We start from the raw sequence: 57,671 nt of genomic DNA, 5'->3' as shown, positions 1-57,671 counted from the left end.
AGCGAACGCCGCCCGAGGCGTCCCCGCGCCCCGGGTGAGCAGGGCGGCACGGGTGCGTCTGGGCCTCGCCCCGGGCCAAGGGCTTGTCGGGCACACGATCGTCGCCTTCCTGCTGGAGACGGTGTCCGTGACCCTGTACATGATTGCCGTACTCCGGCTGGGCGGGCAGTAGGCGGCCGGGGCAGGAACCTGAGGCGCCTCAGGCCAGGGCGTGGGCGATCTCCGCCATGAGGGGCTCGCGCAGCTCCGGTGCGTCGACCCGCTCCAGCCGCACATCGGTGCAGCCGACCCAGGACGCCGCCTCCACGAGGGCCCCGGCCATCGGGGCCACCGATTTCGCGCCGTCCAGCGACACCTGGCGCGCCACCAGGGTGGTTCCCTCCCTGGCCGGATCGACCCGGCCCCGCAGCCTGCCGCCCGCCAGCAGGGGCATGGCGAAGTAGCCGTGGATCCGCTTGGGCCGGGGCACGTAGGCCTCCAGGCGGTGGGTGAAGCCGAAGATCCGCTCCGTGCGCGCCCGTTCCCAGATCAGTGAGTCGAAGGGGGACAGCAGCGTCGTGCGGTGACGTCCGCGCGGCTCCGAGGCCAGTGCCTCGGGGTCCGCCCACGCCTGCTTCGCCCAGCCCCGCACCGTCACCGGAACGAGCCCCGAGTCCGCGACGACGGCGTCGAACTGCTCGCCCTTGAGCCGGTGGTAGTCGGCGATGTCCGCCCGGGTGCCGACACCCAGCGACCTCCCCGCCAGGGCCACCAGCCGGCGCAGGCACTCCGCGTCGTCCAGGTCGTCGTGGAGCAGGGTGTCCGGGATCGCGCGCTCGGCCAGGTCGTAGACCCGCTTCCAGCCGCGCCGCTCGGTGCACACCACCTCGCCGTACATCAGGGCCCGCTCCACGGCGACCTTGGAGGCGGACCAGTCCCACCACTCGCCGCCGTTCTTCGCGCCGCCGAGCTCCGTCGCCGTCAGGGGGCCCTCGGCGCGCAGCTGGGCGATCACCGTCCCGTACGCACCGTCGGGCAGGTCGTGGTGCCAGTGCGGCCGGGCGCGGTAGGCGCGGCGCCGGAAGGCGAAGTGCGGCCACTCCTCGACGGGCAGGATGCAGGCGGCGTGCGACCAGTACTCGAAGGAGCGGCCCCCCGACCAGTAGGCCTCGTCGACCGTGCGGCGGCCGAGCGCGCCGAGACGCGCGTACGGGACGAGCTCGTGGGACCTGGCCAGGACGGAGATGGTGTCGAGCTGGACCGCGCCGAGACCGCGCAGCACCCCGTGGACCCCGCCCCTGCGGTCCGGGGCGCCCAGGAAGCCCTGGGCGCGCAGGGCGATCCGGCGTGCCTGGTCGGCGGAGAGTTCCAGAACGGGCGGCGGCGCAGACGTCATGCGTCGAACCCTAGAGGGCGCCTCTGACATCGGGGGCCGGCCGATGGGGGTGGGTGCCGGGCAGGCCCAGATCGGCGGGGAGCAGCGCGCCGGTCCAGGTGTCACGCCGTATGCCCTTGTTGAACAGCGCCGACCGCTGGTCACCCTCCATGCGGAAGCCGGCACGCAGGGCGACCGACCGCGACGGTTCGTTGCCGATCTCCGCACGCCACTCCAGCCGGTCCGCGCCGAGGGCGGTGAAGGCCCAGCGGGCGGCCGCGAGCACCGCCTCGGTCGTGAAACCGGTGCCGCGGTGCTCCTTCGCCGTCCAGAAGCCCACCTCGTAGGTGCCGGGGAGGCCGCACCGGTTGATGCCCAGCGCACCGACGAGCGGTCCGCCGTCCCGCAGCAGCACCGCGAAGTTGTACGCCGTGTCGTCCTGCCAGCCCGAGGGTGAGAGCTTCCGGGTGAAGAGCTCCGCGTCGGCACGGGTGTACGGGGACGGGACAATTGTCCAGCGCTGGATCTCCGGATCCTGGCAGGCGGTGTACGCCGCGTCCGCGTCCTCGGGCGCGAAGGGCCGCATGAGCAGGCGTTCAGTGGTGAGGGCGGTGGGTTCCATGCAGGAATTCTGGTGATGCGGAGCGCGGGATGCGAGCACTTTTCGGTGCTTCCCGGCACCTTCCGTCCCTTCCGTCCGTTGTCCTGGAAGGGTGCGGCGGGGAGAACGCGGCAGCAGCCCTCCCGGCGTGGCGGGGTCCTCGCTTACGATGGCCGTTGCGGTGGGGCCCACCTGCCGTGCCCGCGCCAGAGTCCATCACACGACCCAGTGCCAGGCCCGACCGGCAAGGAGACCAGCCTCAGTGTCCGTCTTCAACAAGCTCATGCGTGCAGGCGAAGGCAAGATCCTGCGCAAACTGCACCGCATCGCGGACCAGGTCAGCTCCATCGAAGAGGACTTCGTCAACCTCTCCGACGCCGAGCTGCGGGCGCTCACCGACGAGTACAAGGAACGGTACGCGGACGGCGAGAGCCTGGACGACCTGCTTCCCGAAGCATTCGCGACCGTCCGTGAGGCCGCGAAGCGCGTCCTCGGACAGCGCCACTACGACGTCCAGATGATGGGCGGTGCCGCCCTGCACCTCGGCTTCGTCGCCGAGATGAAGACCGGTGAGGGCAAGACCCTCGTCGGCACCCTGCCCGCGTATCTCAACGCGCTCTCCGGCAAGGGCGTGCACCTGATCACGGTCAACGACTACCTGGCCGAGCGCGACTCCGAGATGATGGGCCGGGTGCACAAGTTCCTCGGCCTCGAGGTCGGCTGCATCATCGCCAACATGACCCCGGCCCAGCGCCGTGAGCAGTACGCCTGCGACATCACGTACGGCACGAACAACGAGTTCGGTTTCGACTACCTCCGCGACAACATGGCGTGGTCCCAGGACGAGCTCGTCCAGCGCGGCCACAACTTCGCGATCGTCGACGAGGTCGACTCGATTCTCGTCGACGAGGCCCGTACCCCGCTGATCATCTCCGGTCCGGCGGACCAGGCCACCAAGTGGTACGGCGACTTCGCCAAGCTGGTCACGCGTCTCACCAGGGGTGAGGCGGGCAACCCGCTGAAGGGCATCGAGGAGACCGGCGACTACGAGGTCGACGAGAAGAAGCGGACCGTGGCCATCCACGAGCCCGGTGTCGCCAAGGTCGAGGACTGGCTCGGGATCGACAACCTCTACGAGTCGGTGAACACCCCGCTCGTCGGTTACCTCAACAACGCGATCAAGGCCAAGGAACTCTTCAAGAAGGACAAGGACTACGTCGTCATCGACGGCGAAGTCATGATCGTCGACGAGCACACCGGCCGTATCCTCGCCGGCCGCCGCTACAACGAGGGCATGCACCAGGCCATCGAGGCGAAGGAAGGGGTGGACATCAAGGACGAGAACCAGACGCTCGCCACGATCACCCTGCAGAACTTCTTCCGCCTGTACGGCAAGCTCTCCGGCATGACCGGTACGGCGATGACCGAGGCCGCCGAGTTCCACCAGATCTACAAGCTCGGCGTGGTGCCGATCCCGACGAACCGGCCGATGGTCCGCGCCGACCAGTCGGACCTGATCTACCGCACCGAGGTCGCGAAGTTCGCCGCGGTCGTCGACGACATCGCCGAGAAGCACGAGAAGGGGCAGCCGATCCTGGTCGGCACGACCTCCGTCGAGAAGTCCGAGTACCTCTCGCAGCAGCTCTCCAAGCGCGGTGTCCAGCACGAGGTCCTCAACGCCAAGCAGCACGACCGTGAGGCGACGATCGTCGCCCAGGCGGGCCGCAAGGGCGCCGTCACGGTCGCCACGAACATGGCCGGCCGAGGCACCGACATCAAGCTCGGCGGAAACCCGGACGACCTCGCCGAGGCGGAGCTGCGCCAGCGCGGCCTCGACCCGGTGGAGCACGTCGAGGAGTGGGCTGCGGCCCTGCCCGCCGCGCTGGAGAAGGCCGAGCAGGCCGTCAAGGCGGAGTTCGAAGAGGTCAAGGATCTCGGCGGGCTGTACGTCCTGGGTACCGAGCGTCACGAGTCGCGCCGTATCGACAACCAGCTGCGTGGCCGTTCCGGCCGTCAGGGTGACCCGGGCGAGTCCCGGTTCTACCTCTCGCTGGGCGACGACCTGATGCGCCTGTTCAAGGCGCAGATGGTCGAGCGCGTGATGTCGATGGCGAACGTCCCCGACGACGTGCCGATCGAGAACAAGATGGTGACCCGGGCGATCGCCTCCGCGCAGTCGCAGGTGGAGCAGCAGAACTTCGAGACGCGTAAGAACGTCCTGAAGTACGACGAGGTGCTCAACCGGCAGCGCGAGGTCATCTACGGTGAGCGTCGCCGCGTCCTGGAGGGCGAGGACCTGCAGGACCAGATCCGCCACTTCATGGACGACACGATCGACGACTACATCCGTCAGGAGACCGCGGAGGGCTTCGCCGAGGAGTGGGACCTCGACCGGCTGTGGGGCGCTTTCAAGCAGCTCTACCCGGTGAAGGTCACGGTCGAGGAGCTCGAGGAGGCCGCGGGCGACCTGGCCGGTGTGACCGCGGACTTCATCGCCGAATCGGTCAAGGACGACATCCACGAGCAGTACGCGGAGCGCGAGAAGACCCTCGGCTCGGACATCATGCGTGAGCTGGAGCGCCGCGTGGTGCTGTCCGTCCTGGACCGCAAGTGGCGTGAGCACCTCTACGAGATGGACTACCTCCAGGAGGGCATCGGCCTGCGGGCCATGGCCCAGAAGGACCCGCTGGTCGAGTACCAGCGCGAGGGCTTCGACATGTTCAACGCCATGATGGAGGGCATCAAGGAGGAGTCCGTCGGCTACCTGTTCAACCTGGAGGTCCAGGTCGAGCAGCAGGTCGAGGAGGTCCCGGTGCAGGAGGGCGCGGAGCGCACCTCGCTCGAGAAGCAGGACGCGCCGGTGGCCGCCGGGGCAGGTCGCCCCGAGATCCGGGCCAAGGGCCTGGACGCGCCGCAGCGTCCGGACCGGCTGCACTTCTCCGCTCCCACGGTGGACGGAGAGGGCGGCGTCGTCGAGGGAGACTTCTCCAACGGTGACGGTGCGCGGTCCGAGGGCGACGGGACGACGCGTGCGGAGCGCCGCAAGGCGCAGAAGAGCACGGGTGGCCGCCGCCGCAAGAAGTAGCGCGCGGCACACCTGGACGAACGGCCTGGCCCGGACACCCCCTCGGTGTCCGGGCCAGGCCGTTTGCCGGGCTTCTCAGGGCTCGGGGCGGGGTGGCTGCTCCCACGTGCGCAGAGAGACGTCGGCGGGCCGCTGGAGCCGTTGTGTGCGGCCCTGGCGGGGTGTGTCCCTGACCGCTCCCGCTCGTTCCGGCAGGGAGTCCCGGCAGGGAGCCCGGCGGGAGAGCCCCTGCGCAGGCCCGGCGGGAGCCGCGGAGAGGGTGGCGGAAGAGTGCCGGGCGCCCGCTATCTGACGGCGGGGAGGCGTTCGCCGCCCAGGTCGATCGCCGCGCAGCGCCAGCGGAGGTCGGGCCCCTGCTCCAGGCGGAACGCCATGGCGCGGACGTGTTCGCCCGTGGCGATGCTGGCGAAGGCCTCGACCACGCCGGTGGCCGGCTGGCTGCCGTGGCAGGCGCGCACGACCGGCCGCCTGCACCCCGCACCGAGAGGGGCGTCAGGGGCGAGTTCGGCGAGCTGGTCGTAGGCCTCGCCGATCGTGTGGCCGAGCATCCAGTGCACCGGGCGCTGCCCGCTGAGCACCGCGAGCAGGCGTTCGGCGAACCACTGGTGCGGGCGCAGCGGCCTCCGGGGCCGTTGCGGCGGTACGGTGCCCGGCCTGCTGCGGTCGCGTCGTCCGGCCGGCCTCGTCCTGTCCGTGCTCATGCTGGTAGCCCCCGTGGCTGCTGTCCGGAGCCCGGTGAGTACCGGGCGGTAACTTCTGCTGGGGATCTTCTACGGGGCCGGTCCTCGGCCCCGCAAGCGGCGAGGGGGCCCGACCGGGTGCCGGGCGAGATCACCTATCCGGGTGGCAGGCCCCGCGCCGCAAGGGAGGAGCGGGGGTGACGGTCGTCGCGCGGTGGACAGCAGGGGGTGGATCGGCAACCCCGAAGGGGGACGTCGCACGTATCCTGAGGGCGTCATCGACTACGAAAGCGGTCAGCCATGCGTGTGTACGTCCCCCTGACCCTCTCCGGTCTTGCCGCGGTGCACGCGGCGGGCGAGGTCGGACCGGGGCCGCTGACCGCCTACGCCGTGACGCCCGCTCTGCGCGAGTGGTACGTCTCCGACGACATCGAGGAGCTGGAGTACGCGGCGCTGAACCGGGCCGCCGCCGCCTCGCTGCGGTTGATCGCGGGCAAGCCGGACGAGGTCCGGCGCCGGGCCGTCGTCGCCCTCGACGTGCCGGACGGAGCGGTTGTCGCCGATCCGGACCACATCCTGGACGCGTCGTCCATCGGCGAGGTGCGGATCGCGGACGCGGTGGCGCTGTCGAAGGCCGCCGCCGTGCACGTGGACGCCGATGACGCGGAGAAGGACGTCGCCGCGGCCGCCGCGGCGCTGGGAGCCGCGGACACCGGTGACGACGACGCCCGGTTCACCGTGGACGGCGCGGAGGACCACGAGCTCCTGTGGTTCGGGATCCAGGAGATCCCCGGCCTGATCAGCTGAGTGCCGTGCCCGGGTGAGTGTCGTACCGGGCGGGTATTTTTCTCTCCATGGCGACATCGGGGAAGCACCGCACACATCTGGTCTGGGACTGGAACGGCACACTGCTCGACGACATCACCGCGGTGCTCGGCGCGACGAACGCCGCCTTCGCGGAGGTCGACCTGGCACCGCTCACGCTGGAGCAGTACCGCGAGACGTACTGCGTGCCGATACCCAAGTTCTACGAGCGGCTCATGGGCAGGCTGCCCACCTCTGCCGAGTGGGAGCGGATGGACGGCCTCTTCCACCGCCACTACACCGAGCAGCGGGTGGCCTGCGGCCTGACCGAGGGTGCCGAGGAGCTGCTGGCCCGGTGGAGCGTCGGCGGCCGCAGCCAGTCGCTGCTGAGCATGTACGGCCACGAGTACCTGGTCCCGGTGGTGCGTGGGTACGGCATCGAGCGCCATTTCGTCCGGGTCGACGGCCGTACCGGCCCCTCGGGCGGCAGCAAGGCACAGCACATGGCGCGCCACTTCGAGGTGCTCGGCGGCATCGCTCCCGAATCCGCGGTGGTCATCGGTGACGCGGTGGACGACGCCGTGGCGGCGGCCCACGTGGGTGCGCGCGCGGTGCTCTACACCGGCGGTTCGCACAGCCGCAGCAGTCTGGAAGCGGCGGGTGTGCCCGTGGTCGACACCCTGGCCGAAGCCGTCGCGCTGGCCGAGCTGATGGCTGACTGACCCTCGGACGGGGAGTGCAGCCGCACGGCGGACCGAGCGCGGGCCGGGCGCCGGACCGAGCGTCTGCCCGGGTGTGTCTCCTTACGTGCGGGAACGATCCGGTGCGATGTCCAGAGTGTCAAAGTTCGGGGCCTTCTTTTGTACATATGCGGCTCATGACGGTTGTGGGTGCAAGGGGGATAGCCTGGTGCGGTGATCAGCGCGATACGCCTCGGGGGCAGCGAAGCCCCCGGCCTGCGCCCGGAGTGCCACAGCACCCGGGCGATGCGTGATCTCCGCGTCCCGGGCCGTCTGCCGAAAATGGCCGATACGGTCCCGGACATCTCCCCAGGCGGCATAGCGTCGACCCAGACCGGAATCCCCGCGTCGTGGCGGTACGCCGACTTTTACACCTACGTCACGCAACGGCGCGCGACAGGAGCCAGAGGACATGCAGACCAAGCTGGACGAAGCCAAGGCCGAGCTGCTCGCACGGGCGGCCCGGGTAGCTGACAACAGTCCGGGCGGTGGTGTCGGTGGCCCGGGTGGCGGCCTCCGGGTCCGCCTTGCCGAAGGCACCGGAGCAGAGGACGGCACCGAGGACGGCCGGGACGACCGGCCGGGCCGGGACGTACTGCTCGCCTATCTCCAGCGCTACTACCTGCACACCGCTCCGGAGGACGTGAAGGACCGCGACCCGGTCGACGTCTTCGGTGCGGCTTCCTCCCACTACCGGCTGGCCGAGAACCGCCCGCAGGGCACCGCGAACGTCCGGGTGCACACCCCGACCGTCGAGGAGAACGGCTGGACGAGCAGCCACTCCGTCGTCGAGGTCGTCACCGACGACATGCCCTTCCTGGTCGACTCGGTCACCAACGAGCTGTCCCGGCAGGGCCGCGGCATCCACCTCGTGATCCACCCGCAGGTCGTCGTCCGCCGTGACGTCGCCGGCAAGCTGATCGAGGTGTTCGGCGAGGACCCGGCCAGGGGCAACGGCGCGAAGCGGGGCGAGGGCCGCAAGGAGGCCCGGGCCGAGCTGCCGCACGACGCGCTCGTCGAGTCGTGGATCCACGTCGAGATCGACCGGGAGACGGACCGCGCGGACCTGAAGCAGATCACCGCCGACCTGCTCCGCGTCCTGTCCGACGTACGGGAGACCGTCGAGGACTGGGACAAGATGCACGACGCCGCCCTGCGGATCGCCGACGACCTCGGGGCGGAGCCGCTGGACGAGCTGGGCGAGGAGGAGGTCGAGGAGGCCCGCGAGCTGCTGCGCTGGCTCGCCGCCGACCACTTCACCTTCCTCGGGTACCGGGAGTACGAGCTCCGCGACTCCGACGCGCTGACGGCCGTCCCCGGCACCGGTCTCGGCATCCTGCGCTCCGACCCGAAGCACAGCGAGGACGAGGCGCACCCGGTGAGCCCGTCCTTCGACCGGCTGCCCGCCGACGCCCGGGCCAAGGCGCGTGAGCACCGGCTGCTCGTCCTGACGAAGGCGAACAGCAGGGCGACGGTGCACCGCCCCAGCTACCTCGACTACGTCGGGGTGAAGAAGTTCGACGCCGAGGGCAACGTCGTCGGTGAGCGCCGCTTCCTCGGCCTGTTCTCCTCCGCCGCGTACACCGAGTCCGTGCGCCGGGTTCCGGTCGTGCGCCGCAAGGTCGCCGAGGTGCTGGAGGGCGCGGGCTTCACGCCCAACAGCCACGACGGCCGGGACCTGCTCCAGATCCTGGAGACGTACCCGCGCGACGAGCTCTTCCAGACGCCCGTCGACCAGCTGCGCTCAATCGTCACCTCCGTGCTGTACCTCCAGGAGCGCCGCCGGCTGCGGCTCTACCTGCGCCAGGACGAGTACGGGCGCTACTACTCCGCCCTCGTCTACCTGCCGCGCGACCGCTACACCACCGGGGTGAGGCTCCGCCTGATCGACATCCTCAAGGAGGAGCTGGGCGGCACCAGCGTCGACTTCACGGCCTGGAACACCGAATCGATCCTCTCCCGGCTGCACTTCGTCGTCCGGGTCCCGCCGGGCACCGAGCTCCCGCACCTCACCGACGCCGACGCGGACCGGATCGAGGCGCGCCTCGTCGAGGCCGCCCGCTCCTGGGCCGACGGCTTCCAGGAGGCGCTGAACGCCGAGTGCGGTGAGGAGCGCGCCGCCGAGCTGCTGCGCCGTTACGGACAGTCCTTCCCCGAGGGCTACAAGGCCGACCACTCGCCGCGTGCCGCCGTGGCCGACCTGGTCCACCTCGAGGCGCTGAAGAGCGAGCACAAGGACTTCGCGCTCAGCCTGTACGAGCCGGTCGGCGCCGCTCCCGACGAGCGACGCTTCAAGATCTACCGGACCGGGGAGCAGGTCTCGCTCTCCGCGGTCCTCCCCGCTCTCCAGCGGCTCGGCGTCGAGGTCGTCGACGAACGTCCGTACGAGCTGCGGTGCGCCGACCGCACGCACGCCTGGATCTACGACTTCGGGCTGCGCCTGCCGAAGAAGGCCTCGGGCAACGGCGACCACCTCGCCGACGACGCCCGGGACCGCTTCCAGGAGGCGTTCGCCGCCATCTGGACAGGCGAGGCGGAGAACGACGGGTTCAACAACCTGGTCCTGGGCGCCGGACTCGACTGGCGTCAGGCCATGGTGCTGCGCGCCTACGCGAAGTACCTGCGCCAGGCGGGTTCGACCTTCAGCCAGGACTACATGGAGGACACCCTCCGCAACAACGTCCACACCACCCGCCTCCTGGTCTCCCTGTTCGAGGCCCGGATGTCCCCGACCCGCCAGAAGGCCGGGACGGAGCTGACGGACGGGCTGCTGGAGGAGCTGGACGGAGCCCTCGACCAGGTCGCCTCGCTGGACGAGGACCGCATCCTGCGGTCCTTCCTCACGGTCATCAAGGCCACGCTGCGGACCAACTACTTCCAGCTGGCCGACGACCACGAGCCGCACAACTACGTCTCGATGAAGTTCGATCCGCAGGCCATCCCGGACCTGCCGGCACCCCGCCCGGCGTACGAGATCTGGGTCTACTCGCCGCGCGTCGAGGGTGTCCACCTGCGCTTCGGCAAGGTCGCCCGCGGCGGGCTGCGCTGGTCGGACCGCCGGGAGGACTTCCGTACGGAGATCCTCGGCCTGGTCAAGGCGCAGATGGTCAAGAACACCGTGATCGTGCCCGTGGGCGCGAAGGGCGGGTTCGTGGCCAAGCAGCTGCCGGACCCGGCCGTGGACCGTGACGCCTGGCTCGCCGAGGGCATCGCCTGCTACAAGATCTTCATCTCGGCCCTGCTCGACATCACCGACAACATGGTGACGGGCGAGGTCGTGCACCCCTCGGAGGTCGTGCGCCACGACGAGGACGACACCTATCTCGTCGTCGCCGCCGACAAGGGGACCGCGAGCTTCTCCGACATCGCCAACGACGTCGCCGTCGCGTACGGCTTCTGGCTCGGCGACGCCTTCGCCTCCGGAGGCTCGGCCGGTTACGACCACAAGGGCATGGGCATCACCGCCCGCGGTGCCTGGGAGTCCGTGAAGCGGCACTTTCGCGAGCTGGGCCACGACACCCAGACCGAGGACTTCACCGTCGTCGGCGTCGGCGACATGTCCGGTGACGTCTTCGGCAACGGGATGCTGCTCTCCGAGCACATCCGGCTGGTCGCGGCCTTCGACCACCGGCACATCTTCATCGACCCGAACCCGGACGCCGCCACCTCGTACGCCGAGCGGCGCCGGCTCTTCGACCTGCCGCGCAGCTCCTGGGCGGACTACGACAAGGACCTGCTGTCCCCCGGCGGTGGCATCCACCCGCGTTCCGCCAAGTCGATCCCGGTCAACGCGCACATCCGCGCCGCGCTCGGCATCGAGTCCAAGGTCACCAAGATGACGCCCGCCGAGCTGATGCAGAACATCCTCAAGGCCTCGGTCGACCTGGTGTGGAACGGCGGCATCGGTACGTACATCAAGTCGACGGCCGAATCGAACGCCGACGTGGGTGACAAGGCCAACGACTCGATCCGGGTCGACGGGGCGGATCTTCGGGCCCGTGTCGTCGGTGAGGGCGGCAACCTCGGGGCCACCCAGCTCGGCCGGATCGAGTTCGCCCGGGCCGGCGGCCGGATCAACACCGACGCGATCGACAACAGCGCCGGTGTGGACACCTCCGACCACGAGGTGAACATCAAGATCCTGCTCAACGGCCTCGTCCGCGACGGCGACATGACCGTGAAGCAGCGCAACAAGGTGCTCGCCGAGATGACCGACGAGGTCGGACAGCTCGTGCTCCGCAACAACTACGCGCAGAACGTCGCGCTCTCCAACGCCTGTGCCCAGGCCCCGTCGCTCCTCCACGCCCACCAGCGCTTCATGCGCAGGCTCGGCCGCGAGGGGCACCTGGACCGGGCGCTGGAGTTCCTGCCGAACGACCGTCAGATCCGCGAACTGCTGAACCACGGCAAGGGTCTCAGCCAGCCGGAGCTGGCCGTGCTGCTCGCCTACACCAAGATCACGGCGGCCGACGAGCTGATCTCCACCAGCCTGCCGGACGACGCCCATCTGCAGGGGCTGGTGCACGCCTACTTCCCGAAGCAGCTGAGCGAGAAGTTCCCCGAGGCGGTCGACGCGCACGCGCTGCGCCGCGAGATCATCACGACGGTGCTCGTCAACGACACGGTGAACACCGGCGGCTCGACGTTCCTGCACCGGCTGCGGGAGGAGACCGGGGCGTCGCTCGAGGAGATCGTGCGGGCCCAGTTCGCCGCCCGTGAGATCTTCGGCCTCTCCGCCGTGTGGGACGCCGTGGAGGCGCTCGACAACACGGTGGCCGCCGACGTGCAGACCCGGATCCGGCTGCACTCGCGGCGGCTGGTCGAGCGCGGATCGCGCTGGCTCCTCGGCAACCGGCCCCAGCCGGTGGAGATCGCGGAGACCATCGGCTTCTTCCGCGAGGGCGTCGAACGCGTCTGGAACGAGCTGCCCAAGCTGCTCAGGGGCGCGGACATCGATTGGTACCGGTCGATCCTCGACGAGCTCACCTCGGTGGGGGTCCCCGAGGAGCTGGCGGTGCGGGTGGCCGGTTTCTCCTCCGCCTTCCCGGCGCTGGACATCGTGGCGATCGCGGACCGTACGGACAAGGACCCGCTGGCCGTCGCCGAGGTGTACTACGACCTCGCCGACCGGCTGGGGATCACGCAGCTGATGGACCGGATCATCGAGCTGCCGCGGGCCGACCGCTGGCAGTCCATGGCCCGCGCCTCCATCCGCGAGGACCTCTACGCCGCGCATGCCGCGCTCACCTCGGACGTACTGGCCGCCGGCAACGGCACGTCGTCGCCGGAGCAGCGGTTCACGGCCTGGGAGGAGAAGAACGCCGCGATCCTGGCGCGTTCACGGGCCACCCTGGAGGAGATCCGGGGTTCGGAGTCCTTCGACCTGGCGAACCTGTCGGTGGCGATGAGGACGATGCGGACCCTGCTGCGTACGCACGCCTGACCCGGAGCGGCCGTCCGGGCCGCTGACGAAGCCGTCCGCCGGACGGGCCCCTGCGGCCCGTCCGGCGGACGGCTTCACGCCGTCACTTCTTGGATTTCCTCGGCTTCGCCGGTCCGGTGAACTCCTCGTACGCGGCCACGACCTCCTTGGCCGGGCCGTCCATCCGCAGGGTGCCCGCCTCGAGCCAGATCGCCCGGTCGCAGGTGTCGGTGATCGACCGGTTGCTGTGGCTGACGAGGAACACCGTGCCGGCCTCCTCGCGGAGCTCCATGATCCGGTCCTTGCTGCGCCGCTGGAACTTCGCGTCGCCGGTGGACAGTGCCTCGTCGATCAGCAGCACGTCATGGCTCTTGGCGGCCGCGATGGAGAAGCGCAGCCTCGCCCCCATGCCCGAGGAGTAGGTCCGCATGGGCAGGGTGATGAAGTCGCCCTTCTCGTTGATCCCGGAGAAGTCGACGATGTCCTGGTAGCGCTCGCGGATCTGCTGTCGGGTCATGCCCATGGCCAGACCGCCGAGCACGACGTTGCGTTCCCCGGTCAGGTCGCTCATCAGGGCGGCGTTCACACCGAGCAGGGAGGGCTGACCCTGGGTGTGGACCCTGCCCTGCGACGGGGGAAGCAGTCCGGCGATCGCCTTGAGGAGCGTCGACTTGCCGGATCCGTTGGAGCCGATCAGGCCGATGGCCTCGCCCTTGTACGCGGCGAAGCTCACGCCCTTCACCGCGTGCACCTGGCGGGCACCCCGGGGCTGCCGACGCGACACGATCCGGTTGAGGGCGGACGTCGCGCTGCCCTTCCCGGTGCGGGCGCCGTTGACCGTGTAGGTGATGTGGACGTCGTCGACGACGACGGTGGGCACTCGGGTGTCGAGGGTGTCAGCCACGTCCGTACCTCTCCTCGGCCTTCCAGAAGTAGACGAAGCCGCCGATGCCGCAGACCAGGGCCCAGCCCGTCGCGACGGCCCACACGTGCGGGGGCAGCTGCGCGCCGGTGAAGCTGTCGATCAGGGCGTAGCGCATCAGATCGATGTAGACGGCCGCCGGGTTGCACTCCAGGGCGAGGAGCGCGAGCCGCGGTACCCGGTCGGCGGTGAGCAGGGTGTCGAGGCTCCACATGACGCCCGACGCGTACATCCAGGTGCGCAGGAGGAAGGGCGTCAGCTGGGCGATGTCGGGGGTCCTGGCCGCCAGCCGGGCCATGACCATCGAGATGCCGGTGTTGAACAGGGCCTGCAGGGCGAGCGCGGGGATCGCCAGCAGCCACGACGGCCGCGGGTACTGGCCGAACGCCAGCAGGATCAGGAACAGCGCGCCCAGGGAGAACAGCAGTTGCTGGAGCTGCTGGATGGCCAGGGCGATGGGCAGGGACGCCCGGGGGAAGTGGAGGGCCCGGACGAGTCCGGTGTTGCCGCTGATGGCCCGGGTGCCGGCCGTGATCGAACTGGCGGTGAAGGTCCAGATGAAGACCCCGGTGACCAGGAAGGGCACGTAGTCGGGGACTCCGTGCTTGGTGTTCATCAGGACGCCGAAGATGAAGTAGTAGACCGTCGCGTTGAGCAGCGGGGTCATGATCTGCCAGATCTGGCCGAGCTTCGCCTGGCTGTACTGGGCGGTCAGCTTGGCCGTGGCGAAGGCGGTGATGAAGTGCCTGCGCCCCCAGAGCTGCCGGACGTACTCGCCGAGCTTCGGCCGGGCCCCGCTGACGGTCAGACCGTGCCGGGCGGCGAGCGCGGCCAGCTCACCGGCCGCGTACACGGGGAGGTGGGTGGGGGGTGCGGTGTCCACCGGGGCCGGCGGGGCTGCTGTCTGGCTCACCACGGTCGCTTTCGACGAGGGGCGGGGGGGGGAACACGACGAAGGGTTCTTTCGATGGGACGGCACCGTATCGTCGCAACGCTGACAGTAGGACGTTTGTACGTCGCAACGCAACCGTTTCGTCGTTACGGACTATCATTCGGGCCATGACCACCGAACGGCGAACCGGGCGCCGCGCCCCGGCAGGTGCCGCGGTGCTGCGGGAGGACGTGACCGACGCGATCCGCGGCGCCGTCTTCGAGGAGCTGGCCGCCGTGGGATTCGCGCGGATGTCGATCGAGGGCATCGCCCGGCGCGCGGGGGTGGGCAAGACCGCCGTCTACCGCCGCTGGAAGTCCAAGCTGCACCTCGTCCTGGACCTGGTCGCGGCCGTGGCCGCGCAGGGCATGCCGGCGCCCGCGACCGGTTCGCTCCACGGAGACGTGCGCGCCGTACTGGAACTCGCCGCGTACGCCCTGCGCCACCCGGTGGCCTCGCAGGTGATCCCGGACCTGCTGGTCGAGGCGGCCCGCAACCCGGAGATCTCCGACGCCATCAAGGCCGCTCTGCTCGACCCGCAGAAGGGGGTGGCCGCCGTGGTCGTACGGGCGGCGGTGGGGCGCGGAGAGCTGCCCGAGGGCAGTGATCCCGACCGGGCGCTGGACCTCATCGTGGGACCTCTCTACTGGCGCCTCGTCGTGGTGCGCGGCGATCTGCCCAAGGGGTACCTGGACGACCTCGCGGACTCGGCGGTACGAGCCCTCAAGGGCTGACGCGGAGCGGGGAGGTGCGGTCCCCGCCGAGCAGCCGGTCCACGACGCGCCGGGCGGCCCCGCCGTCGGCCGGGCCGCAGTGATCCTGCCGGAAGCTCTCGTACGCGTCGGCGTGGAGATCCGCCGACGCCGGTGTGGCCCGCAGGGCCTGGGCCACCTCCTGGGTGGTGACGAGCAGCGGGCCGGGGGCCCGCGTCTCGAAGTCCAGGCAGAAGCCGCGCACGGTGTCCCTGTAGTGCTCCAGGTCGTAGGTGTGGAAGAGCATCGGGCGGCCGGTGTGCGCGAAGCCGAACACCAGGCCCGAGTAGTCGGTGACCAGCACGTCCGCGATCAGCAGGAGCTCGGTGGTGTCAGGGTGCGCGGACACGTCACGCAGGGCCGGATCCGCCGGCACGCTGCCCGTCACACGCGGGTGCCGGCGGACCAGCACGGTGGTGCGGCCGTCCAGCGACCGTGCCAGCGCGGAGAGGTCGAGCGCCGGGTCCCAGCGGTACAGCGGGGATGAACCGCCGGACGGGGGGTGCGCGAGGTGGTCGCGGTACGTCGGCGCGTACAGCACCACGCGATGGCCGTCCGGGATGCCCAGCGTCCGGCGCACCCGCTCGGCCGCCTTGTCCCGGCCCGGTGAGCAGAGCAGGTCGTCGGCCGGGGATCCCGCCTCCAGCACCTCTCCGCCGTAGGCCAGGGCGCGGCGGAGATGGGGGGTGGCGAAGGCGCTGGGGGAGACCAGGACCGACCACTGGGCGGAGCGGCGCGCGAGCGTGGCGAGGTACTGGTGGTCGGCGTACAGGGTGCCGGTGAGGTCCAGGCCGAACCGGCCGAGCGGCGAGCCGTGCCAGGTCTGCACGACCGTCTGGTCCGGGCGGCGCTCGAACCACGCGGGCAGCTGGCCGGCCGCGACGATGCTGCGGGCCCGTGCCAGCGCTTCGTACCAGGCGGTGCTGCGGGCCACGACGGGGACGGCGGTGGCCGGGACGCGGGCGGCGGCGCCGGCCGATCCGTCGGTGACCCAGAGGTGCTCGGCGTCGGAGCTCCGGCGCACGAGCTCGGCGTGCACGGCGCGCGGGGAGCCCTCGCCCGCGTAGAGGACGGTGTCCCGCAGCGGCAGGCGGCGCTGCGCCGGGTAGTGCGCCGTCCGCAGCCGGCCCTGCCGGTACGCGCTGCGCTCCGCGTCGTCGAGCGCCGGCGAGCAGTGCACGGTCAGCCGGTCGCCGTGGCGGCGGTCGAGCCGGAAGCGGCCCCCCGCCGCGCCCAGCGGCAGGACGGCGGCGAGCACTGCCCCCACGCGCACGGGCCGGCCGTCCAGCAGCACCTCCCAGTCGCCTTCGCGCGGAGGCGTGGTGAGGACGGCGGCGAAGCGGCCTTCCCCTCGCTCCAGCGGGACCGGTGCCGTGTCGCCGAGGGTGGTGTGCCGCAGGGAGAGCGCCCCGGCCCCGGCCCCCTCGATGCGCAGCCCGCCGTCCGGGGCGGGTCCGGCGCGGTCCACGAACGGTGCGCCGGCCACCTCCACCACCAGGTTCCCTTCGGCGTCCGCGAAGGCGGGCGGGGCCAGGTCCGGGGCCGCGGCGAGCGGGACGCGGACGCCACCGGTCAGGAGGTGGGCCCGCCACCGGCTTCCGGCCCCCGCCGCGGGGCCCGCGGCCCCGCCGGAGCGCGGGGCGGCCTCCGCGGCGAGAGCGGTGAGGGGGATCCGGGCGCCGAAGCCGTCGCCGTCACCGCAGCGCACCGGGCACACGTGCTCGGTGGCGCCCTCGCGGGTCAGGACGAGGGCCGTGGGCCGGGCGCCCCCGTAGAGCCGGCCGGTCAGTTCCAGGGCGCCCGGCCGCCCGTCGTGGGCGGAGGCCACCGCCGGCAGCCGGGTCACGGTCAGTTCCAGCCTGCCGTCCCGGTAGCCGAGAACCGCGCGCCGCCCCCCGCCCAGGTCGCGGACCAGCGGCTGCGCGGCGGCCGCCTCCACGGCGCGCAGCGCGGCCCGCCGTACGACGCCGTGGCCGGCCACCACCAGGCCGACCAGCCAGGTGCCCGTCCCCAGCCGCTCCGGGTCGAGGGCCGTCTCGAAGCCCGCGTAGTCGTAACGGTGCAGCTCCTGGCCCGAGTCGGCGGTGGCACGGTCCGTCCTTACCGTGCGCACCGGCACGGCCCGCACCCGTCTGCCGCCCGCCTCCCGCACGAGGGCCGCCTTCACCGAGTGCCGGGCGGACTCGGCCGGAAGGTTGCGGATGTACGCGTACCCGCGCAGCCGCAGCCTGCCGTCCTCGCCCCACGACGACTCCACCAGGCGTGCCACGGCGGGCAGATCGCCCCTGCCGAGCCGTGCGGGGACACTCCCCCCGTCCCCGAGCCCGGGGTGCACCGCGCGCCGCCGTCCCGGGGGTCCGGCCACGGTGAACGTGCCGGTCCCGTTGGCCCGTTCGAACTCCAGGACCGCCAGCAGCTCGTCGGCCCTGCGCTCCCGCACCAGCTGCCAGCGGACGCGCGCCTCGGCAGGCAGTCCCGCCAGAGCCGCGTCGCCCACCCGGTCGAGGAAGGCGCCCGCGTCCTCCATGAAGGCCGAGCGGTAGGCCGGGCCGCCCATCGGCAGCGCCTCGAGGAAGTAGACGAAGTCGTCGCGCAGGCACGAGACGTCGTAGCGCAGCCGCTGTGCGGCGTCGCGGGCCGCCAGGAACGCGCTGACCTGCTCACAGGCCGCGATCCGGTCCCGCACGCCTCGCACGTCCGTGCGCCGCCGGGTGATCGAGCCCTCCCGCACCCGCCATAGGTAGACGTGTTCGTGCAGCACGTCGACCGACTCGGCGAGGTAGTGCGCCGGGATCATCACCGGGGTGTCCTCGTAGAGCTTGCCCACCGGGAAGGTGAAGGCGTGCCGGTCCCAGAAGGAGCGCCGGAACACCTTGTTCCAGGCGACGCGGTCGGCCAGCAGCCGGGAGTCGCGGGTGATGTGGGTGCGGAGGCGGTCGGCGGTCAGCCAGCGGTACTGCCAGGCCTGCTGCGTGCCCTGTTCGTTGAGCCGCCACACATTGCCCGTGACCAGGTCCGACCCGGTCGACTCCAGGGACGCCAGCATCCGTTCGTACGCGTCGGGGACGACGATGTCGTCGCTGTCGGCGAACGCCAGGTAGGGGACGCCGGCCGTGGTGTGCGCGATCCCCGTGTTGCGGGCGGCGCTCAGACCCGCGTTGGGCTGGTGGACGCAGCGGAAGCGGTCGTCGCGGGCGGCGAAGTCCTCGGCGACGCGGCGGCTCCCGTCCGTGGACCCGTCGTCGACGAGCACCACCTCGATGTCCCTCAGGGACTGTCCGGCCAGTGAGGTGAGGCACTCCTCCAGGTAGTCCTCGACGTTGTGCACCGGGACGACGACGCTGAGGAGTGGCTTCATGCACGGCACAACCCGGGGGAGCGCCGTGAGTCACGCCGCTGACCCGAACGGGTGAAGATCCCTGCGGTGGGCCGCACGGTCCCCGTTACGCTCGGCTGCCATGCTCCTCAGTGTCGTCGTGCCCGCCCACCGCGTTCAGGGGTACCTGAGGGCCGCCCTGGAGTCCGTGACGGGACAGTCGCCGGGGGAGGGCCCGCAGGAGGTGGAGCTGATCGCCGTCGGCGCACCCGGCGGCGGGCCGGACCTCGCCATCGCCCGGGAGGCCGCCGGGCGCGATCCACGTGTGCGCGTGCTGGCCCCGGACGGCCCCTGGGACGTCGGCGGCGCCCGCAACGCCGGTGCGGCGGCGGCCCGGGGCGCGTACCTCCTCTTCCTCGACGGGGACGACCTGCTCCTCCCCGGAGCGGTGGCGGAGATCTCCGCACGGCTGGCGGAGGACCGGCCCGACGTGCTGAGCCTGGGGCACGACACGGTCGACTGGTGGGGGGCGGTGCGGCCGGGCGACGCCCTCCCGGCCGCGCGGAACCAGCTCTTCCGGCGCGTCTTCTGGGAGGAGCACGGGCTCCGCTTCACCGAGGGTCCGTACGGCGACGTGGTGCCCGTCCACCGCGCGGCCCTCCTCGCCTCCGACGCGGGCGCCCACGCCTCGCTCGACCGGATCTGCGTACGCCACCGCCTGCGCCGCACCGGGACGTCCGCGACGACGCCGGGCCGCGCGCACTTCGCGGTCATCGAGGCGTACGCGCGCCTGGCCGCCGGGACCGGCGGCGACCCGCGGATCACGGCCGCGCGCACCGCGCACCTGACGGCGGTGCTCGACGACCCGGGCCGGATCGCCCCGCAGGACCGTGCCGCCTTCTTCCGGGCGGCCGGGCTCCCCGGCCGGTACGCCGCGCACCGTGTCCGGGGAGCCGTCCGCGCCGGGCGCACCCGGGCGCGGGCCGCCGCGCGCGCGGGCAGGAAGTCGCTGCGCGCCCGCGTGATGGCTGCCGTCTACCGCGCCGACCTGCGCCGTCCGCTGGACCCCCGCCTCGCGGTCTACGGGGCGTACTGGAACAGGGGTGTCGCCTGCAATCCGGCCGCCGTCTACGCCAAGGCGCGCGAACTGGTCCCGCACATCCGGGGGGTCTGGGTCGTCTCCTCCCGCCACCGCGACCGGATGCCGCCCGGCGTGCCGTACGTCATCGAGGGCTCCCGCGCCTACTGGCGGACCATGGCCACCGCGACGTACCTCGTCAACAACTCCAGCTTCCCCGGGGGCTTCACCAAGCGTCCCGGCCAGGTCTACCTCCAGACCCACCACGGGACCCCGCTGAAGACGATGGGCCTGGACCAGCTCCCGTACCCCGCCCTCACCAACGGCGTCAGCTTCGAACGGATCGTCGCCCACACCGACCAGTGGGACTTCAGCCTCTCCGCCAATCCGCACAGCACCGAGACCTGGGACCGGGTCTACCCCTCCTCGTACGAGCAACTTCCCTACGGCTACCCGCGCAACGACGTGCTCTCCACCGCGACGGGGGAGCTGACGGCGAAGATCCGGGCGGGCCTCGGTATCGCGCCCGGATCGACCGTGTTCCTGTACGCGCCGACCCACCGCGACTACCGCAAGGGCTTCGTCCCCCGTCTCGACCCGGAGCGGCTCACGCGCGAACTGGGCCCCGGCTGCGTGCTGCTGGTGCGGGCCCACTACTTCTACGGGCGTTCGGCCGGGACGGCCCCCGGGGGCCGGGTCGTGGACGTCACCGGGCACCCCAGCGTCGAGGAACTCTGCCTGGCCGCCGACGCGCTGATCACCGACTACTCCTCCCTGATGTTCGACTACGCCTGCCTGGACCGGCCGATCATCACCTACGCCCCCGACTGGGAGGCCTACCGCGCCGCCCGCGGCACCTACGTCGACCTGTTGTCCGGCCGCCCCGGCGACACCCCCGGGGCCGTCGCCACCACGGAGGACGAGCTGCGCGAGGTGCTGCGGAGCGGGGCCTGGAAGTCACCGGAGGCCGACGCGCTGCGCGCCGCCTTCCGCGGCCGCTTCTGCCCCTGGGACGACGGGCACGCGGCGGAGCGCGTCGTGCGCCGGATCTTCCCGGCGCGTGCGGACTGACCGCCCGGGATGCCCGGTGCCTTCGGGCCGACCGCCCGGGGTACCCGGTGCGTGCGGACCGGGCACCGGGTCACCCGTACGGGGCGATCCCTCCGCACCCCGCCGTCGTTGTGCTCAACAGCGCGCGCACACAGCAACGTTGGGAGAGCTCATGCACCGGTCCGCCTACGAGCAGATGCGGCTCTGCGTCGAGGAGTATCTGCCCAAGGACCGCAGGCACCGCGTCGTGGACCTCGGCTCACGGATCTCCGGCAAGCAGACCCGCACCCACCGGGCCCTGCTGGCGGGCCACGACATCGACTACTTCGGGGTCGACGTCCTCGACGGCCCCAACGTCGACGCGGTCATGGCCCGGCCCTACCGGATCCCCGCCAAGTCGCGCAGCGCCGACGTGGTGCTGTCGGGCCAGGCCTTCGAGCACATCCCCTTCTTCTGGGTGTCGATGATGGAGATCGCCCGGGTGCTCAGGCCCGGCGGCCACGCCTTCATCACCGCGCCCTCGCGCGGCCACGCCCACGACGCGCAGGACTGCTGGCGCTACTACCCCGACGGCTTCCGGGCGATGGCGGCCCACTCCCGCCTCGAACTCCGCGAGGCCTACACGGACTTCCCGCCCGCCAGGGGCATCTGGCACGACTACTCCTCCATCGACGCCAAGGCCGCCTACTGGGGCGACTCGGTGGGCGTCTTCCGCAGGCCGCAGCCCCACCGGAGGCCGGTCACCCGGCTGAAGAACAGCCTGGTGGACCTCGCCGTGCGGGAGACGGCGGTGTGGTGGGCGAACCGGGCCGGCGGGGTGGACCGGGTGCCGCTGCCCCGCCCGCTGGACGGCAGGGAGCGGTGCGGGCGCCCGGACAGCCGTACGGCGCCATCAACTACAGGTTGACGAAAGATGACATGAGCCGCAAAGCGCGCGTACTGTCCCGCCCCATGGCTTGGCGCAACGCCGTCAACGGCGTCCTTCAGCAACTCACCGGATACCAGCTCAGGCGCGCGACCCTGCCCGCTCCCCGCTCCGCGCCCGGGGAGCCGTCGGCGCCGGAGCAGGCGGATCAGCCGGCTCCGAAGCCCGCGCCGGCCAGGACCGCGGCCAAGAAGGCGCCGCAGCTCCCCGCGGACTACGACGACGAGGCGAAGGACATCATCCGTGCGGTCAAGCCGTACACGATGACCTCCCCGGAGCGGCTCAACGCCTTCGTCCTCGCGACCCGGCACGTCGTCAAGCACGGCATCCCGGGCGACATCGTCGAGTGCGGTGTCTGGCGCGGCGGTTCCATGCAGGCGTGCGCCAGGACCCTGCTCTCGCTCGGTGAGACGGACCGCGGTCTCTATCTCTTCGACACGTACGAGGGCATGACCCCGCCCACGGCGGAGGACCTGCGGCGGGACGGAAGGCCGGCCCAGGAACTGCTGGAGGCCCAGGGCAAGGACCGGCCCATCTGGGCCGTCGCCTCCCTGGAGGACGTACAGGCCGGGTTCGAGCAGGTCCCGTACCCGAAGGACCGCGTCCACTACGTGCAGGGCAAGGTCGAGGACACCGTCCCGGAGCGGGCGCCGGAGCAGATCTCCATCCTCCGGCTGGACACCGACTGGTACGCGTCGACGAAGCACGAGCTCGCCCACCTGTACGGGCGCCTGGTGAGCGGCGGGGTGCTGCTGATCGACGACTACGGCTACTGGCAGGGATCACGTCAGGCCGTGGACGAGTTCCTGGAGGAGACCGGCGAGCAGCTCCTGCTGCTGCGCATGGACGAGGGCCGCATCGCCGTCAAACCCTGAGCGGGCGGTGCCCGGTCGGACCCTGGGCGGGCAGTGCCCCGTCGCGAGCCCCGTGCCTCCCCGGCACGGGGCTCGTTCCATACAGAGGAAGTCCGTTCGTCCGTCCGGAAGGATCGTGCGCAGCGCCATGGCACCCCGTCTCACCGTCGTCGTCCCGCTCTACAACGTCGAGGAGTACCTCGGAGACTGCCTGGAATCGCTTGCCGGGCAGACCATGGCCGACCTGGAAGTCGTCATGATCGACGACGGCTCGACGGACGGCGGCGCCGATGTGGCACGGGAGTTCACCCGGCGGGACCCGCGCTTCCGCCTGGTCCAGCAGGAGAACGCGGGGCTCGGGGCCGCACGCAACGCGGGGGCCGGACAGGCACACCCGGACGCCGAGTTCCTCACGTTCGTCGACAGCGACGACGTCGTGCCGCCGGGCGCCTTCGCGAGGATGCTCGGCGAACTCGACTCGTCCGGCTCGGACTTCGCGACCGGCAACGTCCTCAGGCTCCGGGCGGACGGGACGCTCGAACAGTCGCCGATGTTCCGCAGGCCCATGGAGAGGCCCCGCCGCGCCACCCACGTCACACGGGACTGGATCCTGCTCGGCGACCGCATCGCGTGCAACAAGGTGTTCCGCAGAACCTTCTGGGACCAGCACGCCTTCGCCTTCCCGACCGGTGTCCTGTACGAGGACATCGCCGTGGTCCTGCCGGCCCACTTCCTGGCCCGGAGCGTCGACGTCGTGGAGGCGCCGGTCTACCACTGGCGGGACCGCGACGGCTCCATCACCACCCGGCGCGCCGTGGCCCGGGGCATCCGCGACCGGGTCACGGCGGTCTCCACCGTCAGCCGGTTCCTCGCGGACCGGGGCATGCCGGAAGCGAAGCGGCGCTACGACGAGCACGCGCTCTCCGGCGACCTGTGGCTGTTCATCGAGGCCCTCCCGGACGGCGACGAAGCCTTCCACGAGGCGTTCCTGACCCACGCCAACGCCTTCGCCGACACGGTCGACCCGGCCGTCCTCGGCGCCCTGCCCCTGCACCTGCGGGTCAAGTGGCAGCTCATCCGGGAGCGCAGGACGGCGGAGCTCCTGGCGCTCCTGGCCCACGAGTCCACCGACCGCGACACCTTCCACGTCCGGGGACGGCTGCGCCCGCGGGCCCAGTACCCGGGTGTCGACGCCCCGCTCCCGCGCAGGGCCACCGCCCTGTCCGCCGGGGACCTCCCCGTCCACGCGCACCTGACCGAGGCGGTGTGGCGGGACGGGTTGCTGCACCTCAAGGGGTACGCGTACGTCCGCAACGCCCCGGGGGGGCCGGTGGCCGCCGGGTGGCTGCGGTCGGGCCGCCGGCTGGTCCCGCTCCGGCTGCGCAGGACGGTGACGGACGAGGCGGCTGCCGGTTCGGGCCGCTCGCTGCACCGCTACGAACGGTCCGGCTTCGAGACCGCCGTCGACCCGCGCAGGCTCGTGACCCGGGCCGTGGCGCGGGGCACCCGGACCGTCTGGAAGCTGGAATCCCTCATGGTCGGCGCCGGGCGGCCCCGCCGGGGACCGATGCGGCTGCTGGGCGGTCCGGCGGCCCCCGCCGTGCGCTACCTCGACGAGCGCACCCGGGTCGTCCCGCTGCTCTCCGGGAACAAGCTGGAGCTGCGCGCGGAACGGGTCGACGCGGTGCTCGCCGGCCACGGCCCCACGGAGACCGGGGACGGGATCCGGATCGCGGTGCGCGTGCTCGGCGAGGGCGCCCCCACGGCCCTGCGGATCCAGGAGTGGCGCACGAAGGAGAGCAGGGAGTTCCCCCTGGTGGCGGAGGAGGGCACGGACGGCCGCACCCTCCTCGCCGAGGTGCCGCTGGAGACGTTCCGGGGGGCCGACGGCGACTGGGGCGTCCACCTGTCCGGCGGGAAGCGCCGGCTGACGGTCGCGGCCCGTCCGGAGACCGACGCCGTGCGGTATCCGCTGCCCGGCGGCCGTGAGGTCTGGGCCGCCGCCAATCCCTCCGGGGACCTGGTGCTCACCGACAGGGAGGTGCCGCCCGTCGTGGCGCACGCGGCATGGACGGACGGCGCCGGCCTGGCCCTGGACGGGACCTTCCCCGCCCCGCGGGGCCGTCACGTCGAGCTCGTCCTGCGCCACAGCGGCCATCAGGAGGAGAACACCTTCGCGGTGGAGCGCACGGACACCGGCTTCCGTGCGGAGCTGTCCCCCGGGGCCGTCGAAGGGGCCGCCGGAGTGCTACCGCTTGCCGAGGGCCGCTGGTACCCCTTCCTCAGGGAGCCGGGCGAGACGGATCCGGAGCGGTACCTGCCGCTGCGCGTGGTGCCCCAGCTGCACGCGGGACTCCCGCTCGACCGCGAGTGGGGCGGGCGCCGCTTCACCCTGGAGCGCCGCTTCCACGACCGGCTCTCCCTGCACTCGGGCAGCGCCCTGCCGCCGCAGGACCGGGGGGCGTACGGGCAGCGCCGGCTGCGCGAGCGGTACGCGGGCGCGCGCGGCGGGGAGTTGCGGGACGCCGTGCTGTACTCCAGCTTCGACGGGCGCCAGTACTCCGACTCACCCCGCGCCGTCCACGAGGAGCTGGTCCGGCGCGGAACCGGCGTCGAGCACCTCTGGGTGGTGCGGGACCAGCAGGCCGCCGTGCCCGCCGGGGCCCGCGCCGTGGCCCTGCACAGCGCCGAGTGGCACGAGGCACTCGCCCGCAGCAGGTGGATCGTCACCAACACGCAGCTCCCCGAGTGGTTCGAGCGGGCGCACGGCCAGTTCGTCGTCCAGACCTGGCACGGCACCCCGCTCAAGCGCATCGGCCGTGACCTGGCGGGCACCGCCTTCGCGGACACCGCGTACATGGAGTCCATGCCGCGGCGCGCCGCCCAGTGGAGCGTTCTCGTCTCCCCGAACAGCTTCTCCACGCCGATCCTGCGCCGCGCGTTCGGGCACACGGGCGAGGTGCTGGAGTGCGGCTACCCGCGCAACGACCTGCTGTACGCCGCCGACCGGGCCAAGGTCGCGGACACCGTCCGGCAGTCGCTCGGCGTGCCCGAGGGCAAGCGGGTCGTCCTGTACGCCCCCACCTGGCGCGAGGACCGGCCCAAGCAGGGCGGCCGGTACGGGCTCGACCTCCAGCTGGACCTCGATCAGGCACGGTCGGCGCTCGGCGACGACCACGTCCTGCTGGTGCGCCGCCACTACCTGGTGGGCGGGAGCGTCCCCGAGAGCGACTTCGTCCGCGACGTCTCACGCCATCCCGACGTCACCGAGCTGATGCTGATCAGCGACGTGCTGGTCACGGACTACTCGTCCCTGATGTTCGACTTCGCGCAGACAGGCCGGCCGATGCTCTTCCACACCTACGACCTGGAGCACTACCGCGACACCCTGCGCGGCTTCTGCTTCGACTTCGGGAACCGGGCGCCCGGCCCGCTGATCACGGACTCCGCGGAGGTCGTCGAGGCGCTGCGCGACCCCGACGCGGCGACGGCGGGCCACCGTGAGGCGTACGCCCGCTTCCGCGAGTCGTTCTGCGATCTCGACGACGGGACGGCCGCGGCGCGGGTCGCGGACCGGATGCTGAAGGGGGCACAGGCATGAGCTCGCCCGACTTCAGCTGTGTGATCACTGCCGCGGAGGGCGGACCGGAGGCGCTGACGGCGTCCGTGGAGGCCGTGCTCGACCAGAGCCTGCGCGCCGTCGAGGCCCTCGTCGTCCTGCCCGCCGGCGCGCCCGCCGCCCTGCGGACGGCGGCCGCGTCGCTCACCCGGCGCTCCCCGGAACGGGTCCGGGTGGTCGACCCCGGCACGGATTCGGTCGCCTCCCTGCGCAACGCCGGTCTGGACGCGGCCCGGGGCACGTACGTCCTCGTGCTCGACGTCGGCGAACGCCTCCAGCGCCACGCCTGCCGCAACCTCTGGGAGGCGGGCACCCGCACCCGCGCCGACCTGGTCGCCGGGCGCTGGAGCCGGCTCACCGGGGAGGGGACGAAGGAACGGGAACCCTCCTGGCAGCAGCCGCTGTTCACCCGCTCCCGCACGGTCGGGCGGTTCACCGAGGCGCCCGAACTCGCCGTGCACGACGCCCTGGTGACGGGGTTCTGCCTGCGGCGGGCGGCGTTGGAGCGGCACGCGCTGCGCTACGACGAGGACCTCACGCAGAGCGCGGTCCTCTTCGGCCCCCTGGCGGCGGCCGTCGTGGGCAGGATCGCGCTCGTACGCCGCCGGATCGTCTCCAGGCGGGCCGTGCCCGACGCCGGCCGGGACCTCGCCGGGCTGGTGGAGGCGCACCGGCGGGTGTGCCACGTGCTGGTGGCCCAAGGGCTGGCGGAGCTGCGCGAGGAGCGGGACCGCGCCTTCCTGCGGGACCACCTCGTGCCGCTGGTGCGCACCTTCCCGGAGCTGCCCGCCGCCGGACGTGAACGCCTCGCGGCGACGGCGGCCCGGGTGCTGCCCGGCTGCGTCCCGGAGCCGGCCCTGCTGACCCTCCCGCCCGTCGAACGCGTGGGCGTCCGGCTGCTGGAGCGCGGTGACGCCGACGGGGTGCTCACCGCGGCGTACGCGCTGCGCAGGCGGGGGGTCGTGGCCGCGCCGCTCTCCGTGGGGGAGGACGGGCGGGTGTACTGGCCGGGCGGCCCCGATCCCGTGCTGGACGTCACCGAACTCGGTCACCAGTACCGCCCGTTCGGGGAGCTGAAGCTCATGAACAGGCTCACCCGCTACGAGGCCGACGGCCACCGGGTCCTGCTCGCGGGCCGGCTCGTACAGCCCTCCCACACCGGGCCCGACCCGGAGGGGCCGCTCACGGCCCACCTGGAGTTCCGCGTACGGGACGGCTCCCGCGCCTTCAGGGCCCCGGTCGACTCGCTGCGCCCCGACGCCACCGGAATCAGCTGGTCCACCCGCGCCGGCCTCACCCGCCTCCTGCGCCCCCTCGGCCCCCGCGACACGGTGTGGGACGTGCGGATGGTGGTGGACGACGGGAGTACCCGCTCGGTGAGCGACCTCTTCGCGGCCCACGACCTCGTCGGCCCGGCGGACCGTTCGCCCGCCCTCCCCCGGCTGGGCAGGACGACCGGCGACACCTGGCAGCCCTACATCACGCTCCGGGACCACCTCGCGCTCCGGCTGGAGGCACGCAGGCGACCTGCCCGCACGGCCCGCCGGCTGGTCCACTACGCCACCCACTTCCGCCCCGCACGGCAGGCCAGGCACCTGGCACGGGCCCTCGGCAGGCGCCGTGACCGGCTGCGGTCCAGGGGCTTCAAGGCCTCCGTCTACGGCTCCTGGCTCCTCCGGCTGCCCGTGCGCAGGGGGTCCGTGGTCTTCGAGAGCCACATGGGCACCTGCTACGGCGACAGCCCCCGGGCCGTGCACGAGGAGGTGCGCGCCCGCGGGCTCCCGCTGCGCTGCGTCTGGTCGTACGCCGACTCCCCGGCCGGCTTCCCGGCGGACGCCCGACTCGTGCGCCGCTGGTCCTGGCGCTACCTGTGGGCCCTGGCGCGGGCGGAGTACTGGGTCGACAACCAGGGGTTCCCGCTCCACCTCGGCAAGCCCTCGGGCACCACCTACCTCCAGACCTGGCACGGCTCGGCGTACAAGCGCATGGGATTCGACGAGACCCGGGTGCGCCTGCAGAACACCCCGCAGCGCGAACGGCTCCAGCAGGCCGTGCACCGCTTCGACCACTTCCTCGTGCGCTCCGGGCACGACGAGCGCACCCTGGCCCGCGCCTACCGGCTGCCGGAGAGCACGCTGCTGCGCACCGGGTACCCCCGCAACGACGCCCTGCTCGCGGCCCGTGCCCGGGACGAGGCCGAGGGCCGGCTGCCCCGCCCGGCGCTCGCGGCCGAGCTCGGCCTGCCCGACCACCGCAAGGTCGTGCTGTACGCGCCGACCTTCCGGGGCGGGCCGGGCAAGCGCAGGCGGCAGCGTCTCCTGCTGGACGCGGCGGCCTTCGCGGAGCGCTTCGGCGACACGTACACGCTGCTGGTGCGCGCCCACTACCTGGAGGCGGCGAGCCTGCCCGCCTGTCCGCCCGGGACCGTCGTGGACGTCTCGCGCCACCACGACGTCAGCGAACTGCTCGCCCTCGCCGACGTCCTGGTCACGGACTACTCGTCGATCATGTTCGACTACGCGCTCCTGGACCGCCCGATCGTCCTGTTCGCCCCTGACCTCGACGCCTACGCCGCCGAGCGGGGCAGCTACTTCGACCTGCGGGAGAAGGCGCCGGGACCGGTGGCGGCGACCGAGGAGGAGCTGTTCTCCGCGCTGGCCCGGCTGAAGGCCTCGGACACCGACTTCCAGGAGCGACGAGCCGCGTTCGCCGAGGAGTTCGGCGGGTACGACCGCGGGGACGCGGCCCGCGCCGTCGTCGACACCGTGTTCGCCCGGCACATCGACCCGTCCCGCACCACGTCCCCCGGGGAGGCCGGCCGATGAGCCCGAGCCGTGACGTCTTCATCGTCTCCAACAGCACCGACGAACTCGGCGGTGTCACCGGCTGGATGCACCGCACCGCCCAGCTGTTCCAGGGGGCGGGGCACCGGGTGCACACCGTCGGCATCCACGCGGCCGAGCGGAAGATGGCCCTGCCCGAACCCGCCGGCTACCCCGTCACCGCCCTCTACCCGGCGCACCCCCCGACCCCCTGGGAGCCCAAGGGCCTGCGGGACCGCTTCCGGATCCCCGCCCGGCGCGCCGAGGCCGCGCGCGCGGCGCGCAAGCGGCGGGCAGTGGAGCAGCTGTCGGAGGTCTTCCGCGGCGCCCGGCCGGGCGGGGTGGTGATCGTCAGCCAGGTCTGGGCGATGGAGTGGGTCGGCGAGGCGGACACCGGCGGTCTGCGGGTCATCGGGATGAGCCACGAGTCCTACGACTACTCCCGGGCCGGCCACCGCTACCGCTGGATCAAGAACCACTACCCGCTGCTCGACCACTGGCTCGTCCTCACGGAGGAGGACGCGGACAAGTGGGCCGGTGACGGGATGAACAACGTCGGCTTCATGCCCAACGCCCTGGCCGCCCTGCCGGACGTGCCCTCGCCGCGCCGCGAGAAGTCGGTCGCCAGCATCGGCAGGCTCAGCGACCAGAAGGGCATCGACATGCTCCTGGACGTCTGGGCGATGGTGGCGCCGGAGCGCCCCGACTGGCGGCTGGACGTGTACGGGACGGGCGAGGACGAGGCGGAGCTGAAGGCGCGGTGCACCGGTCTGGGGCTCGATTCCTCGGTCGGCTGGCGCGGGCGCACGGACGACGTCCCCGGAGCGCTCGCCTCCTCCTCCGTCTTCGTCCAGTCCTCACGCGGTGAGGGTTTCCCGCTGGCGCTGCTGGAGGCCATGGCCAGCGGGGTGCCGTGCGCGGCGTTCGACTGTGCCCCGGGTGTCCGGGAGATCGTGCGCGACGGCGAGGACGGGCTGCTGGCGCCCGCCGGCGACATCGGCGCGCTCGCCGACCGGCTGCTCCGTCTCACCGGGAACCCCCGGATGCGGGACGCGATGGGGGACCGGGCCCGGACCAACGTGCAGCGGTTCTCCGAGGCGGAGACCCTGGGCCGCTGGGAGGAGCTGTTCGCGCTCCTGGAGCGCTGAACACCCCGGGGTGCTGAACACCCCGGAGTGCCCGGCGCCCCGGGGCCCGGTCTCAGCCGTTGGTGTACTCCCGCACGGGCACCTGCCGCGGCACCCCCGTCGGCCCGCGGCCCGTCAGCGGGGCGGGAAGCGGCAGACCCGAGGTGTCGTCCAGGAAGACCCGGCGCACCACCCGCTCCGCCGCGTGCCCGTCGTCGTACGGGCAGAACCGCGCCCGGAAGGCCGCCCTGCGCTGCGCGGAGCGGGGCCCGCGCCAGTGGTCGGTGGCGAAGATCTCGTGCAGTTCCTCCTGGTCCCGGGCCACGGCCCCCGGCGGGAACGCCGCCGGATCGAAGTAGGTGCCGCGGGCGGCGTCGTAGGCCTGCGCGTCCTCCAGGTGCAGGACGACGGGCCGGTCCAGGTTGACGTAGTCGAACATCAGCGACGAATAGTCCGTGATCAGCCCGTCGGAGGCGAGACAGAGCTCCTCGACGGACGGGTGGGCGCTGACGTCGATGATCCGCGGGTGCCGGGTGTGCCCGGCCGTGGCCCGGGCCGTCTCGTCCAGGTAGTGGGAGCGGGCCAGGATCACGAAGCGCGGGCCCAGGACGCGGACCAGCTGCCCCAGGTCCAGGGAGTGCTGCTGGGCGCGCCGGTAGTCGCGGTGGGTCGGCGCGTACAGCAGGGCGGTACTGCCCTCCGGCACGCCCAGGCGCTCGCGCAGCCGGACCCCCTCGGCGTGGTCCGTGCGGTGGAAGACGTCGTTGCGCGGGCTGCCGTACTCCAGTGTGGTGTAGCCGGAGGGGTAGGTGCGCTCCCACACCAGGGTGGAGTGCTGGTTGGCGGAGAGCGAGTAGTCCCACTTGTCGACGTTGCGCAGCAGCTGATCGAAGTCCATGGTGCCGGCCGCGGCCGGACGGTGCACGAGGTCGGTCCCCATGGTCTTCAGGGGCGTCCCGTGATGGGTCTGCAGCAGCACCTGGCCGCGTCTCTTCACCAGTCTCCGGTCGAAGTTGACGTTGTTCACGAGGTACTTGGAGCGTGCCAGCGCCGTCCAGTACGCGGCCGTCCCCGGGTGCAGCACACGGGTCGCTTCCGGCACCGTGTGTGCGTCCTCGGGGCGGCAGATCCAGGAGGTGCGCAGCCCGGGCACCAGGGCCCTGGCCGTGGCCTCCAGGGCGGCGGGGCTGCAGGTGTAGCCGCGGTGCCAGTAGGCGGCGAACACCGCGTCCGTGCGCCGGACGGGCAGCCGCAGCTGGATGCGGTAGTGCAGCTGGAGGGCGGCCCCGCGCGCCGCGCGGCGCGTGGCCGAGGCTGTGCTCCCGAAGTGCCCGCGCAGCCGCTGGGCGGCCCACAGGGCGCGATACGTGCGGTGGGCGCCGAGGCGGAACAGGGCGTGCCGCAGCCGTGCGCGGCGGGGTACGGGGGCGCCGGGGGTGCGGTAGCGGCGGCAGTGGGCGCGGGCGCGGCGGAAGAACCGGGCCCGGGTGCCGCGCGGCAGCCGGCCCCGGGAGGTGAAGAGGGTCGAGAAGTGGTCGAGCATCCGGCGGAACATGACCGGGCGCCAGACGGAGAGCCCGGGGCGGGAGTCGATGAAGGCGAAGACGCGGTCGTACTGGTCGAACACGTCGAAGTGGCGGTGGGTGGTGGTCGAGAGGATGTTGCCCCGGCGCCGCTGGCGGTACCGGACGCAGACCGTGTCCAGGACCGCGATCGACCCGGCGGCCATCAGCACCGGATAGGTCCAGGGGGTGTCCTCGTAGTAGCCGGGCGGAAAGGCGAAGCCCTCGGCCTCGATGAACTCCCGGCGGTACGCCTTGTTCCAGACGACCATCAGCACCTTGAGCAGCTCGGGCCGGTCCGCGAGCCGGAAGGAGGGGGGACCGGTCTCGGCGAGGTGTTCGGAGAAGGTGTTGCGCACGCTCTCGCCCGACCAGTACGTACGGGCGTAGTCGTAGACCAGGACGTCGGGGCCGCCGGTGGTGTCGAGGCGGTCGGCGATGGTCTGGAGCGCCTCGGGTGCGAAGGTGTCGTCGGCGTCGAGGAAGAGCAGGTAGTCTCCGGCCGCCCGGGCCACCCCGGCGTTGCGGGCGGGGCCCAGGCCGGAGTTGCGCGGCAGGTGGACCACGGCGACCCGGGGGTCGCGGACGGCGTACTCGTCGGCGATCGGGCCGCAGGCGTCCGGTGAACAGTCGTCGACCACGATGATCTCGTAGTCCTTGAACGACTGGTTCAGCACGGAGTCGAGACACTCGTGCAGATACGCCTGGACCCGGTACGCGGGCACGATGACACTGAACCGGGGCACAACACATCCAGGGGTCGCTCGCGGAGGGCAGGTGGCCCGCAAACGGCCGATGGAGTGACTTGGTTACGCCGGATGTGGCATTCGGGGGAAGTACGAGGTAGGGCGGCCCGATCGCGAGTGAACGGGCCGCCCTGATGTTGACGAACACATGTGCTGCCGTGCCCTTCGGGCGCCGCGCGTCACTTCACGGCGCCGGCCATCACCCCGGAGACGAACTGCCTCTGGAAGGCGAAGAACACCGCCAGCGGGATCACCATCGACACGAAGGCGCCGGGCGCCAGTACGTCGATGTTGTTGCCGAACTGCCGGACCTGCTGCTGCAGGGCGACGGTGATCGGCGGGGAGTCCGAATCGGCGAAGATCAGCGCGACCAGCATGTCGTTCCACACCCAGAGGAACTGGAAGATCCCGAGCGAGGCGATCGCGGGGCCGCCGAGCGGCATCACGACCCGGGTGAACAGCCGGATCTCTCCCGCGCCGTCCAGCCGTGCGGCCTCCAGCAGCTCACGCGGGATCTCCGCGAAGAAGTTCCTCAGCAGGAAGATGGCGAACGGCAGGCCGAACGCCGTGTGGAACATGACCACGCCGAAGGTCGTCTCGAAGATCCCGATGGTGCCGAAGAGCTCGGACACCGGGATCAGGGCGACCTGGACGGGGACCACGAGCAGTCCCACGACCAGCAGGAACCACCAGTCGCGGCCGGGGAACTCCATCCACGCGAAGGCGTATCCGGCGAGCGAGCCGATGACGACCACCAGGAACGTGGACGGGACGGTGATCATGACCGTACTGAAGAGGGAGTCCGTGATCGTCGAATTGTCCAGCAGCCGCTGGTAGTTGTCGAAGGTGAGCTCGGAGGGGACGGTGAAGACCTTCCACCAGCCGGTCGCCGCGATGTCCTCCGCCCCGCGCAGTGAGGAGAGCAGCAGCCCGATGGTCGGCATCAGCCAGAACAGGGCGACCAGGACGAGGAAGACCCGCATGGCCCCGCCGCCCGCCCGTGCGGCGATCCGCGCACCGAGCGGCTGCCGGGGCTCTGCCGCCGGTCCGGCCTGTGCGCCCCGCTCGGCCTCTGCGGCCTCGGTCGATGTCGTCACCGGCGCCCCTCCTTCCGCATCCTGCGGATGTTGAACAGCATCACCGGGATCACCAGCAGCAACAGGAGTACGGCGATGGCGCTGCCGACCCCGAGATCCGCGTCCGTGCCGAACGAGGAGCGGTACAGCTGGAGGGCCAGGACGTTCGCGTCGTCCTGGGAGGAGCCCGGCGCGATGATGAAGACCAGGTCGAAGATCTTCAGTACGTTGATCATCAGGGTGACCAGGACCACCGCGAGCACGGGCGCCAGCATCGGCACCGTGATCCGGCGGAACACCTGCCACTCGTTGGCGCCGTCCACCCGCGCCGCTTCGAGGAGTTCGCGCGGCAGACCCGCCAGGCCGGCGGCGATCAGCACCATCGCGAACCCGGCCCACATCCAGACGTAGCTGCCGATGATCCCCGGCGTCACGAGCGACGGACCGAGCCAGTCGACCCCGTTGTACGGCTCCCGGAAGTTGTCCGCCGGAAGGCGGAGCAGGGAGCCGTCGGCCGAGGCGGGCAGGGTGAACACCCCGTCCGCACCGGCTGTCGCCGTGGCGACGACCTTGCCGTCCTTGACCGCCTCGACGGTGATGCCCTTGAGGCCGAGCTCCTTCGCATCGACGACGTTCGGCTTGCCGCCGCCGCCCTTGGTGAAGTCGAGCCACGCCGTTCCCGTGATGCCCTCGCCGGACGCGGTGGCCGCCTTCGCGGGCTCCGCGTCGCCGGGCATCTTCGCCGGCACCACACCGACCAGCGGGAGGCTCACCGGTTCACCGGCCCGCACGGTCTCCTTCGTCACGAAGGAACCGCCACCGCCCGCCTTCAGCGGATGGACGGGCAGCGGATGCGCCTTCGGGAAGCCCGAGGACTGCGCGAACGTGTCGTGCACGCCCACCGCGACGGCGTTGGCGACGCCGCGCTCGGGCGCCTGTTCGTACACCAGCCGGAAGATGATGCCCGCCGCGAGCATCGAGATCGCCATCGGCATGAAGACGATCAGCTTGAACGCCGTGCCCCACCGGATCCGTTCGGTGAGCACCGCGAAGATCAGTCCCAGCACGGTCGCGACCGTCGGTGCGAAAACGACCCAGATCGCGTTGTTCTTGACCGCTGTGCGGATGGTGTCGTCCGTGAACAGCGCCTCGTAGTTGTCCAGGCCCGCGAATCCCGTGCCGGACTGGTCGAGGAACGAGCGGTAGACGGAGTACACGATGGGATAGACGACGAGTGAGCCGAGCAGCACCAGGGCCGGCAGCAGGAACGCCGCCGCGACGGCTCTGCGGGTGCCGGTCACGCTTCCGCGCGGACGCTTGCCCGGGTCCTTGTCGGGACGCTTGTCGGCGGGGGGCGCGGTTCCGGCGCCCCCCGCGGTCGCTGTGGTCATCCCGTCAGCTCGTGTACGCCTTGGCCGCGTCGGACTCCAGCTTCGCTTGAGTCCCCGCGATGTCCTTCGGGTTCTTCAGGAAGTCCTGGAGCGTCTTCCACTCACCCTTGCCGGGCGTCCCGCCGAACGACTGCGGGGCCTGGTCGGACATGTCGAACCGGACGTCGTCACCGGCCGCGATCAGCGCTTCGGCGATCTTGCGCTGCACGTCGTTCGGGTACGCGGCCGCGTCCAGCGCCTTGTTCGGCGAGATGAAGCCCCCGGCCTCGGCCCAGATGTTCGCCGCGTCGGTCGAGGCGAGCCAGGTCAGCAGTGCCTGGGCGCCCTTCCCGTCCTTGAGCGCCACCGCCGCGTCGCCGCCCGTCACCACGGGGGAGTCCGCGCCGACCGCGGGGAACGGGAACACCTTGGCGTCCGTACCGATCTTCGCCTTGGTCTGCGCGATGTTGATGGAGACGAAGTCGCCCTCGAAGACCATCGCGCCCTTCGGCTGGTCGCCGCCGGTGAACGTCTGGGTGACGGACACCGGGAACTCCGTCTGCAGCGCGCCGTCGGCGCCGCCGGAGATCAGGCTCGGCTTGCCGAAGAGCTCGGCGAGCGTGGTGAGCGCGTCCTTGACGGACGGGTCCGTCCACTTGATCTCGTGCTTGGCCAGCTGGTCGTACTTCTCCGGCCCGGCCTGGGAGAGGTAGACGTTCTCGAACCAGTCGGTGAGCGTCCAGCCGTCCGCGCCGCCGACCGAGACCGGGGTGACGCCGGAGGCGGAGACCGTCTCGGCGGTGGCCAGGAAGTCCTTCCAGGTCTTCGGCTCGCTCGCGCCCGCGTTCTCGAACGCCTTGGCGTTGTACCAGACCAGCGACTTGTTGGCGGCCTTGAAGTAGACGCCGTACTGGGTGCCGTCGACCGCGCCGAGGTCCTGCCAGACCTTCGCGTAGTTCTTGCTCAGCTGGGCCTTCGCCTCCGCGCCCACCGGCTTGGCCCACTTCTTGGCCACGGCCTGCTGGATCGCGCCCACCTGCGGGATCATCGCGACGTCCGGGGGCTGACCGCCGGCGATCTTCGTACCGAGGAAGTTGACGATCGGGTCCTGCGCCGGGACGAAGGTGACCGTCGCGCCCGTCCGCGCCTCGAACTCGTCAAGGACCTTGGTGAAGTTGGCCTGCTCGGGCCCGGTCCAGACCGCGGCCACCGATATCTTCTCGCCGTCGAGCTTCGGCAGAGTGACGCTCGGCGCACTGCTCCCGCCCTTGCCGGCGTCGTCGGCGGGCTTGTCCTCGGTGTCGCTGTCGCCACCGCATCCGGTGAGGGCCAGCGCCCCGATCGCGGTGAACACCAGTGCGGCCCTACGCATGCGAAGGGTTCTGCGCATCCCTGCCCCGTCTCTCCTGCGCGCGCATGTGCGCGGACCGGCACCAACGGTCGGACCCTGCGGTGCCGCTCACGTCTCACATCGTGCGGTTCACGTCGTCCGTGCGCACAGTCCTATGCCCGGCGCACCGGGGCCGCAATACCGCCGCCCGCGCCAACTCCGTGATCGTGATCGGCTCGTGACGTCCCGCCACGACCCGGCGGCGGACGCCCGGCAGGGCCGGGAGAAGCGCGGCCCCCGGGACGACGGGGGCCGCCGGACGAGGCCGTACGAGCCGCTACGGGATCAGCGGAGGGAGCGGTTCCGCGTTCACCGAGCGGGCTGCCCTCTCCAGGGCACTGGCGAGGAGGGCCAGGTCGGTGGGGCCGTTGCCCAGCTCACGGACCGGCCGGCGGGCCGGCGGATCCCCCATCCGCTCCCACTCCAGCGGTACGACGGTGGGGCGCAGGGTCGCCGTGCGCGGGATGCGGCCGGTGACCCGGCCGCCCTGGAACGGCGTCACCCGGCCGTCCGGATGCCCGAGCCGCCCCCGGCCCGGGGCGGGCTCGTCCGGGGACGGGGGGACGACGGGCGGATCGAGCACGATGCGCAGCCGCGCGCCCCGGGCCAGCTCCGTGTCCTCGGTGCGGTCCGGGCGGGCGGACGAGGCCACCAGGTGGACACCCAGGCGCCCCCCTTCCCTGGCCACGGCCTCCAGCACCCGGACGACCGACCCGGCGGAGGGGCGGCCGGGGCTGCCGAGCGCCGGAGCGACCAGGGCGTCGAAGTCGTCGGCCAGGACGACCAGCCGGGGGAGCGGGGAGGGGCCGGGGTCCGCCGGACGGGCCGAGGCGGGCCGCAGCCGCAGGGTGCCGCTCGCGGGCGATTCGATGTCACCGCGCTGCTCGGCGGCTCCGGCGGGGCGACGGCCGCCGAGCCTCTGCGACTCCTCGTGCCGCGCGTGCCACGCGGCGAAGTCCAGGGGACCCAGCAGCTCCGCCCGGCGCTTCAGCTCGCCGCCCAGCGCCTGGGCGAACTCACGCATCCGTACGGGGTCGGAGGCCACCAGGTGCGTGAAGACGTGGGGCAGCTCCGTGCAGGGGCGCAGGCCTTCGCCGCGCTCCCCGTGCTCGCCGCCCGCCCCGTCGATGAGGAGGATGCCGAGCCGGTCGGGGCGGGCGGCGGAGGAGAGGGAGGCCGCGACGGCGCGCAGCAGCTCCGTACGGCCGCTGCCCGCGGGCCCTTCGATCAGCAGATGCGGACCCTCGTCGGCCAGATCGACGGAGAGCGGGCCCCGGGGGCCGGCGCCGAGGACGACCACGGGCCGTCCCGCGAAGCCGGAGGGCGCGCCCGTGGGGTCGGTCTCCGGGGTGCCGCCGTCCCGCCGCTGTGCGCCGATCCGGGGGGCGCCGCCCGCGGAGGCGTAACCGGAGCGGCCCGAGCCCGAGCTGGTCGGTCCGCTGCCGCGGAACGGGGTGCGCCCGGAGTCGGGGGACTCGCGCTGTGTGCCCACCCGGGGGCCGGTGCTCAGAGTGCGGCCCGAGCCCGTCGTGTCCAGGTCCGCGGCGCCGGGTGCGGCCGTGCGCACGGTCGCCCCGGGCTGGTCCTCGGCCGTGGAGGCCCAGCGCGCCATCAGGGAGGCCGGGGTGGCCCTGGCGAGGCCCAGCTCGTCCAGCAGCCGGGCGGACGGCGGCAGGGCAGCCGCCATGGGCCGGCCCGGCAGGACGGCCGAGCCCTCGTCACGCAGTGGGGCGAGGGCACGCCCGAACCGCTCGGCCCAGGCCGCCGACACGGCGTCCACCGATGCCACCGTGCCGTGGCCCGCGGCCTGGCCGCCCGCCGTGCGCAGCAGCCGCAGCGCGGTCGCCACATCGCCGCTCAGCATGGCGACGGCGCCGCATTCGCGGAACGCGATCGAGGCCCGGCACGCGGTGTCGTAGGTCGCGGCGACCGGAGAGGTCGGGGAGGCGGCCGGGGTCTCGGCCAGGCAGATCAGGTGGATGCCGGCGGCGGCTCCCGCACCGGCCAGCCCGGCCGTGGTCTCCCGCAGGGCAGAGGAGCCGGGATCGCCGTCCACGATCACCACCGTGCGGGGGCCGGTGTGGCGGCGGGCCGCCTCGGCCACGGAGGACCGGTCGGCGCTCGCCCAGCCGGATCCCAGCGGTCCCTCCTCCATACGGCGCACCAGCTCCGCCGCGCGGGCGCCCGCCTGCTCCCGGTCGTACGCGAGGAGCAGGCGGCAGTCCTGTCCGTGCATGGGGCGCAGATGGGGCAGCCAGCCGAGCCAGGACCACTCGCGCCGCCGCTCCTCCGGGCTCCGGGCCCGGTCCGTGCTGATCAGCACGATCTCCAGGTCGAAGGGCGAGTGGAGCGCGGCGAGCTGCGCCACCGTCGAGCGGGCGAGTCCGGACAGCCGGGCCCGCGGTCCCGCGAGGCCCAGCGAGCCGGCCTCCCGGAGCCCCACGGTGACGGGCACGGCGGGAAGATCGGCCCGCTCCGTCGTCCCGAGCCGGACGACCAGGGCCTCGGGGTGCGCGGTGTCGCGCTCCCAGAGGCGGGGTCCGGGGCCGAGCGCCGTGAGGAGCACGGTCGCGGGGTCCGGCCAGGTGCCGGCCGGGGCGGAGGGGGAGTGAGGGAGCACGGAGGGGGCGTGCGGGGCGGGGGCGTGGCCGGGCCCGGCCACGGGCGGGTCACCGGCCTGCGTCTCGTGGGCCTGCTCCCCCTTGCCGGTCTTGAGCCGCCTCGCCCAGGCACCTATGCCACCGCGTCTGGGGGGCTCGCCGGGGGTGAGCGCCGAGCCTCGGCCGTGGGTGACCTGCCAGGAGGGCTCGCCCCGGTGGGCGTCGTGGCCGGCCGCGCCGTCGTCGTACACGTCGTGCCCGGCAGGGGGTGAGCTGTAGGTGTGGCCGTGGCCCTCGGTGCCCTCCGTGTCCGCGTCGGGCTCCCCGTCCGACCCGGCGGAGCCTCCCGGACCCCGGGTCCCGCCCGTATCGGCGCGGGCGACCCGCAGGTGGCCCTCGCCGTCCGGCGCCGTCGTGAGCGTGGGCGTGCGTGAGCCGGCCGTGAGCCGGAGCGTGGACTCGCCGAGCCGCAGCAGGGCGCCCGGGGCCAGCCGGACCGGGCGGTCGTGGACCTCCGCGCCGTCGAGTGAGGTGCCGTTGGTGGAGCCCAGGTCGGCGACCGAGACCCTGCCGTCGTCGGAGACCGTCACCGCGCAGTGCAGCCGCGACACGTCGGGGTCGTCGAGCGGGACGTCCGCCTCGGCCGAGCGGCCGATGCGGATCTGTCCGCCGTGCAGCAGATGGACCCCGCCGGCGTCGGGTCCCGCGATCACGTGCAGCCGCGCCGGCACGGCGTCGTCCGCCGCCTCGTCCTCGCCGGGCACCTGGAGCGAGAGCACCGCGCCGTCCACCAGGGGCGGCTCGCCGAGGGCGCAGCGCTGCGGGTCGAGCCGCTCACGCCCGGCGTACAGCACGGTGGCGCCGCCGCCCAGGGAGCCCTCCGGGCCGGACACGGCCGCGGCGAGGCCGGAGGCCACGGAGGCGAGGGCCGTCCCGGCGGGGGCGGTCACGAGCACGTCGCAGGCGCGCGCCGGGGTCTGGCCGCTGCGCGGCGCGAGGACGGTCAGCCGGATCTGCATCGCCGTCAGCGGTCCCTTCTGCGCGGGGTGCCCGGCAGGGGAAATGCCCTGTGATTCCCCCCACCCGGCACGGACGCGTCGTCCGGTACAGGTCGTCACGGAGGGTGAGGCTCCCGACCTCACGGTTCCGTGCTGGAGGCATCCTCGCACCTGCCGCTGACAACACGCCCGGGGGTGACCGCTTAGTGATCATGAATGGCCGAGTGTGGGCGTAAAAGTTCCTGCTTGGTCCTGCCGGAAAGGTCCTGCACACTCGTTCGGCAACCAACCCTTTCGTGCCTGCGTCTTCCTCCGGACACAGCGGCAACACGACCGGACGACGACCGCCCGGTGCCCCGTACGGCGGCACTAGAGTGGGCCGGAACATCCGGGCGGGCCCGGGGGGACCGCGAGCACAACGATCAGCAGGGAGCGCGTGACGTGCGGCCAGTCGGCAGCAAGTACCTGCTCGAGGAGCCGCTCGGACGCGGCGCCACGGGCACCGTCTGGCGAGCCCGCCAGCGGGAGACCGCGGGCGCCGAGGCGGCCGTCGCCGGGCAGCCCGGCGAGACCGTTGCGATCAAGGTGCTCAAGGAGGAGCTCGCCAACGACGCGGATGTCGTGATGCGGTTCCTGCGCGAGCGCTCGGTGCTGCTGCGGCTCACCCACGCGAACATCGTGCGCACCCGGGACCTCGTCGTCGAGGGCGACCTCCTCGCCCTGGTGATGGACCTGATCGACGGTCCCGACCTGCACCGCTATCTCCGCGAGAACGGCCCGCTCACCCCGGTCGCCGCGTCGCTGCTCACCGCCCAGATCGCGGACGCGCTGGCCGCGAGCCACGCGGACGGCGTCGTGCACCGGGACCTGAAGCCGGCCAACGTGCTGCTCGACGAGCGCGACGGCGGGATGCACCCGATGCTCACCGACTTCGGCATCGCGCGCCTCGCGGACTCCCCGGGGCTGACCCGGACCCACGAGTTCGTCGGCACGCCGGCCTACGTGGCACCCGAGTCCGCCGAGGGCCGCCCGCAGACCTCCGCCGTGGACGTCTACGGCGCGGGCATCCTGCTGTACGAGCTCGTCACCGGCCGCCCGCCGTTCGCCGGGGGCACCGCGCTCGAGGTCCTGCACCGGCACCTCAGCGAGGAGCCCCGGCGCCCCAGCACCGTCCCCGAGCCGCTGTGGACGGTCATCGAGCGCTGCCTGCGCAAGGACCCGGACCAGCGGCCCAGCGCCGTGAACCTCGCCCGTGCGCTGCGCACCGTCGGCGCGGGCATCGGCGTGCACGCGAACTCGGCGCAGATCGCCGCCGCCGAGGGTGTGGGCGCCCTGCTCGCCCCCGACCCGGCGCCCGCCGCCGTCCCGGAGACCCCGGGCGCGGCCGACCCGACGCAGGTGCTGCCGAGCAACGCGGGTTCGTACGACCCCGCGGCCCCGACCAGCGTGATGCAGCAGACCCCGGGCGGGGGCGGCCAGGCCGACCCGACCGCGATGATGCCGCCCGTGCCGCCCGGCCCCCCGCGGCCCGACGAGCCGCACCCCTGGCAGTCCCAGCTCAGGGCGGCCCGTGACCGCAACGAGCAGACGCAGGTCCAGTACCTCGACCCCGGCCAGGACCCGCTGCGCCGCCGCCCCCAGCGCCAGCAGCCGCCGCAGGACCGGCAGCCGCAGGCCCGGCAGGCCGCGCGCCCGCAGCATCAGCAGTACCCGCAGCAGCAGCCCCAGCGCTACCAGCCGCAGCCCCAGCAACAGCAGCGGCCCCAGCAGCCGCAGCGGCAGCAGTACGCGCCCCCGCAGCAGCCGCCGCCCCAGCAGCCGGACCAGCGCCGGCCGAGGCAGCGCGGCGCCAACCCGATGCGCATCCCGGGCCTCGGCTGCCTCAAGGGGTGCCTGTTCTCGGTCGTGCTCCTGGTCGTCGCCGCCTGGCTCATCTGGGAACTGACACCGCTTCAGGACTGGGTCGCCCAGGGCAAGAGCTTCTGGGACGCCATAGGGGACGGCATCAGCAACGTCACCGACTGGTTCGAGGAGCTCGGCGGGAGCGGTTCCGGCGGCACGACCGGCCAGTAACCTCCCCGTTCTGTGTCTTTGTCGACTTCCGAGGGCCCAATTCGCCCGCAGAAGTGAAGGTTGGCGCCGTCCCGGGCACGCAACCCCCCGATCGCCGCGTAACTTTGTCGACCGGGGGGTCAACGCCAGCCGCTGAGGGAGCAGTCTTGGCACGGAATATCGGCAGCCGGTACACCGCCCACCAGATCCTGGGGCGCGGCAGCGCCGGCACGGTGTGGCTCGGCGAGGGGCCCGAGGGCCCGGTCGCCATCAAGCTGCTCCGCGAGGACCTCGCGTCCGACCAGGAGCTCGTGGGCCGCTTCGTGCAGGAACGCACCGCGCTGCTCGGGCTCGGTCATCCGCACGTCGTCGCCGTGCGCGACCTCGTGGTGGACGGCACCGACCTGGCCCTGGTGATGGACCTCGTGCGGGGTACCGACCTGCGCACCCGTCTCGACCGGGAACGCCGCCTCGCGCCCGAGGCCGCCGCGGCGATCATCGCGGACGTCGCCGACGGCCTCGCCGCCGCGCACCGCGCCGGTGTGGTCCATCGCGACGTCAAGCCGGAGAACATCCTGCTCGACATGGAGGGCCCGCTCGGTCCCGGCGGCTCGCACCCCGCGCTGCTCACCGACTTCGGTGTCGCCAAGCTGATCGACACCCCGCGGCGCACCAAGGCCACCAAGATCATCGGTACGCCGGACTACCTGGCCCCCGAGATCGTCGAAGGCCTCCCGCCGCGCGCCGCGGTGGACATCTACGCCCTGGCGACCGTGCTCTACGAACTCCTGGCCGGCTTCACCCCCTTCGGCGGAGGCCACCCCGGCGCCGTCCTGCGCCGCCACGTGACCGAGACGGTCGTCCCGCTCCCGGGCATCCCCGAGGAGCTCTGGCAGCTCCTGGTCCAGTGCCTGGCCAAGGCCCCGGCCTCCAGGCTGCGCGCCTCCGAGCTCGCCGCCCGGCTGCGCGAGCTGCTCCCGCTCCTGTCCGGGATACCCCCGCTCGACGTCGACGAGCCGGACAACGAGTCAGAGGCCCAGGCGTACGACGAGCAGCAGTACACCCCGGCCCCGGAGGAGCCGCGCCGCCGCGGCGCGGTGCCGCTGGTGCCCGGCTCCTCACCGGACTCCAACCGGGACACCCACACGAGCATGCGGGTCCCCGCCCCCGACGAGCTCTCCGGCGGCCCCCTCGGCACGGCCCGCGCCCCGCGCGCCCCCGGCCGGCCGCGGCCCGGCTCGGCGCGGAACAAGTCGGCTGCCGTCCGCAAGCGCAGGATCACGCTGGGCGTCGCGGCCGTCGCCCTGTGTGCGGCGATAGGGGTGGGCGGCTGGCTCGCCACGAGCGGCGAGGACCCGGGCTCGGCCCCCGAGGACACGCGGAACTCGGCGCCGACGGCACCCTGAGAGCCGTCCCGGGAGGGCCGGGATCCGGGGGAGGGACAGGTTCACCCGCCCAGCCGTTACGCTGGACCCGTGGCAGTCGTCGATATTTCCGAAGAGCTGAAGTCCCTCTCCTCGACCATGGGGTCGATCGAGGCCGTCCTGGACCTGGATGCGCTGAGGGCCGACATCGCCGTGCTCGAGGAGCAGGCGGCGGCCCCGTCCCTGTGGGACGACCCGGACGCGGCGCAGAAGATCACCAGCAAGCTTTCGCACCTCCAGGCCGAGGTCCGCAAGACCGAGGCCCTGCGGAGCCGTATCGACGATCTCGGAGTCCTCTTCGAGCTCGCCGAGGACGAGGGTGACGCCGACACGCTCGCCGAGGCCGAGACGGAGCTCGAATCCGTCCGCAAGGCGCTCGACGAGATGGAGGTCCGCACACTCCTCTCCGGCGAGTACGACGCGCGCGAGGCCCTGGTCACCATCCGGGCCGAGGCGGGCGGTGTCGACGCGGCGGACTTCGCGGAGAAGCTCCAGCGCATGTACCTCCGCTGGGCCGAGCGGCACAACTACAAGACCGAGGTCTACGAGACGGCGTACGCCGAAGAGGCCGGCATCAAGTCGACCACCTTCGCGGTGGAGGTGCCGTACGCCTACGGCACGCTCTCCGTCGAGCAGGGCACGCACCGCCTCGTCCGCATCTCGCCGTTCGACAACCAGGGCCGGCGCCAGACGTCCTTCGCGGGTGTCGAGGTGCTGCCGGTCGTCGAGCAGACCGACCACGTCGAGATCGACGAGTCCGAGCTGCGCGTGGACGTGTACCGCTCCTCGGGCCCCGGTGGCCAGGGCGTCAACACCACGGACTCCGCGGTGCGCCTGACCCACCTGCCGACCGGCATCGTCGTCTCCTGCCAGAACGAGCGCTCGCAGATCCAGAACAAGGCGTCCGCGATGAACGTCCTCCAGGCGAAGCTCCTCGAGCGCCGCCGCCAGGAGGAGCAGGCGAAGATGAACGCCCTCAAGGGCGACGGCGGCAACTCCTGGGGCAACCAGATGCGTTCGTACGTCCTGCACCCGTACCAGATGGTCAAGGACCTGCGTACGGAGTTCGAGATGGGCAACCCCGAAGCGGTCTTCAACGGCGAGATCGACGGCTTCATCGAGGCGGGCATCCGCTGGCGCAAGCAGAGCGAGAAGTAACTCCGGCCGTAAGGCTGCCGGGCCCGGACGGGATCTCCTGTCCGGGCCCTTCGCCGTTTCACCCCGCCGCGGACGCAGGGGAGTTGAGGCGATGGTGTGGTGAATGAGTCACAGTCGTGATTCCGAATAGCCGTCAAGAACCCCCATAGCGCCCTGTATGCCCTCGGAACGGCCTTGACGTAGTCCTTAACTCTGGACAGGGTGCTAGAGCAGCACGCGTATGTCTGGGACAGGTGTGATCGGGGGCGGGCGGGATGACCACGGTACGGCGTGGCCCTGCAGAGAGTGTGACCCCGCAGGGCCGAGGACCGCATATGGCTGCTCCATCGACGAGATCAGCTACTGGGGGTAGCAACAGATGACGAAGAAGACGCGAATCCGCGTCGCGCGGATAGCCGCCTGCGCGGTTATCGCCGCAGGTGCCTCGCTCACGGCCGCCGGTGCGGCCCAGGCGGCGGGCATCGGCCTGGGCCTCGGGATCGACGGCGAGGACTCCACGGCCGTCAACGTCCAGGTCGGTTTCGCCGGCGACGACGACCCGACCGTCGAGCCGCCGAACCCGGGCGAGACCACGGAGGAGCCCCCGACCGAGGAGCCTCCCACGGAGGAGCCCCCGACCGAGGAGCCTCCCACCGAGGAGCCCCCGACCGAGGAGCCCCCCACGGAGGAGCCCCCGACCGAGGAGCCCCCCACCGAGGAGCCCCCGACCGGCGAGCCGACCGACGAGCCGACCGACGGCCCGACGGACGGTCCGACCGACGGGCCCAGTGACGGGGTCACCAGCGCGCCGTCCGACCCGTCCTACCCGGACGCCGGCGACAACACCGACACGGACAGTGTCGGCAACCAGCCGGTCGAGCAGGGCAAGGGCAAGGACGAGCTCGCCGAGACCGGTGCGGCCGAGACCACGTTCCTGCTGGTCGGCGCCGCGACGATGATCGCCGGTGGCATCGGCTTCCGCATCCTGCCGCGTCTGGCCGGCGGCGGCCGCACGACCGCCTGAGCCTCACACGCACGCTGAAGGGCCCGGGAGAGCCTTAGTGGCCTCCCGGGCCCTTTCGCGTACCGGAACCGCTCCTGCGGCCGTACGCGCACGTCTCTGCCCCGCGGGTCGGCGGGATGCGGTCTCCCGCTCAGACGGCCTGGTGCGCCAGCAGCGCCAGCGCGGCCACCAGGATCACCATCAGCGCTATGAGCATCGCGGGATTGAGCCCCGCGAACGGCCCTTGATCCTGCATGCGCTCCCGGCTCGCCCGGCAGACACGGCAGCGGCCCTCGTTCACGGGTGACGCGCAGTTCGCGCACACCAGTCTGTCGTAGGTCATGCGCAGTCCTCCTCCCGCGCGGCGGGAGCCGCATTCACGTTCTCTCCGCACAACGCTCAGGGAAACGCAACCGTTCCCCCTACCACTGTGCCAGCTCGCGGCGGTTTCGGCGCGGCCCGCCGGACAAGGTCCGGCACGCCCCGTTTCGTTCCGTACCGCGTTCCGTCACAAATCCCTCATTGCCGGACGCCGACTGCACGCGATCACCCGCTTCGCGTATGGTCACGCTCACCTACCCCCGGCCGACCGTGGTGCATCCGTGATCCGATTCGACAACGTCTCCAAGACCTACCCGAAGCAGAGCCGCCCAGCTCTCCGGGACGTCTCACTCGACATCGAGAAGGGCGAGTTCGTCTTCCTGGTGGGCTCCTCCGGCTCCGGCAAGTCCACCTTCATGCGGCTCATCCTCCGGGAGGAGCGCGCCAGTCAGGGCATGGTCCATGTGCTCGGCAAGGACCTCGCGCGGCTGTCCAACTGGAAGGTGCCGCAGATGCGCCGCCAGCTGGGCACGGTGTTCCAGGACTTCCGTCTCCTCCCCAACAAGACCGTCGCCGAGAACGTGGCCTTTGCGCAGGAGGTCATCGGCAAGCCCCGCGGAGAGATCCGCAAGGCGGTGCCGCAGGTTCTCGACCTCGTGGGTCTCGGGGGCAAGGAGGACCGGATGCCCGGTGAGCTCTCCGGTGGTGAACAGCAACGTGTCGCGATCGCGCGGGCGTTCGTCAACCGCCCCATGCTGCTGATCGCGGACGAGCCGACCGGCAACCTCGACCCGCAGACCTCCGTGGGCATCATGAAGCTGCTGGACCGCATCAACCGGACCGGCACCACCGTGATCATGGCGACCCACGACCAGAACATCGTCGACCAGATGCGCAAGCGCGTCATCGAGCTCGAGCAGGGCCGTCTGGTGCGTGACCAGGCGCGTGGCGTCTACGGCTACCAGCACTGAGAAGGGCCGGCGCCCCAACCCGCCGGCCCCTCCGAGCCTCTGCACGAGCATCGAGTACTGAAAGGACGCCATGCGCGCCCAGTTCGTCCTGTCGGAGATCGGCGTCGGTCTTCGTCGTAACCTCACGATGACCTTCGCGGTCGTGGTCTCCGTCGCCCTCTCGCTCGCCCTGTTCGGCGGTGCGCTGTTGATGCGCGAGCAGGTCAGCTCGATGAAGACCTACTGGTACGACAAGGTCAACGTCTCGATCTTCCTCTGCAACAAGAACGACGCCAAGGACGTGCCCAAGTGCGCCAAGGGCGCCGTCACGGCCGAGCAGAAGAAGGAGATCAAGGCCGACCTCGAGAAGATGGAGGCCGTCCAGAAGCCGGTCCTCTTCGAGAACGTCGACGAGGCGTACAAGCACTACCAGGAGCAGTTCGGCGACTCGCCGATGGCCGGCAACATCACGCCGGACCAGATGCAGGAGTCCTTCCGGGTCAAGCTGAAGGACCCGCAGAAGTACAAGGTCGTCGCGACGGCCTTCGCGGGCCGTGACGGCGTGCAGTCCGTCCAGGACCAGCGGAGCATCCTGGACAACCTCTTCGGGCTGATGAACGGCATGAACGTGGCCGCGATCTTCCTGATGGGGCTGATGCTGGTCATCGCGCTGATGCTCATCGTGAACACCGTCCGCGTCTCGGCGTTCAGCCGGAGACGGGAGACGGGCATCATGCGGCTGGTGGGAGCCTCGGGCTTCTACATCCAGATGCCGTTCATCATGGAGGCGGCCTTCGCCGGCCTGATCGGCGGGCTGCTCGCCTGCGTGATCCTGATAGCCGCACGGTACTTCCTGATCGACGGCGGTCTCGCGCTCCAGGAGAAGCTGAACCTGATCGACTTCATCGGCTGGGAGGCGGTGCTCACGAAGCTTCCGCTCGTCCTCGCGATCGGGCTTCTGATGCCCGCCGTTGCCGCTCTCTTCGCGTTGCGCAAGTACCTCAAGGTGTGACGAGCGCCCCGTCCCGCATGCGGCCAACGAGCCGTGGGCGGACGGGGCGTTGTCCTACACTCGGCCACATGCCGGGCCATACGTACCATTTGAAACCCCGCGGTATCTACCGCGGGGCGGCCCTGACGTTGGTGTTCGCGAGCGTGCTGGCCACGGCCGCGGCCACCGGGTCCCTGCCCCGTGAGGGCGGCACGGGCACCGAGATAAAGACCCGTGCCGTGTCCTCCACCGTCGGTTCCGTGGACCGCGAGGAGATCGCGGACGCGGTCGCCGACGCCGAGGCCGACGGGAAGTCGGGCACGGACGCCGCCGAGGAGGTCGTCAGCCGCAGCGGGGACCGCTGGGGCGCGGTCTACGACGAGCGGGAGTACGAGGAGCTCGAGCAGGCCCTCGACGGTTCGTACACGGGTGTGGGGATCTCCGCCCGGCGCTCGGCCCGTGGCGAGGTGACGGTGACCGGGGTCCAGCCCGGCGGGCCCGCCGACCGGGCGGGCGTGCGCAGGGGCGACCTGCTGCGCACCCTCGACGGCCGCCCCGTGGAGAAGCGCCCCGTCGCCGAAGTGGTCGCGCTGCTGCGCGGGGACCGTACGAAGGCCGCCGAGGGCTCCTCCGTCGTCCTCGGGCTGAGCCGCGGCGGCCACTCCTGGACCACCACCCTGCGCAGGGCGCGGCTCAGCACGGACCCGGTGAGCGTCCGGCGCCTCGGGCAGACCCCTTCCTCCGCCGTGCTGATCAAGGTCTCCGCGTTCACCAAGGGCGCCGGCACCGCCGTCCGCGACGCCGTGGACGAGGCGCCCGGGGACGCCGGGATCCTCCTGGACCTCCGGGCCAACGCGGGCGGCCTGGTCACCGAGGCCGTCACCGCCTCCTCCGCCTTCCTGGACGGCGGGCTCGTCGCCACCTACGACGTGCACGGTGAGCAGCGCGCCCTGTACGCCGAACCGGGCGGGGACACCGAGCGGCCCGTGGTGGTCCTGGTGGACGGGGGCACGATGAGCGCCGCCGAGCTGCTGACCGGTGCGCTGCAGGACCGCGGCAGGGCCGTGACCGTCGGATCCCGCACCTTCGGCAAGGGGTCCGTGCAGATGCCCAGCAAGCTCCCGGGCGGCTCGGTGGCCGAGCTGACCGTCGGGCACTACCGCACTCCGGCCGGCCGCAGCGTCGACGGGAGCGGCATCACGCCGGACGTCGGGGCGGGTCCTGAGGCCCAGCAGCGGGGCGAGACGGTATTGAGTGGCCTCGGGGGTGGGTCGTAGTGCGAAAATGACCGCACTATGGCCAAGGAAAAAGACACCGGGCGCAAGATGATTGCGCAGAACAAGAAGGCGCGGCACGACTACCACGTCCTCGACACCTACGAGTGCGGTCTCGTGCTCATGGGGACGGAGGTCAAGTCGCTGCGGATGGGCAGGGCGTCGCTGGTCGACGGCTTCGTCCAGATCGACAACGGCGAGGCGTGGCTGCACAACATCCACGTCCCCGAGTACGTGCAGGGCACCTGGACCAACCACTCGGCCAAGCGCAAGCGCAAGCTGCTCCTGCACCGGGCCGAGATCGACAAGCTGGAGTCGAAGTCGCAGGAGACGGGGCACACCATCGTGCCCCTCGCCCTGTACTTCAAGGACGGCCGGGTCAAGGTCGAGATCGCGCTCGCCAAGGGCAAGAAGGAGTTCGACAAGCGACAGACGCTGCGCGAGAAGCAGGACACGCGGGAGACGAACCGCGCGATCTCGGCGGCCCGTCGGCGCCAGCGCAGCGCGTAGCCGCCACCCGGTCCGGGGCCCGCGCCCCGGAGCCGCCGGAATACGGTGGCATCCGTGTGCGTTGGTCACGTACGATGGGCCGTGCACCTCAGCGAAGGCGCGCGATTTGAAAAATCAACATGGGGATGATCGGTTTCGACAGCGGATGTCGAGGCAGGGGAAGCGAGTCGAGGAAGCGACAATGATCTCGTAAACCATATGTCGCAAACAATAATCGCCACTTCTAAGCGCGATTCCTCCGCCTTCGCCCTCGCTGCCTAATTAGCAGCTGAGCGAAGACTCTGCGGAGTGTCAGCCCGGGGTTGATCCCGACCCGGATCCTGGCATCAACTAGGGATCTAAACTTCTAAGCCCGGTCACGGGGCCTAGAAGGAAATCAAACAGTGACTGGGCCTGTCGGAGGCTTGTTCGCGTGACCTCCGGGGCCGAGAAAAGCGCAGCGAACTGCACTCGGAGAAGCCCTGGTTCTGCACCGTTGGACGCGGGTTCGATTCCCGCCATCTCCACAATTCCCATGTGAACGAGGACCCCGCTGCCAACGGCAGCGGGGTCCTCGTTTTTGTATCCCGTGCACTCAGGCCCTGCGCGTCCCGGCCGCCGCGACGGCCAAGGCGAGGGCCGCCGCGTACATCGGCACGGCGTAACCGGCCACCGTCCCGGAGTGCTCCACCGTCCAGCCGCCCACCGCCGAACCCGCCGCTATGCCGCCCAGCAGCGCGGTGACGGCGAGGGTCATGCCCTCGTTGAGCTGCGCCTGCGGGGTCAGCCGCTGGATCAGGGTCATCCCGGTGACCATGGTCGGAGCGGTGGCCGCCCCCGCCAGCAGCAGGCAGCCCGCCAGGACGGGCAGGGAGCCGGTCGTGGCCGCGGCGATCAGGGGGAGCGACATCAGCGCGGTCATTCCGGTCAGGCAGAGCAGCAGCCTGCGCCCGACGTCCGGGGCGGGGCGCAGCGACCCGTACAGGAGCCCGGCCACACAGGATCCGCCGGCCTGGAGCGCGAGGATCGCGCCTCCCGCGTGGGCGATGGACACGACTTCCATGGCACCGAAGACCGCGCCGGTCGCGAGGAAGGCGGCGAGCAGGCCGGGGATGCCGGGGGTGCGCAGTGGTGAGGCCGCCCGTGTGCGGGGTGCCACCGGCGGTTCGGTCGCGCGCTGTGCGGCGAAGACCAGCACCCCGGTCATCAGCAGGATCGCGCCGGTGAGCGTCCCGGCTTCGGGGAAGAGCGCACCGCAGAGGGAGGCGGCGAGCACCGGGCCGAGCATGAAGCACAGCTCGTCGGCGGCCTGTTCGAAGGAGTTCGCGGTGTGCAGGGTCGCCGGGTCGCCCCGGTGGAGGTGGGCCCAGCGGGCCCGCGACATGCCGCCGGTGTTCGGGGTGGTGGCCGTCGCGGCGTAGGAGGCGAAGAGCGTCCAGACCGGTGCGTCGTAGTGCACGCAGAGCACCAGGGCCAGCGAGCCGAGGGCCGCCACCGCGGTGGCTGGTACCGCGATCCTGGCCTGGCCGTACCGGTCGACGAGGCGTGCCGTCCAGGGGGCGACCACGGCGGTCGCGGCCAGTCCGGTCGCGGTGACCGCACCGGCCAGGGCGTACGAACCGTGGGCCCCGGCGATCATGATGACGGCGCTGACGCTGAACATCCCCATGGGCAGCCTGGCGAGCAGATTTCCCGCGGTGAACGCGCGTGCGCCGGGGGTGGCGAGCAGCCGGAGGTACGGATTGGACGGGGCGGCCCGAGGGCGGGCCGGTGCGGCGGTTTCGTGGGACACGCGTTCACCCTCGGGCCTGCCCTCCACGGCGTCCAACACCTGATCGGAGCACATTCACGCACTTTTGTTGTAAGTTGGGGGCGTGACCGTCCCCGACATCGACCCCCGGCTCCTCCGTGCGTTCGTCGCCGTGGCCGAGGAGCTGCACTTCACCCGTGCCGCCGCCCGGCTCTACGTCGCGCAGCAGGCCCTGAGCCGGGACATCCGGCGGCTGGAGCGCGAGCTGGGAAGCGGTCTCTTCGTCCGCACCACGCGGCAGGTGTCGCTCACCGCGGACGGGGAGCGACTGCTGCCGCACGCCCGCCGGGTGCTGGACGCGCACGCCGCGCTGTCCGCCGCCTTCGCGGACCCGGCGGACAGCCCGCTGCTCGTCGACCTCAACACCGACGGGATGACCGCGGCCCGGGTGCTCGCCCGCGCGCGAGAGCTCGCGCCGGAGTGCGAGCTGATGGCGCGCTTCGAGAGCGGACTGGCCTGGGCGGCGGGCGAGGTGCTCGCGGGGCGGCTCGGTGTCTCCTTCGGGCGTGCCGCCGGCCTCGATCCCGCTCTGCTCGCCCAGCTCTCCGTACAGCCGGTGCGGTACGAGCCGATGGCCGTGCTCCTGCCGGACGATCACCCTCTGGCCGGATGCGAGACGGTCGCCATGAGTGATCTGACCGGCGAGACCGTCTACGCCGGTGCGGGCAATGCGCGTACATCCGAGTGGACGGATCTCGCGACCGTGCTTTTCGCGGAATGGGACATCGTCCTGGCGCCACCTGCCCCGCTCGCCGTCGGAGTGGCCGAATTCCAGCGGGTCATGGCGAAGACTGGCAACCCCGTTCTGGCCGTCGCCGGCTTTCCGCCGCTGCCGGGGACGGTGTTGCGCCCTCTCGTGCGGCCGGTGCCGCTCTCCCCTCTGCTGATGGTGTGGCGGAAGGGGTTCGAGCACCCCGGGCTGGCCGCTCTGTCTGCTGCCATCAGGGAATTTGCCGGGGCAGAGGGATGGATGGTGCGGCCACCGGCCTCGTGGTTGCCTGAAGCCGATGCGTCACTCATGCGTCACCATTCATGAACAACAAGTGATTACGCCCCCTTGCCCTCGTCGGCGTGCGCTACATTCGCTGCTTCGGGTGCACGGTGGCAGGTGACGCGCGGACGGGGTGGGGGCTCTGGTCCGATGGCAAGATTCCAGTCATTTCCCGCGCACCTGCTTCATTGAGTGGGGGAAGTGCAAACACCTGTGGAAAATTGGCGCGAAGGTACCCGAACCGGGCACACGCATGAGCCGAACGACGTCACCGTCCCGCTGGACGGGCTGGGTCGTCAGATCTCCGAATTACCTGTTGAAGCCAGTCCTCCGGACCCGTCCGACGGGCCGGTGTTCGTCGACGAGAGCGGCCGCCGGAGCAAGACGTACCGGCGTGTGGGCTGGGTGCTCGCCACGATCTGTGCCGTGTACGCGGTGACGCTCGTGGTCGCGGTGCTCGGCGGGAACTCCGCCGCTCCCTGGCTGCCGCTCTCCGGGCAGGACGAGAAGCGCGCGGAAGAGGTCGAGGTGCGGCCCGCCCCTGGCGGCGAGGTCGTGTCCGCGGGCCCCGGTGCCACACCGAGCGCCTCCGCCCCGGTCCCCGGCGCCGCCTCGGCGACGCCGTCGCGCGGTGCGTCCGAGTCCGTCCCGTCCGCACGCGGCGCCAGTGCCTCGGCCTCCGCGTCCGTCAGGCCGCCCCGGGAGAAGGCGTCTTCGGCGCCTGCCGCCCCGGGCCGTTCGGCCACCACGACGCCGTCCGGTGAGCCGTCGGCGTCCGCCAGCCCCGAGCCGCCCGCCGAAGAGAGCCCGCCGGTGACCCCGGAGCCCTCGGAATCACCTGTGCAACCACAAGAAGGCGCCCAGTAGATGACACCCCCCGTTTCGCGGGGCAGGCACAACCGGAAGAAGAAGCGGACCGTCCGGCGCAGGCTTCCCATGCGCTATCTGCTTCCGTCGCTCCTTCTTGTGGCCCTGCTCGCCATGCTCATGTTGCGCGGATACGTGCACAGCGAGATCCTCGCCGACCACCGCATCCAGGCTCCGGCCGCCACCACCCAGGTGCCCGAAGACGTTCTCGACGGCGGTCCGGTCATCGACGCCCGCAAGGCGGGCGAGGCCGCCAAGACGCTCCGGTTACCCGATCACACTATCGTACTTACTTTCGATGACGGCCCCGACCCCGTCTGGACCCCACGCGTCCTGGACGAGCTCAGGAAGCACCATGCGCACGCCGTCTTCTTCGTCACCGGCACCATGGCGTCCCGCTACCCGGACCTCGTGAAGCGCATGGTCGATGAAGGGCACGAGGTGGGGCTGCACACCTTCAACCACCCCGATCTCTCCCTCCAGTCCACCAGCCGCATCGACTGGGAGCTCTCCCAGAACCAGCTGGTGCTCGCGGGCGCGGCCGGCATCCGCACGTCCCTGTTCCGGCCCCCCTACTCCTCGTTCTCCGACGCCATGGACAACACGTCCTGGCCGGTCACCCGGTACATCGGCAGCCGCGGCTACCTCACCGTCGTGAACAACACCGACAGTGAGGACTGGAAGCGCCCCGGCGTGCCCGCGATCATCGAGCGTGCCACGCCCGTGCGCGGCAAGGGCGCCGTCATCCTGATGCACGACTCCGGCGGTGACCGGTCCCAGACCGTGTCCGCGCTGGGGAAGTTCCTGCCGCAGATGCAGGAGCGGGGCTACGCGTTCACCAACCTGACCTCGGCGCTCGGCGCTCCCAGCGCGCACACCCCGGTCACCGGCTCGGCACTCTGGAAGGGCAGGGCGTTCATAGCGGCGGTGGAGATCTCCGAGAGCGTCACCGGCGTCCTGGTGGTCGGCCTCGCGGTCATCGGCGTCCTGGTGATGGTCCGCTTCGGGCTGATGCTGCTGCTCTCCTTCCTGCACGCCAGGAAGGTGCGCCGCAGGAACTTCAGCTGGGGCGAGCCCTTCACCCGCCCGGTGTCGGTCCTCGTACCCGCGTACAACGAGCGCGAGTGCATCGAGGCCACCGTGCGCTCACTGGTGGCCAGCGACTACCCGATCGAGGTCGTCGTCATCGACGACGGTTCGACGGACGGCACGGCCGACCTCGTCGAGGCGATGTGGATCCCGAACGTCCGGGTCGTGCGCCAGCGCAACGCGGGCAAGCCCGCCGCTCTCAACAACGGCATCGCGCACGCCCGTTACGACATCGTCGTGATGATGGACGGCGACACGGTCTTCGAACCGTCCACCGTGCGCGAGCTCGTCCAGCCGTTCGCCGACCGCCGGGTCGGGGCGGTCGCGGGCAACGCCAAGGTCGGCAACCGCGACTCGCTGATCGGCGCCTGGCAGCACATCGAGTACGTGATGGGCTTCAACCTGGACCGCCGGATGTACGACCTCCTGGGCTGCATGCCCACCATCCCGGGCGCGGTCGGCGCCTTCCGCCGGGACGCCCTGGACCGGATCGGCGGCATGAGTGAGGACACCCTCGCCGAGGACACCGACGTCACCATGGCGCTGCACCGCGACGGCTGGCGCGTCGTCTACGCGGAGAACGCCCGGGCCTGGACCGAGGCGCCCGAGTCCGTGCAGCAGCTGTGGTCGCAGCGCTACCGGTGGTCGTACGGCACCATGCAGGCCATCTGGAAGCACCGCCGCGCGGTCGTCGAGCGGGGGCCCTCGGGCCGCTTCGGACGGGTGGGGCTGCCGTTCGTCTCCCTGTTCATGGTCGTCGCCCCGCTGCTCGCGCCCCTCATCGACGTCTTCCTGCTGTACGGACTGGTCTTCGGTCCGACGGGGAAGACGGTCGCGGCCTGGTTCGGCGTCCTGCTGGTGCAGGCCGTCTGCGCTGCGTACGCCTTCCGGCTCGACCGGGAGCGCATGACCCATCTGATCTCCCTGCCGCTCCAGCAGATCCTCTACCGGCAGCTGATGTACGTCGTGCTGCTCCAGTCCTGGATCACCGCTCTCACCGGCGGCCGGCTGCGCTGGCAGAAGCTGCGGCGCACGGGCGTGGTGGAGGCACCGGGCGGCACACAGAACCGCCGCAAGGACACGGACCGGAGGCCGGTGGCATGACGTATCCCGACCGGCCGCGTCAGGACGGCGCCCGGTACGACGACGGCGCCCGATACGACGACGGCGCCCGGCCGTCCTCCGACACCGCCTGGACACCGTCGCGGCGGCAGAGCGGCGCCGCCCACCCGGCGCACGCCGGCGCAGTGCACGACGCTCCGTATTCGCCCGCCTCCACGGTCGACGCCCCGGCCGGGCACCAGGCGCCCGCCCTCACCGTGCCCGCCCCGGCGGTCCGCCAGGAGCGGGTCCTCGCAGCCCCGGACACAGCCGCCGATGGCCCCACGCCCCGTGCGAAGCCCGGCCGCGACCGCTACCTGGACCTGCTCAGGGCCGTCGCCCTCGTCCGCGTCGTCGTCTTCCACCTCTTCGGCTGGGCCTGGCTGACCATCCTCTTCCCGTCCATGGGCGTCATGTTCGCCCTGGCCGGGTCGCTGATGGCGCGCTCGCTGTCCCGGCCGGCCGCGAGTGTCATCCGCGGCCGGCTGCGCAGGCTGCTCCCGCCGATGTGGGCGTTCTCGCTCGTGGTCGTGCCGGTGATGTTCGCGCTGAGCTGGAAGCCCGTCCGGGAGGAGGGGCTGTGGTGGTTCATCAGGCTCGGCAGCTACGTCCTCCCGCTCGGCTCCCCTCCGTACCCCGAGGAGAGCGGCTCCGCCGGAGGCTGGCTGGAGCTCAGCTGGGCGGACCAGGCGGCGGGGCCGCTCTGGTACATCCGGGCCTACCTCTGGTTCGTGCTCGCCTCGCCCCTGCTGCTCAAGGCGTTCCGCAAGCTGCCGTGGGTCACACTGCTCGCCCCGGTCGCGCTCACCGCCGTGATCGGCACCGGCCTCGTGACGGTGCCCGGCACCTTCGGCGAGGGGCTGGTCGACTTCGCGGTGTTCGGCTCCTGCTGGGTCCTGGGTTTCGCGCACAACGACGGACTGCTGAAGCGGGTCCCGCGCTATCTGGCCGTCTCGTCGGCCGCGATCGTCATGGGCTTCGGCCTGTGGTGGGCGTCCGGCCACCTGACCGAGGAGGGCTGGAACCTGGACGAGATCCCGCTCGCCCAGGCCACCTGGTCGCTCGGCTTCTGCGCGATCCTGCTGGTGTACGCACCGTCCTGGCAGAAGCTCCCCGGCCGGCTCACCAGGTGGGACAGCCTGGTCACGCTGGCCAACAACAGGGCCGTGACGATCTATCTGTGGCACAACCTGCTGCTGATGGCGGCCGCGCACCTGGTGGACGAACTCTGGTCCGTTCCATGGTTCGGCGACACGTTCGGTACGTATGTAGAGCAGTCGTACGAGTTCTTGGTCCTCGTGGTGATCTGGCCGCTGACAGGGCTCGCCATCCTGGCCTTCGGCTGGGTCGAGGACGTCGCCGCCAAGCGCCGGCCACGCCTCTGGCCCGACGGGGCGGGCAGCAAGCGCCGGGCCTGAGGGGGGCCGGGGGTGCGGCGGGCCCTGCTCACCGCGCCCCCGGTGACCGAGTGAGAGCAAGGTTGCGCACCGGTCACCTCACGGCACCCCACCGAAACGCGGACTCCCTAGCGTCGGCAGGACAACACCCCGACCCCTGTGGAGGCGCGTGATGGCCGGTCGTTGGATCGAGCAGTGGGAGCCGGAGGACGAGACCTTCTGGCAGGAGAAGGGCGAGAAGGTCGCCCGCAGGAACCTGTGGTTCTCCGTGCTCTCCGAGCACATCGGGTTCTCGATCTGGTCCCTGTGGTCCGTCATGGTCCTGTTCATGGGGCCCGAGTACGGCGTCGACCCGGCCGGGAAGTTCTTCCTGATCTCCACGGCCACCCTGGTCGGCGCCGTCGTCCGGGTGCCCTACACCTTCGCGGTGGCACTGTTCGGCGGGCGCAACTGGACCATCTTCAGCGCCCTGTCGCTCCTGGTGCCGACCAGCGCCGCCTTCTGGGTGATGGAGCCCGGCACCTCGTACACGACGTTCATCGTCGTCGCCGCGCTCACCGGCATCGGAGGCGGAAACTTCGCCTCGTCGATGACGAACATCAACGCCTTCTTCCCGCTGCGCAAGAAGGGCTGGGCGCTCGGGCTCAACGCCGGCGGCGGCAACATCGGCGTCCCCGTCGTCCAGCTCGTCGGCCTCCTGGTGATCGGCACGGCCGGCGCCGCGAACCCGCGGATCGTGCTCGGCGTGTACATCCCGCTGATCGTCGTGGCCGCGCTCGGCGCCGCCCTCCGCATGGACAACCTCCGGCCCGTCCAGAACGACACGGGCGCCGCGCTCCAGGCCGTACGGGAGCCGCACACCTGGATCATGTCGGTGCTCTACATCGGCACCTTCGGCTCGTTCATCGGCTACAGCTTCGCCTTCGGACTCGTCCTGCAGACGCAGTTCGG

At 71.9% G+C, this 57,671-nt stretch carries 38 protein-coding genes and 1 other RNA gene (2 of these 39 running past the window's edge); 25 read left to right on the top strand and 14 right to left on the bottom strand.

The annotated features are described in order from the left end of the window. A protein-coding gene (locus tag ACFUNE_RS03245) for a hypothetical protein (protein WP_383561627.1) crosses the window boundary here: on the top strand, positions 1-172 show its end. It extends 431 nt beyond the left edge of the window; only the last 172 of its 603 coding nucleotides appear in the window; its start codon lies off the left edge, out of view; the stop codon is at positions 170-172. 27 nt (positions 173-199) lie between these two features. On the opposite strand, the gene ACFUNE_RS03240 is transcribed toward ACFUNE_RS03245, so the two are convergent. Beyond that, entirely contained in the window at positions 200-1,375 is a 1,176-nt protein-coding gene (locus ACFUNE_RS03240) for a winged helix-turn-helix domain-containing protein (protein WP_383561625.1), read from the bottom strand. Positions 1,376-1,385: 10 nt separating this feature from the next. Continuing rightward, positions 1,386-1,976 (bottom strand): GNAT family N-acetyltransferase, encoded by a 591-nt coding sequence (locus ACFUNE_RS03235; protein WP_383561623.1) that lies wholly within the window; start codon positions 1,974-1,976, stop codon positions 1,386-1,388. A gap of 241 nt (positions 1,977-2,217) precedes the next feature. On the opposite strand from ACFUNE_RS03235, the gene secA reads away from it, so the two are divergent. Beyond that, positions 2,218-5,040 carry a preprotein translocase subunit SecA gene (secA, locus tag ACFUNE_RS03230; protein ID WP_383561621.1) on the top strand — a complete coding sequence of 941 codons (2,823 nt, stop codon included), beginning with the start codon at positions 2,218-2,220 and terminating at the stop codon, positions 5,038-5,040. A gap of 284 nt (positions 5,041-5,324) precedes the next feature. On the opposite strand, the gene ACFUNE_RS03225 is transcribed toward secA, so the two are convergent. Next, positions 5,325-5,741: an Rv3235 family protein gene (locus ACFUNE_RS03225; protein WP_383561619.1), complete on the bottom strand. Its 417-nt coding sequence runs from the start codon at positions 5,739-5,741 to the stop codon at positions 5,325-5,327. A 279-nt stretch (positions 5,742-6,020) separates the two neighbouring features. Between ACFUNE_RS03225 and ACFUNE_RS03220 the strand changes: the two genes are divergently transcribed. From ACFUNE_RS03220 to ACFUNE_RS03210, 3 genes are all read left to right on the top strand, one after another. Continuing rightward, positions 6,021-6,527, top strand: a complete 507-nt coding sequence (locus ACFUNE_RS03220; RefSeq protein ID WP_383561617.1) for a DUF6912 family protein — start codon at positions 6,021-6,023, stop codon at positions 6,525-6,527. 47 nt (positions 6,528-6,574) lie between these two features. Then, entirely contained in the window at positions 6,575-7,246 is a 672-nt protein-coding gene (locus ACFUNE_RS03215; protein ID WP_383561615.1) for an HAD family hydrolase, read from the top strand. A gap of 430 nt (positions 7,247-7,676) precedes the next feature. Continuing rightward, on the top strand, positions 7,677-12,707 hold the full coding sequence (locus tag ACFUNE_RS03210; RefSeq protein ID WP_383561613.1) for an NAD-glutamate dehydrogenase: 5,031 nt from the start codon (positions 7,677-7,679) through the stop codon (positions 12,705-12,707). A gap of 82 nt (positions 12,708-12,789) precedes the next feature. Here ACFUNE_RS03210 and ACFUNE_RS03205 read toward each other — a convergent pair whose 3' ends face one another. Both ACFUNE_RS03205 and ACFUNE_RS03200 read right to left on the bottom strand, forming a co-directional pair. Then, positions 12,790-13,590, bottom strand: coding sequence for an ABC transporter ATP-binding protein (locus ACFUNE_RS03205; protein WP_383561611.1), 801 nt, complete (start codon positions 13,588-13,590; stop codon positions 12,790-12,792). Then, a complete protein-coding gene (locus ACFUNE_RS03200) occupies positions 13,583-14,524 on the bottom strand; it encodes an ABC transporter permease (RefSeq protein WP_383561609.1) in 942 nt (313 codons plus the stop codon). The genes ACFUNE_RS03205 and ACFUNE_RS03200 overlap by 8 nt, the downstream gene beginning before the upstream one ends. 143 nt (positions 14,525-14,667) lie before the next feature. Between ACFUNE_RS03200 and ACFUNE_RS03195 the strand changes: the two genes are divergently transcribed. Next, positions 14,668-15,273: a TetR/AcrR family transcriptional regulator gene (locus ACFUNE_RS03195; protein ID WP_383561607.1), complete on the top strand. Its 606-nt coding sequence runs from the start codon at positions 14,668-14,670 to the stop codon at positions 15,271-15,273. Here ACFUNE_RS03195 and ACFUNE_RS03190 read toward each other — a convergent pair. Next, the gene (locus tag ACFUNE_RS03190) at positions 15,263-18,649 is read right to left on the bottom strand and encodes a CDP-glycerol glycerophosphotransferase family protein (RefSeq protein WP_383561605.1); all 3,387 of its coding nucleotides are present in this window, start codon (positions 18,647-18,649) and stop codon (positions 15,263-15,265) included. The genes ACFUNE_RS03195 and ACFUNE_RS03190 overlap by 11 nt on opposite strands. Positions 18,650-18,749: 100 nt before the next feature. Here ACFUNE_RS03190 and ACFUNE_RS03185 point away from each other — a divergent pair, with 100 nt between their 5' ends. From ACFUNE_RS03185 to ACFUNE_RS03160, 6 genes are all read left to right on the top strand, one after another. Beyond that, positions 18,750-20,756 carry a CDP-glycerol glycerophosphotransferase family protein gene (locus ACFUNE_RS03185; RefSeq protein WP_383561603.1) on the top strand — a complete coding sequence of 669 codons (2,007 nt, stop codon included), beginning with the start codon at positions 18,750-18,752 and terminating at the stop codon, positions 20,754-20,756. 151 nt (positions 20,757-20,907) lie between these two features. Beyond that, complete coding sequence (locus ACFUNE_RS03180) at positions 20,908-21,642, top strand: methyltransferase domain-containing protein (RefSeq protein ID WP_383561601.1); 735 nt, start codon at positions 20,908-20,910, stop codon at positions 21,640-21,642. An 11-nt stretch (positions 21,643-21,653) separates the two neighbouring features. Further along, positions 21,654-22,535 carry a TylF/MycF/NovP-related O-methyltransferase gene (locus tag ACFUNE_RS03175; protein ID WP_383561599.1) on the top strand — a complete coding sequence of 294 codons (882 nt, stop codon included), beginning with the start codon at positions 21,654-21,656 and terminating at the stop codon, positions 22,533-22,535. A 127-nt stretch (positions 22,536-22,662) separates the two neighbouring features. Continuing rightward, a complete protein-coding gene (locus ACFUNE_RS03170) occupies positions 22,663-26,115 on the top strand; it encodes a CDP-glycerol glycerophosphotransferase family protein (protein ID WP_383561597.1) in 3,453 nt (1,150 codons plus the stop codon). After that, complete coding sequence (locus ACFUNE_RS03165; protein ID WP_383561595.1) at positions 26,112-28,958, top strand: CDP-glycerol glycerophosphotransferase family protein; 2,847 nt, start codon at positions 26,112-26,114, stop codon at positions 28,956-28,958. Before ACFUNE_RS03170 ends, ACFUNE_RS03165 begins: the two co-directional genes overlap by 4 nt. Continuing rightward, positions 28,955-30,103: a glycosyltransferase gene (locus tag ACFUNE_RS03160; RefSeq protein WP_383561593.1), complete on the top strand. Its 1,149-nt coding sequence runs from the start codon at positions 28,955-28,957 to the stop codon at positions 30,101-30,103. Before ACFUNE_RS03165 ends, ACFUNE_RS03160 begins: the two co-directional genes overlap by 4 nt. Before the next feature lie 52 nt (positions 30,104-30,155). Here the strand turns inward: ACFUNE_RS03160 and ACFUNE_RS03155 are convergent, their stop codons facing one another. The 5 genes from ACFUNE_RS03155 to ACFUNE_RS03135 form a co-directional block, all read right to left on the bottom strand. Then, positions 30,156-32,390 carry a CDP-glycerol glycerophosphotransferase family protein gene (locus ACFUNE_RS03155; protein WP_383561591.1) on the bottom strand — a complete coding sequence of 745 codons (2,235 nt, stop codon included), beginning with the start codon at positions 32,388-32,390 and terminating at the stop codon, positions 30,156-30,158. 179 nt (positions 32,391-32,569) lie between these two features. Then, positions 32,570-33,487 carry a carbohydrate ABC transporter permease gene (locus tag ACFUNE_RS03150; protein ID WP_383561589.1) on the bottom strand — a complete coding sequence of 306 codons (918 nt, stop codon included), beginning with the start codon at positions 33,485-33,487 and terminating at the stop codon, positions 32,570-32,572. Continuing rightward, positions 33,484-34,857, bottom strand: coding sequence for a carbohydrate ABC transporter permease (locus tag ACFUNE_RS03145; RefSeq protein ID WP_383561587.1), 1,374 nt, complete (start codon positions 34,855-34,857; stop codon positions 33,484-33,486). The genes ACFUNE_RS03150 and ACFUNE_RS03145 overlap by 4 nt, the downstream gene beginning before the upstream one ends. A gap of 4 nt (positions 34,858-34,861) precedes the next feature. Continuing rightward, positions 34,862-36,226, bottom strand: coding sequence for an ABC transporter substrate-binding protein (locus tag ACFUNE_RS03140; RefSeq protein WP_383561585.1), 1,365 nt, complete (start codon positions 36,224-36,226; stop codon positions 34,862-34,864). A 277-nt stretch (positions 36,227-36,503) separates the two neighbouring features. Continuing rightward, a complete protein-coding gene (locus ACFUNE_RS03135) occupies positions 36,504-39,845 on the bottom strand; it encodes an FHA domain-containing protein (protein ID WP_383561583.1) in 3,342 nt (1,113 codons plus the stop codon). A 420-nt stretch (positions 39,846-40,265) separates the two neighbouring features. On the opposite strand from ACFUNE_RS03135, the gene ACFUNE_RS03130 reads away from it, so the two are divergent. The 4 genes from ACFUNE_RS03130 to ACFUNE_RS03115 all read left to right on the top strand — a co-directional run bounded on the left by ACFUNE_RS03130 (position 40,266) and on the right by ACFUNE_RS03115 (position 45,461). Then, positions 40,266-41,897, top strand: coding sequence for a serine/threonine-protein kinase (locus tag ACFUNE_RS03130; RefSeq protein WP_383561581.1), 1,632 nt, complete (start codon positions 40,266-40,268; stop codon positions 41,895-41,897). A gap of 146 nt (positions 41,898-42,043) precedes the next feature. After that, positions 42,044-43,282 carry a serine/threonine-protein kinase gene (locus ACFUNE_RS03125; protein ID WP_383561579.1) on the top strand — a complete coding sequence of 413 codons (1,239 nt, stop codon included), beginning with the start codon at positions 42,044-42,046 and terminating at the stop codon, positions 43,280-43,282. 69 nt (positions 43,283-43,351) lie between these two features. Beyond that, entirely contained in the window at positions 43,352-44,458 is a 1,107-nt protein-coding gene (gene prfB, locus ACFUNE_RS03120; protein ID WP_383561577.1) for a peptide chain release factor 2, read from the top strand. 358 nt (positions 44,459-44,816) lie between these two features. Further along, positions 44,817-45,461: an LPXTG cell wall anchor domain-containing protein gene (locus ACFUNE_RS03115; protein ID WP_383561575.1), complete on the top strand. Its 645-nt coding sequence runs from the start codon at positions 44,817-44,819 to the stop codon at positions 45,459-45,461. 130 nt (positions 45,462-45,591) lie between these two features. Here the strand turns inward: ACFUNE_RS03115 and ACFUNE_RS03110 are convergent, their stop codons facing one another. Continuing rightward, positions 45,592-45,783 (bottom strand): hypothetical protein, encoded by a 192-nt coding sequence (locus ACFUNE_RS03110; RefSeq protein ID WP_383561573.1) that lies wholly within the window; start codon positions 45,781-45,783, stop codon positions 45,592-45,594. Between the two features lie 259 nt (positions 45,784-46,042). On the opposite strand from ACFUNE_RS03110, the gene ftsE reads away from it, so the two are divergent. From ftsE to ssrA, 5 genes are all read left to right on the top strand, one after another. Then, on the top strand, positions 46,043-46,732 hold the full coding sequence (gene ftsE / locus ACFUNE_RS03105; protein WP_014046319.1) for a cell division ATP-binding protein FtsE: 690 nt from the start codon (positions 46,043-46,045) through the stop codon (positions 46,730-46,732). 70 nt (positions 46,733-46,802) lie between these two features. Then, positions 46,803-47,723, top strand: coding sequence for a permease-like cell division protein FtsX (gene ftsX / locus ACFUNE_RS03100; protein WP_383561571.1), 921 nt, complete (start codon positions 46,803-46,805; stop codon positions 47,721-47,723). 68 nt (positions 47,724-47,791) lie between these two features. Further along, positions 47,792-48,979, top strand: a complete 1,188-nt coding sequence (locus tag ACFUNE_RS03095) for a S41 family peptidase (RefSeq protein WP_383561569.1) — start codon at positions 47,792-47,794, stop codon at positions 48,977-48,979. A gap of 18 nt (positions 48,980-48,997) precedes the next feature. Next, a complete protein-coding gene (gene smpB / locus ACFUNE_RS03090) occupies positions 48,998-49,486 on the top strand; it encodes an SsrA-binding protein SmpB (protein WP_383561567.1) in 489 nt (162 codons plus the stop codon). A gap of 121 nt (positions 49,487-49,607) precedes the next feature. Then, positions 49,608-49,995: a transfer-messenger RNA gene (gene ssrA / locus ACFUNE_RS03085) on the top strand. A gap of 65 nt (positions 49,996-50,060) precedes the next feature. On the opposite strand, the gene ACFUNE_RS03080 is transcribed toward ssrA, so the two are convergent. Further along, positions 50,061-51,257: an MFS transporter gene (locus ACFUNE_RS03080; RefSeq protein WP_383561565.1), complete on the bottom strand. Its 1,197-nt coding sequence runs from the start codon at positions 51,255-51,257 to the stop codon at positions 50,061-50,063. 82 nt (positions 51,258-51,339) lie between these two features. Here ACFUNE_RS03080 and ACFUNE_RS03075 point away from each other — a divergent pair, with 82 nt between their 5' ends. Beyond that, entirely contained in the window at positions 51,340-52,311 is a 972-nt protein-coding gene (locus ACFUNE_RS03075; RefSeq protein ID WP_383561563.1) for a LysR family transcriptional regulator, read from the top strand. 251 nt (positions 52,312-52,562) lie between these two features. Here the strand turns inward: ACFUNE_RS03075 and ACFUNE_RS03070 are convergent, their stop codons facing one another. Next, on the bottom strand, positions 52,563-53,204 hold the full coding sequence (locus ACFUNE_RS03070; protein WP_383561561.1) for a hypothetical protein: 642 nt from the start codon (positions 53,202-53,204) through the stop codon (positions 52,563-52,565). Between ACFUNE_RS03070 and ACFUNE_RS03065 the strand changes: the two genes are divergently transcribed. The 3 genes from ACFUNE_RS03065 to ACFUNE_RS03055 all read left to right on the top strand — a co-directional run. Then, complete coding sequence (locus ACFUNE_RS03065) at positions 53,203-55,326, top strand: glycosyltransferase (protein ID WP_383561559.1); 2,124 nt, start codon at positions 53,203-53,205, stop codon at positions 55,324-55,326. The two genes, ACFUNE_RS03070 and ACFUNE_RS03065, sit on opposite strands and share 2 nt — an antisense overlap. Beyond that, the gene (locus tag ACFUNE_RS03060) at positions 55,323-56,741 is read left to right on the top strand and encodes an acyltransferase (RefSeq protein ID WP_383561557.1); all 1,419 of its coding nucleotides are present in this window, start codon (positions 55,323-55,325) and stop codon (positions 56,739-56,741) included. The genes ACFUNE_RS03065 and ACFUNE_RS03060 overlap by 4 nt, the downstream gene beginning before the upstream one ends. 151 nt (positions 56,742-56,892) lie before the next feature. Continuing rightward, on the top strand, positions 56,893-57,671 hold the 5' portion of the coding sequence (locus ACFUNE_RS03055; protein ID WP_383561555.1) for a nitrate/nitrite transporter. It continues 553 nt past the right edge of the window; the window shows 779 of its 1,332 coding nt (coding positions 1-779); its start codon is at positions 56,893-56,895; the stop codon falls past the right edge of the window.

It is taken from the genome of Streptomyces sp. NPDC057287 (assembly GCF_042667905.1).
Taxonomy (GTDB): Bacteria; Actinomycetota; Actinomycetes; order Streptomycetales; family Streptomycetaceae; genus Streptomyces.
This window is presented reverse-complemented; position numbering and strand designations above follow the sequence as displayed.

Coding starts and splice junctions, on each gene's coding strand:
- ACFUNE_RS03240 (WP_383561625.1), bottom strand. CDS start 1,375: ATGACGTCTGCGCCGCCGCCCGTTCTGGAACTCTCCGCCGACCAGGCA.
- ACFUNE_RS03235 (WP_383561623.1), bottom strand. CDS start 1,976: ATGGAACCCACCGCCCTCACCACTGAACGCCTGCTCATGCGGCCCTTC.
- ACFUNE_RS03225 (WP_383561619.1), bottom strand. CDS start 5,741: ATGAGCACGGACAGGACGAGGCCGGCCGGACGACGCGACCGCAGCAGG.
- ACFUNE_RS03220 (WP_383561617.1), top strand. CDS start 6,021: ATGCGTGTGTACGTCCCCCTGACCCTCTCCGGTCTTGCCGCGGTGCAC.
- ACFUNE_RS03215 (WP_383561615.1), top strand. CDS start 6,575: ATGGCGACATCGGGGAAGCACCGCACACATCTGGTCTGGGACTGGAAC.
- ACFUNE_RS03210 (WP_383561613.1), top strand. CDS start 7,677: ATGCAGACCAAGCTGGACGAAGCCAAGGCCGAGCTGCTCGCACGGGCG.
- ACFUNE_RS03195 (WP_383561607.1), top strand. CDS start 14,668: ATGACCACCGAACGGCGAACCGGGCGCCGCGCCCCGGCAGGTGCCGCG.
- ACFUNE_RS03190 (WP_383561605.1), bottom strand. CDS start 18,649: ATGAAGCCACTCCTCAGCGTCGTCGTCCCGGTGCACAACGTCGAGGAC.
- ACFUNE_RS03185 (WP_383561603.1), top strand. CDS start 18,750: ATGCTCCTCAGTGTCGTCGTGCCCGCCCACCGCGTTCAGGGGTACCTG.
- ACFUNE_RS03180 (WP_383561601.1), top strand. CDS start 20,908: ATGCACCGGTCCGCCTACGAGCAGATGCGGCTCTGCGTCGAGGAGTAT.
- ACFUNE_RS03175 (WP_383561599.1), top strand. CDS start 21,654: ATGAGCCGCAAAGCGCGCGTACTGTCCCGCCCCATGGCTTGGCGCAAC.
- ACFUNE_RS03170 (WP_383561597.1), top strand. CDS start 22,663: ATGGCACCCCGTCTCACCGTCGTCGTCCCGCTCTACAACGTCGAGGAG.
- ACFUNE_RS03165 (WP_383561595.1), top strand. CDS start 26,112: ATGAGCTCGCCCGACTTCAGCTGTGTGATCACTGCCGCGGAGGGCGGA.
- ACFUNE_RS03160 (WP_383561593.1), top strand. CDS start 28,955: ATGAGCCCGAGCCGTGACGTCTTCATCGTCTCCAACAGCACCGACGAA.
- ACFUNE_RS03145 (WP_383561587.1), bottom strand. CDS start 34,857: ATGACCACAGCGACCGCGGGGGGCGCCGGAACCGCGCCCCCCGCCGAC.
- ACFUNE_RS03140 (WP_383561585.1), bottom strand. CDS start 36,226: ATGCGCAGAACCCTTCGCATGCGTAGGGCCGCACTGGTGTTCACCGCG.
- ACFUNE_RS03135 (WP_383561583.1), bottom strand. CDS start 39,845: ATGCAGATCCGGCTGACCGTCCTCGCGCCGCGCAGCGGCCAGACCCCG.
- ACFUNE_RS03115 (WP_383561575.1), top strand. CDS start 44,817: ATGACGAAGAAGACGCGAATCCGCGTCGCGCGGATAGCCGCCTGCGCG.
- ACFUNE_RS03110 (WP_383561573.1), bottom strand. CDS start 45,783: ATGACCTACGACAGACTGGTGTGCGCGAACTGCGCGTCACCCGTGAAC.
- ftsX (WP_383561571.1), top strand. CDS start 46,803: ATGCGCGCCCAGTTCGTCCTGTCGGAGATCGGCGTCGGTCTTCGTCGT.
- ACFUNE_RS03095 (WP_383561569.1), top strand. CDS start 47,792: ATGCCGGGCCATACGTACCATTTGAAACCCCGCGGTATCTACCGCGGG.
- smpB (WP_383561567.1), top strand. CDS start 48,998: ATGGCCAAGGAAAAAGACACCGGGCGCAAGATGATTGCGCAGAACAAG.
- ACFUNE_RS03065 (WP_383561559.1), top strand. CDS start 53,203: ATGCGCTATCTGCTTCCGTCGCTCCTTCTTGTGGCCCTGCTCGCCATG.
- ACFUNE_RS03070 (WP_383561561.1), bottom strand. CDS start 53,204: ATGGGAAGCCTGCGCCGGACGGTCCGCTTCTTCTTCCGGTTGTGCCTG.
- ACFUNE_RS03060 (WP_383561557.1), top strand. CDS start 55,323: ATGACGTATCCCGACCGGCCGCGTCAGGACGGCGCCCGGTACGACGAC.